This window comes from Providencia sp. PROV182 (genome assembly GCF_028480325.1).
Classification (GTDB): Bacteria; Pseudomonadota; Gammaproteobacteria; order Enterobacterales; family Enterobacteriaceae; genus Providencia; species Providencia hangzhouensis.
The window spans coordinates 288,358-346,028 of the sequence record NZ_JAMPOL010000001.1; the positions used below are offsets into that span (position 1 = coordinate 288,358).

Below are 57,671 nucleotides of genomic sequence, written 5' to 3' on the forward strand. Positions count from 1 at the left end.
AACCTGCGGTGGTTAATAACGCATGGATTGAAATATCACGTGGTGCATTAGATTTTAATATCAAAAAAGTACAAAACTTGCTGGGGGATAAGTCTTCTCTGTGCGCTGTTTTGAAAGGGGATGCCTATGGACATGACCTTTCTTTAGTTACGCCAATAATGATTGAAAATAATGTGCAATGTATTGGAGTAACAAATAACCAAGAGCTTAAAACCGTGAGAGACTTAGGTTTTAAAGGCCGCTTAATGCGAGTGAGAAGTGCGACAGAACAAGAAATGGCTCAGGCTACACAATATGAGACAGAAGAGTTAATTGGTAATTTAGCAATGGCGCAGCGCTTGAATGCGATTGCGAAAAAACAAAATAAAGTGATCCCTATCCATCTTGCGCTAAACTCGGCAGGGATGTCCCGTAATGGGCTAGACGTCAGTAGTGCATCTGGCTTAGATGAAGCAAAACAGATCGCGGAGTTATCGCAATTAAAAATCGTGGGCATTATGTCTCATTATCCAGAAGAGGATGAAGCTCAGATCCGTAAAGACCTTGCGAAATTCAAGAAAGAGTCTCAACAAGTCTTGAATGTGACAGGGTTAAAACGTGAAGACATTACATTACATGTCGCGAATACTTATGCAACTATTACCGTACCAGAATCATGGTTGGATATGGTACGTGTAGGTGGTATTTTCTACGGTGATACCGTTGCGACAAATGACTATAAACGCGTGATGACGCTGAAATCGAACATCGCCTCTGTCAATCATTATCCGAAAGGTAATACAGTGGGTTATGATAGAACTTATACCTTGAAGCGTGATTCTGTATTAGCCAATATCCCTGTAGGTTATGCAGATGGCTATCGCCGTGTATTTAGCAATGCGGGACATGCATTAATTAATGGCCAGACAGTTCCTGTTTTAGGAAAAACATCAATGAATACGGTCATGGTTGATGTTACTGATTTAAAATACGTTAGTCCGGGAGATGAAGTTGTATTTTTTGGCAAACAAGGTCATGCTGAAATTACGGCCGAAGAGGTTGAAGACATCAGCGGTGCATTATTTACCGAAATGTCAATTTTGTGGGGTGCAACCAATAAACGTATCTTAGTTGATTAGGTTAATTTTTAATTCCGTATATTTTAACCCGCAATAATTGCGGGTTTTTTTATCCTAAATGTCTCTTCGGATTTTATCCAATATGTCGATAAAATGCGGTTTAGGGGAATGACTATCGAAACTTATAAGCTGATATGTTAGGTTGGTAGAGTCTTTTTTGAGCGGATTGACTCAGAAGGAAAATAAAAGAATTAGAAGGATATCATTTATGTATCAAGTTGATTTACATGCGCATACCATTGCCAGCACCCATGCATATAGCACTGTTAATGAATATTTTGCTGAAGCCGCAAGTCGAGGTGTGAAACTCTTTGCGATTACCGACCACGGCCCTGAAATGCAAGATGCTCCACATGAATGGCACTTTGGTAATATGCCTATCTTACCGAGAATTGTTGATGGCGTTGGTTTATTGTACGGTATTGAAGCGAATATAAAAAACAAGTTGGGTGAGACAGACTGCAATGAAAAGATTGCTCGTCATTTGGATATTATTTTAGCTGGTTTCCATGAACCGGTTCTTGAACCCCAAAGTTTAGCTGATAATACAGAAGCTATGATTGCCACGATCCGTAGCGGTAAAGTGCAAATAATTACCCATCCGGGAAATCCCAAATATCCCATTGATATTAAAGCGGTAGCACAAGCTGCGAAAGATTGTAATGTGGCTTTGGAAATGAATAACTCCTCATTCTTGCATTCAAGAGTGGGTAGTCAAAAGAATTGTTTAGAAATAGCAAAGGCCGTTAAAGAAACTGGCGGGTGGGTAGCATTAGGTTCGGACTCGCATTTTGCTGGGTATCTCGGCCGTTTTGACAGCGTAGTTGAAATGTTGGAATCAATTGATTTTCCGCAATCACAAATTTTAAATGTTACTCCACGCCGTGTATTGGATTTTTTAGAGTCCCATGGGCGTAAGCCTATCCCTGAATTTGCTGATTTTTAATAGTTATTCAGTTATTCAACATTGCGTTCTTAAAGACAGTCAATATTAGGTATAATAAAGCCACAAAAGGTTAGTGGCTTTTAATTCAAGTTATATTGAAAGTTATAATTCAATTTCCATTTGAACACAATTTAACTCAACTTGAGCAAGAGAAGAGTAGTAGCTAGCATGCTTAATCGAAGTAAATCCATGTTTCTGATAAAAGCGTTCCGCATTCGGTGATGAATCTAATACCAATTTTTTAATATTTCGCTTTTTGGCTTCAGCTTTAATAGCATCTAATATTAAGCCCGCAGCTCCGCAGCCAGTGTACTGTGGTAAAGTAAATATGGCATCAACACTGTTAGCCTCTAGATTAAGATAGCCAGTTGCAACGGGTTCATCATTTTTATTTACCGCGACAAAGAATGGGTTATTCTTCACAATACGTATATAACTTACTGGCATTTCATCAGGTGTCCAGGCGCTGATCGTTTTTGCGTCAAAACTCGTTGTACAACCATGGCGAATGGCTTGGTTGCGTATAAACCAAAGATGTTCAGCTTCATCGGGAGTTGCTAACCTAATTTTCATCATGATACACCTGCTAATGTTTTTTTATTTCTTTCATAGAACAAAAAGTACAGTTAAAAAGCAATATATATAACAGAAAGAAAACTAATTTGAATATGGTATACTCACCCTTATTTTTAAATCAGTGACTTTTATGAATTATCAATGCCCCCTCTGCTTTACACCACTTAACTTTATGCATAACAGCTATCGCTGCGCAGAAAATCACCAGTTCGATTGTGCGAAAGAGGGTTACGTTAATTTGTTGCCCGTACAACATAAACGGTCTAAAGACCCCGGTGATAATGCTGAAATGATGCAAGCACGTAGACAATTTCTTGATGCAGGACATTACCACCCGATGCGTGAAAAGGTGGCAGAAAAAATTATTCAGTTTATTCCACCATCTAATACTAGTTTGTTAGACATTGGTTGTGGGGAAGGGTATTACACAGACTATTTCTCTCGGGAACTTGCAAAACATTTTGAAAAATATACGGTTCTGGGCTTAGATGTTTCGAAAGTGGCGGTTCGCTATGCGGCGAAACGGTATAAATCCGTTCGTTTTTGCGTCGGTACAAGCCATCGCTTGCCATTCTCAAATAACAGCTTAGGTGGAGTTGTCCGAATTTACGCACCCTGCAAAGCACAAGAATTAAGCCGTGTATTAGTTTCTAAAGGTATGTTAATTACTGTTACGCCTGCGGCAGAGCATCTGCAAGAATTAAAAGCGTTAATTTACGATGAGGTTAAGTTACATCCAACTAAAGATGAAGATTTACCAAATTTTTCGCTAATAGATAGTTGCCAATTAAATTATAAAATGGCACTGACAGGGCAAGAAGCTTATGAATTGTTGATGATGACCCCATTTGCTTGGCGTGCATCAGAACAGGTCAAAGAGAATCTGCAACAAGCTGAAGTGAAAGAATATACGGCTGATTTTTTAATTCGCGTTTATCAATCTGATGCAGAGTAAGGTTATTGCCCCCATATAAGGGGGCACAAAAACTAATGGGCATACATAAATAATTCGAGGTGCTCAAATAAAATATTAAAACCAATACCTATTAGAACCAACCCACCGATAATTTCTGCTTTTTTTCCGAGTAATGGGCCAACATAGCGGCCAATCATCATACCAATAGTTGCCATAATCATTGTCATTAAGCCGATAGTCATTGCAGTATGAACGATATCCACTTGCAAGAAAGCTAAACCTAGACCGATAGCCATTGCATCAAGGCTGGTGGCTATCGCAGAAAAGATAAGGCTTGTTGAGCTATGACTAGAAGGTTTAGAACAGCATTCTTCATCTTTTGTTTTAATACTCTGCCAGATCATTCTAGCACCTAAAACAAACAATAAACCAAATGCAATCCAATGATCCCAACGGATAACATATTGGCTAGCTAGGATCCCGATACCCCAACCAATAATCGGTGTAATGGCTTCAATAAAACCAAAAATAAAACCAGTACGGAGAATTTCTCTAAAGCGGGGTTTATGAAGTACGGCGCCTTTACAAATAGCAACAGCGAAGGCGTCCATTGATAGGGCAAGGGCTAAGATAAGGGTAGCATAGAAACTCATAATAGAACCTCGGTTGGGTGATTCCATATACACATAAATTACCCCCAACCAAAAGGCTTATTTATGTGTCTATGGTCTTGCCAACCGAATTTTGGTGTCCGCACCACGTTTGAAACCAAACGAGTATGTTGATACGGACTTTCTGGTCTTATATATGAAACCAGAACAGGCTACTCCCCAATGACGTGGAAAGAAAGATACCATATTTTATATTAAAGGCAACACTTAATTAATTGTGGATATTAAATGTTATTGAGAATTATTATCAATAAGGATATTGGCAAAAACAAGGTTAATTAAATTTATAATTAACCTTGTTTTTAGTGATAATATAAAACTTATTTACTTATGATTAATAAGGAATTCATAAATTCTTTGTAAATCATCAAGATGTGAAACTTGGATGTTAATTTTCTTTTTTTCCAAACCTATTATTAATACACCGTCTTCGGATAAGTTCATTGTTTTTATTCTGTCATATAATATAAATGCATTGGCAAAATAAAAACCATTCTGTTTAAAGAATAGCTTAGGTGTTCTTATAAACGCCAAATAGATTGACATAAAAATAGTAATCAATAATAAGTAAGTGGTTAATAAATTACCATGGCGTACAATATTTGTATAAATAACGATACAAATTAGAACAATAAAAATAATAGCATCGGCCCGATGTTTTCGTTTTAGATTAATTTTTAATAATGTTTTACCCTTTAGCAAATGCTGAATGAATTCATCATAAATTGCATAAACAAGCATGATCAAAATGATTATAGCAAGAATGGCATCATTGAAGGTCATTTGTGAACCCTTGGATAAGTGAACATAATGCAGAGCTTAAAATTAAAAAAGGGAGGCTGCAACCTCCCAATTCAAATAATGGTGGAAAATTATGGTGCTAAGAAGTTTAACCAAGCACCAAGGATACCCAAACCAAAGAAGCCGATAATAATCCACAATGCGTTAACTTTACGACGTAACAGCCACATACAGGCGAAGGTTAGCAATAGTGGTACTAAACCTGGCATGAGTTGATCAAGGATCATTTGGACGGTGGTAATATCTTCAGCACCTGTTGTTGGGTTTTTGATCCGCGACACTTCAAGTGGAATATTGACATGTGTCCATTTATTGACCAAGGCCCCCATAACAAATAAACCGAGAATTGATGCTCCTTCAGTTAGTTTTTGTAGGAAACCGCCACCAATGTCTTGAACAATATCAATCCCTTTTTTGTAGCCATATGAAACACCATAATAAAGGGTTAACAAACGGACAAGATTAAACAAAACAAAAAACAGAAGAGGGCCAAGTAAGCTACCCGTCATTGCGATACCTGCACCGAGAGCCGCAAATACTGGGCGAACAGTTCCCCAGAAAATTGGGTCACCAACACCGGCTAATGGCCCCATTAGACCGACTTTGATACCATTTATTGCACCGTCATCAATGTCTGCACCATTGGCACGTTGCTCTTCCATTGCCATTGTGACACCTAGAACAGGCGCTGCAACATACGGGTGTGTATTAAAGAATTCAAGATGGCGCTTAATGGCTTGTTTTCTATCATCATTATTTTCAGGATAAAGACGACGAATAACGGGAACCATTGAATAGCAGAAGCCTAGGGCTTGCATACGTTCAAAGTTCCAAGAACCTTGCAATAGGTTAGACCGTAAGAATACGCCGCGAATATCGCTTTGTGTAAGCTTTTTAGCCGTTGGCTTAGTGATATCTACCATTATACGTTCCTCCTAGTCTAGCTCATTATCAAGGTTGTTATTGCTACTATTTCCTTGGGTAACAACAGTTTGCGATTTATTGTATTTTGGACTGAGTTGGATATATAAAATAGCCATAACAGTACCGATAACCCCAAGAGCAACCAGGTTGAAGTCAGTAAATGCCGCGGTAACAAAGCCTAAGTAGAAGAACGGCATTAAGTAGCCTGCACGCATCATATTGATAACCATCGCATAACCGACAACAACAATCATACCACCAGCAATATTCAGGCCGTCAGTAACAACTTGCGGGATAGAATCCAACATTTGTTGTACTTCTGATGTACCAACAGAAATGGCGACAATTAACGCAGGTATTGCGATACGCATGGCTTGCAGTAATAAAGCTGAGATATGGATAAAGCCAATTGCAGTTAGATTACCATTGAGGGCGGCTTTATCAGCAGCATGTTGGAATGCAACCGTTACAGTACGAACAATAATGGTTAATACTTGTCCCGCTGCTGCGAGTGGGATGGCGATGGCAATACCTGCACCAATGCTTTGACCACCAGCAATAACGAGAATCGTTGAAATGATAGAAGCTAAAGCGGCATCAGGTGCAACGGCAGCACCGATATTCATCCACCCAAGTGCGATCATTTCTAATGTACCGCCGATGATGATACCCGTTTTCATATCTCCCAAAACAATACCTATAAGCGTACAGGCAATGAGAGGACGGTGAAATTGGAATTCATCAAGGATTGATCCCATCCCCGCGATACACGCGACGATGAAGACCATTACTATTTGAACAACGGTAAGTTCCATTGTTTAATCTCCTGTAACCAAAAGTTTTAAAATCTGTTTTGAGTAATGGATTAAAATTAATATAAAAAATGGCTATAAAAATTATTTTTTGAGCTTATTAATCAAGTCCATCATATAAACTTTGCTATCTGATGAGACTTTCCTAACTTCAAGTTCAATCTTTTTGTCGTTCAAATAATTAAATGCATCAATGTCTTCTTGGTTGATAGAAACGGCATTTGTGACCATTGTTTTGCCATCATGGTATGCCATTCCACCAATATTAACGGACTTGACGTCAACACCTTCTTCGACGATACGCTTAACATCAGTTGGATTAGTGAAAAGCAACATAACGCGCTCACCAGCGTATTTCGGGTTATTGTAAACGCGAATACATTTAGCAACATCGACAACATGTGCAGTGACACCTGGTGGTGCGACTTGTTTTAACAATGTAGAGCGAACTTGGTCTTTTGCTACGTCATCACTGACCACAATAATGCGCTTAACTTGGGTTTCTTTCGTCCAGCGTGTTGCGACTTGCCCGTGAATTAATCTGTCATCAATACGAGCAAGTGCGATCACCATATGTTCACCGGGGCCGGCTTTCACTGGTGCAGGGGCAGGAGTACTCGAGACTACAGGAGCAGGTTCAGCTTCAACTTCTTTGAATTTAAATGAACGAACACCACCACGACCCGTTTCTAGGGCGACAGTGATAAGTTCATTCATTGATGGGTTATCGTCACGGCACATGAATGTTTCAACTAACATTGGAACATTTACACCCGTGATAATGTCATAATTATCATGTTCATTAACAATGCGACTAGCCGCGTTAAATGGACTGCCTCCCCATGTATCAACAAGGAATAAGACACCCTTTGATGTATCTAAATCAGTTAGCTTTTGGGTGTACTTATCAAATAGGGTATCTGCGTTTTCCCCAGGGATAAAATCAATAAACGACACATTATCTTGTTCGCCTATTAACATTTCGGTTGTTCGAAGAAGCTGCTCTGCAGCGACTCCGTGTGTACCAATCATAATAGCTATACTCACTATTTTTCCCTCATAGATAGATAAAACAAAACATTATCTGTCGATAAAATGGACACTTAAGTTAGACTCCTTTTTATCAGTTTCCCCTGTATGATAATTTTAGCTGAATAATTACAAACGTCTTATAATAGCCATAAACTCATTTATGGCACTGTTAGTATCAATTACATTATTAGCATATCATCTTGCATTATCCTAAAAACTTGTTTCGCGTCAGAAAAATAAGAATACACCTAAAAATTGATATCGAATTGCATTTTTCTGCTATTCATTTTAATTAAATAAAATTAATAATCTGATTATTTTGTTTTTGCTGGTTTCTTTTTGTGTTATCGGTAACAAAAAAAGTAAATAAAATAGTGCCATATTGATTTTTAGAGTGAAAAGTAATCAATTTTTAGTGGAAATTAGTTATCTCTTGTTCAGCTCAAAACAATCTTTAGCACAAAATAGTATGAATTTCGTTTTGATGTGATGTGTTGAGTATAAGAAAATTGAGTTAATTCAATGAAAAAATTATGGGTAATTGATTAGGTGAATTGGAGCGTTTAGGAAGAGAAAGGTGACTAAAAAATAAAGAAAACTTTTTAATGCAGATTAAAAAAGCACCCTCAAAATACTGTTCAAAGACATAACAGTATAGGAAAGGGTGCTTAAGGCTTAAATTAATTGAGAATAAAATTAGTCACATTGTACTTTGATGGCTAGCCCGCCTCGGGATGTCTCACGATATTTCGCATTCATGTCTTTCCCGGTTTCGTACATAGTTTCAATGACTTTATCAAGTGAAACCCGTGGCTCACTTGTTCTGCGTAGGGCCATACGTGTGGCATTCACCGCTTTAACAGATGCGATTGCATTACGCTCAATACAAGGAACTTGCACTTGACCAGCAACCGGGTCACAAGTTAGACCTAAATTGTGTTCCATGCCGATTTCAGCAGCGATACAAACTTGCTCAGGGCTACCGCCAAATAATTCGGCCAGACCAGCTGCAGCCATAGAGCATGCCACACCGACCTCCCCTTGGCAGCCAACTTCAGCTCCTGAAATGGAAGCATTCATTTTGTATAAAATACCAATGGCGCCTGAAGCTAAGAAATAACGCATATACAGCTCTGGCGTTACCGGTTCTATGCAATGATTATAATACGCTAAAACGGCAGGTACGATACCACACGCACCGTTAGTCGGTGCTGTTACAACACGGCCGCCTGCTGCATTTTCCTCATTCACTGCTAAGGCATACATATTGATCAGGTCAACCACATTCATAGGGTCATTAGATAGCTTACTTGATGAAGTGACCATTCGGTTTAGTGCCGGTGCACGGCGAGGAACACGCAATGGGCCCGGCAATACACCTTCGGTGCTTAAACCACGCTCAATACAGGCTTGCATTGTCTGCCATACATCAGCGAAATAGGCTTCGATCTCTTCTTTAGAATGAAGATCTAACTCATTTTTCATCATTAAGCTAGAAATCGAAAGGCCTGATTTTTTACAATTTAGTAGTAGCTCTTCCGCAGAGTTAAACGGATAAGAGACCGGTTTGCTATCAAGAGTAGATTCGCCAAAATGCTCTGCATCGACAATGAAACCACCACCAATGGAATAATAAGTTTTGGTGTAAATTTCTTCATTACCTGCAAAAGCATGAATTGTCATGCCATTTTCATGCAATGGCAGGTTGTCTTGACGAAAATTCATGCCACCTTCATTAGGGAAGTCAACGACCTGAAGACCATTCGCTAATGATAACTTTTCTGTTTCTTCTACATTTTTGATAAAAGTTGGGATGGATTCAATGTCGACAGTGGCAGGTAAGTTACCTGCTAGCCCCATAATAATGGCGATATCAGTATGGTGCCCTTTTCCAGTAAGCGATAATGACCCATAAACATCCACAGAAATACGAGTGACGTTAGGTAATAAATTTTTGCTTACTAAATCATCGACAAATTCTTTCCCAGCTTTCATTGGACCAACGGTATGAGAGCTTGAAGGGCCTATGCCCACTTTAAACATGTCGAAAACGCTTATCACGCAGGACTCCTTAAAAAAAAGATGAAAATGTAGTGCATTATTTTAAAAGGCGCTACTTTACTGTTATTTAGTAGTGTTAACCAGTAAGTTTAAAGTATTTTTTGAAATAAGGTAGTTGCTGAAGGGTAATTGATTGTAAATAGCACAAAATGTCTGTGATGTGGCTAAAAAAGCGACAGGTAGTAGAGGTATATTTTGTCATATATGACGTGATATTTTGTCATCTTAAATAGATTTTACTGCAATAGTAACATTGTATGGTGAAAAGTTGTGTTAAACGTTAATCCAATTGCAAAGCAAGTTGGTGAATAATTGAAGCGGTTAACCCCCAAACTAAATGCCCCTTATACCAATAAAAAAAGATGCGGTTATGCCGCCCTGAACGGTTAATATCGACATATTTATGGCGTTGTAATGAAAGGGCATCAAATAAGGGAACTTCAAAGATAGCAGCGACTTCACTAGGGTTGGCTTGATATTGAATGTTATTTGGTACCAAACCGACGATTGGCGTAACTTCATAGCCACCATAACTTTGCAAGGGGCTTAACTGACCCAGTACCGTGACTTTTTCAGGAGGGATGGCCACTTCTTCATATGCTTCACGCAGTGCGGTATTCACAAGCGTACCATCCTCCGGGTCACTTGCCCCTCCTGGAAATGCGACCTGACCTGCATGGGAGCGTAAAAAAGGAGAGCGTTGTGTGAGAAGTAATGTCGGATTGGGTTTATTGATAATGGGCAAAAGAACGGCTGCCGATTTACCCGCCTTAGGTCCAGACTGGCGGGTAGCCGGCAAAGTAAACTGAAAACGATTGATAAAGTTATTCAGTTCAGTCATCGTTATTGAGCGCTCCTAATAAAGGTAAAATCAGGCTTAATTTATCAAAGGTTTCTTGGTACTCTTTGTCTGCTTGGCTATCTGCAACGATACCACCGCCAGCCCAACAATAAACCTGCTTTTTATATGTCAGTAAAGTACGAATAGTAATATTGCTGTCCATATTACCATTGAAACTAATATAGCCGATTGCTCCACAATAGCCATGACGGCGATGGGGCTCTAATTCTTCAATAATCTCCATTGCACGGACTTTAGGTGCGCCGGTTATTGAACCCCCAGGAAAACACGCTCGTAATAAATCAGTTGCACGGTATTGGCTATCTAACTTTGCCGTGACGGTACTAACCAGATGATGTACTGCCGGGAAAGCTTCAACAGCAAATAATTCAGGAACACTGACCGTGCCCGGTTTGGCAACACGACCAATATCATTGCGTAGCAAGTCAACAATCATCAAGTTTTCTGCGCGGTCTTTAACTGAATTAGCCAGTTTTTCAGCTTGTGCAAGATCATCTTGTTCATTATCTAGGCGCGGAAGCGTTCCTTTTATTGGGCGGGTTTGAATATCCCCATCTTGCAGAAAGATAAAACGTTCCGGTGAAATACTGATAACCGCATTTTCGGGGAGACGTATAAAAGAAGAGAAGGGAGCTCCATTGCGCTCAAGTAGCGCTAAAAACGCATTCCATTCATCTCCTTTATACTTAGCTTTAAATCGTTGTGCTAAATTAATTTGATAACAATCACCATTACGTAAATATTCATGGATGCGCGCAATATTATGATGATATGTCTCTTCAGACATATTAGATTGCCATGCCGAGGTTAATTGGAATTTGTTTTTACGGCCCTTTTTTTGACTATGTAGCCAAGCTAACCGAGCATCAACATCATCATAACTAATTAATGTAGTTGTTTTATTATGGTGATCAACGATAAGTGCCCACAAGTAGATGCCAACCGCCATGTCTGGAAATTGTAGTTCTGTGGTTGAAATTTCAGGTAATTTTTCAATGCGCCGGCCTAAATCATAACTCCAAAGGCCGAGGGCACCGCCGTTGAAGGGACATTCGGTCTCTTCCTGGTATTTCGGTTGGTATTTATCAAGCAACCCTTGAATAAGTTCAAAAGGATCTGATTCAGAAACGATAGGGGCCTGATTTTGCTCTGAGATGGTTGTTTCAAGCTGATAAGTCGTTAGTGTAGCAATAGGGTCAGCAACGATAATATCAAAGCGATTATGTGAGTGTTTTGCATTACCTGAATGCAGTAACATCGCCCATGGCTGGTGTGCCAGTGGGGTAAAATAATTAATGGCTGTGTTTGGGCTATAAGGTAATTGGATTTTTTTGATAACCATTTTTTTTGATAACCATAATGATGAGTCTAAATTTCCGCAAGTGAATCAATACAGATTAACATATATTCTTATCTTAATAATCGAAGAGATGTTAAAATGTTAACTGTTGATTTTAGTCTTTTATTCATGAGGTTTAAACCATGTTTTCTGGTATGCCAGCACTTAATCACCAAGAACAGCAAGAAGCAGTTGAAAAAATTCATCAATTGATGGCGGAAGGTATGAGTAGTGGTGAGGCAATTGCATTAGTTGCTCAAGAAATTAGGGAAAAGCACCAAGGTAAAGAGCAAATCCATGTTCGTTTTGATGATGAAAATTAATAATCTGTAAACATACTATTAACATCCATGCATAAACCTGATAGATTAATATTAGTTAAGTCATTCTATTTATCAATGAAGACTAGATAATAACCAGAAGATAACTGGTATCTGATAGGCTGAAATATGCCGCTAAACTAATCAAAAATCTTTACCTAGTAATAGGTATCGGAGGATGGTATGGAAGCGAATCAAAAAATTGCTGTAGTTTTAGGTACTTGTGCGCTGGTTTTTAGCTCTTTTGCGTTAAGCGAAAATAATGAAGAAGGTAAAGCAGCGCCTTTCGTCAGTTGTGGTACGTTAACTGAGCCACAAATTGCAGCACAAGTGAAAAGCGATTTTATGCATAATCGTTTACCTCGCTGGACAGATGAAAAAGCGGCTTTAGGCAAGAAAGCGGTTGCATGGGTCAATGATAGTGAAGTCACTAAAACCGAAACAGGCTACAGGGTACCGTTAGTTGTTCGTGGTGCAAAATCTGATTTACATTATTCAGTCGCGGTAGACTGCCAAAATAATACAGTGACATATAATACGGCGAAATAAATTTTTTAATCTTCAGAATCAAGGGGTAACCATTAAGGTTATCCCTTTTTTGTATCATTTCTTTTGTGTCTTCGTGAGACTAGCGATTTCGTGGTTCATAAGGCATACGTGCAAAGTTTTGCGACAGTTGTCGGTAGTAGACTAATCGCTCCCTGAAATACTCCCTTAAGTGCTCGGGTTGTTCTCGCTCAACAGCTTCAGCAATGATGGCAATGTTATAGCGTTCTTTAAATGCAACACCGGAAGCTAAAAGGTCGACATTGACCTTATCCATTTCATCTTTAGGCAATAAAGCAAGATTATGGCTCATATTTGATCTCTACTGTTAAATTCATACGCCATTATTGTAACTGGATAATGAGAAAAAATCTCAATACCTTAATTGGAATAATGAAAAACAATAGTTAAATTTCTCTATTTATATATTAGTAATTAAGGGAAAAAGTAGGGAAAGATAATGAGATTGATTATTATTGTTTTTAACAAAAGTTATTAATTATCAGTAAATTGGATTTTTTTGTTTTAAGATTGTTTTAGGGTTTTAATTGTTTTAATACTGTGCATAATATACTCATGAATAATTAATCGATAAGGCATAAATATGTTAACTACAGATATGGTCAAAAAATTAAACGAACAATTAAACCTTGAATTTTATTCTGCAAATCTTTATTTGCAAATGAGCGCTTGGTGTAGTGACAAAGGCTATGAAGGTGCTGCAGCGTTCTTAAAAGCACACTCACAAGAAGAAATGGAACATATGCAGCGTTTATTTGATTACCTTAGTGACACTGGGGCATTACCCCTGTTAGGGCAAATTGCAGCGCCACCAGTTGATTTCAAATCAATTAGCGATGTATTTCATCAAACTTATGAGCATGAGCAATTAATTACTCGTGAAATTAATAAATTGGCTCATTTAGCAATGACAACACAAGATTATTCTACATTTAATTTCTTACAATGGTATGTTGCAGAGCAACACGAAGAAGAGAAATTATTTAAATCAGTACTGGATAAACTGGATATGGTGGGTGAGTCTGGTAAGGCACTATTCTTGTTAGATAAAGATTTGAAAAACATGTCAGCGGCAACACATGTTTAATCTACACGCCAGTGAGTAGATAGAAATATCGTTTTATCTCCATGTAAAACATAAAGACCTCTCTAGGCTTATGGGCATGAATCCTGCAATTCAATGTTCATAAGTCTTTTTCTTTTCATTTTGTGTGAAAACTCACAGGATAGGCCGATAAAACCTATTTTTAAGCAGTAAAATGGTTTGTTTTCCGTATAATGATTGGTAATTATTCTAAATTCACCTGCAAATTAAGAGGTTACTATGCCAATTAACCCTATTAAATCTTCATGGCGCAAACTTAGCGCTGTCGCCGTTCTTTTTTTAGGTATGTCGTTCCAACAGGCATTTGCACATGCGCACTTAAAAGACCAACTTCCTGCTGAAGGTACGGCAGTAGAACAAGCCCCTGAGTCTATCTCATTAAGCTTTTCTGAAGGCATTGAAGTTAATTTCACTAAGGTCAGTATTATCGGTCCTGAAAATAAAATAGTGAAAACCGGTAAAGCAACGTTAGACCCAAGTAACGATACAAAAGTGATTGTCCCTGTGGAAGACAAGCTCGCTGCTGGGAAATATGACGTTAATTGGAGCGTCGTTTCTGTCGATGGACACAAAACAAAAGGAACGTATAGCTTTACAGTGAAATAATATGTCACTAGAAGCTTTTTATACCCTTATTCGCTTTATTCATTTTATCGCTGCAATATTGATGTGTGGAATGTCAATATTTGCAGTGGTACTTAGTCGTGAGCCATTTAATTATTTGCTCAGCCGCTATTTGAATAAAGGTATTTTCTTCTGTGCCATCGTTACCGTGTTAACAACTTTTGGTTGGATGCTTGCACAAGCAGGCCTGATGGGAGATGGTTGGCAAGATAGTATCGATTTGGATATATGGCAAGGGGTTTTAGAGACGTCATTCGGTCAAGTATGGCGTTGGGAACTTTTGTCATCTGTATTATTGTTATTGGTTTTATTTGTAAAACCAATCCAATTGCGATTGAAACTCATATTGGTTTTTTCAGTGATCCTACTTGGTTTGCATGCTTTTATTGGGCACGCGGCTATGCATGATGGCTTACTCGGAACCCTCCACCGCATCAATCAATTCATTCATCTTATTAGTTCAGCCTATTGGTTTGGCGGTTTGTGGCCATTTTTAATTTGCATTCAATTTTTACGCAATAAAAAAGAAATGGTCGAAGGGATGGATAAACACATTGTGAATACCATGATGCGTTTTTCGCGTTATGGTCACATCGCTGTTGCACTGGTTATTATTACTGGAGTCATTAGTGCAATAACGCTCTTACCTGGCTGGCCATTAAACTATTCAGGGTCAGAATACCAATCACTACTTTGGTTTAAGATCATTTTAGTGGGGGGAATGCTTCTATTGGCTATTATCAATCGCTATTACATCGTACCGATTATTAAACAAAAAGGGCGGGTCAACACCCTAATTATTAACAGTTGGGTTGAGTTACTGTTAGGGACTATGGCTATCCTTTCGGTGGCGATTTTTGCAAGCTACCAGCCAATCTAGCTAAACTTTTATATTTAATTGATAATAACGCGAAGATATCTTTAATGTTTGATAAGGCACTACCATGAAATTTAAACTCATTATTTGCACACTGTTATTGGCTGGTACCGTAAGTACTGCTTTTTCTGCACCGTTAACATCCGTGAGTAAGAAACAATTTGGAGATGATTGGCCATTTACTCGTGAGGAGGTCATGTTAGAGTGCCGTCATAATGGGGCTTTGGTCGTTATTAACCCTGCGACATTAATGCAATATCCATTAAATGATATTGCAACTGAATTGATGAATAAAAAAGAAATTAAAGCACAGCCTATTGATGTGCTGCTTAAGCCTATCGATAGCACCAAGACAGTTGTGGAAAGAATATTACCTATAAAAGAAGCCGCTGAAAAGTTGTGTGTTAGCAACTAAGCTGATAGCAAAGTAAAACCATTAGAGCATAAAGGAAGTGGTGAATTAATAAATTATCATTGTTATTCAATTAGTTGATTGATTGAAAGGTTTGAATGATTAGGTGAATAGGTTTAACCTATTAAACAAATAGTTCAATATTATAAAATCAAGAAATAAATTGTGTTAATAATATGTGAAAATATTGATAATAAACATGGTAAGAACGTGCATTGAAAGCTAGTATTAGAGTGTACTTTGTTACGTCTCAATGGCAATTTTAGCGCACGGCTCTGCCAGAGCCATTTCCCAAGGCCCGGTAATCGGAATCTACCAGGCCTCTTTTTTTGCCTATTATTTTGTTAGCTCTCATTTCATATCAGCTTCTCAGTTCCTACCTACTTATATGCTTAGTCAATAGCCTAAGTGTACTAACAAAATTCTTAAGCAAGTTTCATCACCCAATGGTGATTTTCTTTATCATAACGATCACGATAGAGCAGGACTGGTTTTTCATCTAAAGTTGCAGGAATACTTGTATGCTCGTCCCAGCCATCAAGCTGCATGCAAAAATCGGTATCAGAATCACATGGAATACTCACTGTGTCGCTTTTATGGGAAGCCATAACTGCATCATTAATTTCATAGGAAGATATTTTCAATTTTACAATACACATAACTGCACCTCATTCATTGATTTTAACTATATATAAACAGCTCAATGAAATTAAGCATAGTATAAATGGAATTAATTTCCAAAATAATTTTTATGGCGTATGAAGGGTTAGGGTGCAATATGTGGTTAATATACACCCTAATAGTGGTTATTTTTTAGGAATAGAAGTTCCCCAGTCCATGTAATCTTTAGGGGGTTCCAACTTCAGGATGAAATGCTGTTCAGGCTTGGCTTTTGGTGCTAAAGGTACTGACGGCGGGGTTGCGAAGGAAATGCCACCGCGTACAAATTGTTTGAAAGTCCCACTCTTGGCGACACCACCAGTTAAACCAAATGAGAAATTAAAACCGGAAGATTGCCAAAATTCTGTATTATTGCGAATGAGATATTGGTATTCCTTGCCAATGCGTGTGGCAACATATACGCGATCGGAAAGCTCTCCCAAATATAGACCTGTAACAACACCGACTTCTAGGCCTCTGAATAAAATAGGCGTGCCAACTTGAACGGAGCCGACATCACTCGCATCAAGGTAAATAGTTAAACCGTCTAGATAACGCGAGTCTGTAATATTTGCAGCTTGTAATTCAAATTGATAACGGCTTTTATTATTACGTCCTGGCTCAGCACTAATATAGGGTTGTAATATGCTATCTAAATTATTTAAACCCGCAGGGGATAATTCAGGTGTTACAACTGCGAAACGGCTTCCTAACCGGGTAAAAGCACTGACATATTCAGGGTATAGAATGGCTTTTGCTTGTACTTCACGTTTATCAGATGACAATTTTAATGATTCAATTTGGCCAATATTGATGCCCAAATAACGGATAGGCATACCTTCTGAGAGTTTTGATGCATCAAATGTTGTTAATGTAATGATGCTTCCTATCGCTTTAGCTGAGGTTTCATTTGGATAAAGTGTGTGTTGGCGAGCGGTATTGGCAACACCTCCATCCAGGTTATCAAAGCTAATAGCACCGCTAATAGCTCGGCTCAGCGGTGCCGCTTGAACGGTTAAACCATTACCATTAAGTTGAACTTTTGCACCGCCTTCAGCCCAAAATACACTGTTTTCAGTGAGTAAATGAAGATATTCATTTGAGATATTTACATTGATCGCAAACCCAGCCTTGGTCGGTTTAATGGCAATTATTTTACCGACTGCAAATTGGCGATAAAGAACAACAGAGCCTGCCTGAATGTCTGGTAATGTTGTGGTATTGAGAGTGATAGTTGTGGGTGGTAAAGCCCCTAAAATACCCGCTTTTGCATTATCATCACTACGATATAAAGGAAAATTTTCGGGGAGTTTTTCTTGGCTTTGTCCTGCTATCAGATGAATACCACCATCTAACCACTCTTGGGGAGTAGCTCCTTGGAATTGTAATCCATTAAGACCTAATTGGATATCCACTCGGCTATTAGCAACAAACTTGCTGTCTTCTCGAACAAGATGTTGGAACTCATCATATATCAGGATATTAAAATTTACTTTCTCAGTTGCTAAGTGACGCTGTAACACCTCACCAATTTGAATGCCCTTATAAACAATAGGTTGGCCTTTATCGACGCCATAAGTGTCATGTGCCCAAAGTGTTAGTAACAGGGGGTCTTTACCATCTTGTTCTGCGGTTTGGGCTATTTTTTTACTGTCTTGTAGGACAAATTTTTGCCCTTCTTCTGCTTGTGGGCTGTCTTGTGGTGAATCAAAAGCAATGGCGCCATTTATAACAGCAGAAAGGCTTTCCATTTTTACGCTAGCGCCAGATTTAAGGTCAAAGCTGCCTTGTAGCCCTGACACATTCCAAAACTGGCTCTCTTTACGGACCAAGTGAACATAAGGTTTTTTGACAACGGCAGAAATGGAAACCCCTTGGTTATCAGGCAAAATGGTGTAGTCTGAAATATAACCAACAGGGACTTTCCGGTAATAAATAGGCGAGTTTTCATTCAGTGAGCCTAAATCTGGAGCAGTCAGGTGAATAAGTAATTCACCTTTATCAATGTCTAGCTGCGGTGGTGTGTCTTGTGCAACAAAAGAAAACTGTTCTGTTCCTGTGCTTGGTAACATACCAATGTAATTTCCACCAACTAAAGCATCAAGACCAGAAACACCCGCTAACGATGCTTTGGGGGTCACTAACCAAAATTTAGTCCCTGAATTTAAGGCTGGCCGCATATCTTTATTCACACTAGCAGTGACAATGATGGTTTTCATATTTTTACTGATAGCAACGGATTGTACTAAACCTACTTCAACCCCTTGATACCGGATAGGCGTTCTATTGGCGACGACTCCAGGTGCGGATGTAAACTCAATAGTGATATCCGTTCCTCGTTCAGCCCAATGTTGAAACAAAAGCCAGCCTGCAATGAAAATAGCGACTAAAGGCAATAGCCAGAAAGGCGAAATTTGCCTGCGTTTGCGTAATATGGCTTCTGATATTTCTTCAGAGGGTTCATTTTGCAGGTTTTGATTTTCCATAAGAATCCCAAATTAAACGGCTATCTAACCACTCAACAGCCAAAATTGTTAAAATAACGGCTGAACCAAAATACAGTGCGGCTGGCCCCATAGTAAAAGACATGAGTTGATCACGGTTAACGAGTGTCATCATCAAGGCGATGACAAATAAATCTAGCATTGACCAACGACCAATCCACGAAACAAACCTAAGTAATTTCATACGTAAAATAGGGTCAGTATTGCTTTTTAAATGGATAGAAAACAGTAGCAATATCATAATAATAATCTTAATAAATGGAACCAGTATACTGGCGATGAATACAATAACTGCGATTGGCCAGTTACCTGAATCAATTAAAGAGACAACCCCAGAATAAATGGTGTCTTCTAAGCGCTGTCCATTGAGATAAAAAATAGAGATTGGCATTAAATTAGCAGGAAACAATAACACCATGGCAGCAATTAGTGCGGCCCAAGTTTTTTGTAAGCTATAAGGTTCCCGATAATGAAGAGGGCGATGACATCGTTTGCATTTCCCATTCCAATTTGCGGGCCCAGTGTAATGGCAAGCCGTGCAAGTTAGCGAGTTATCTTGTACTTTTTTATTATTGATGGGATAAAATTTTTGCCATAACTCATCTAGGTTTATGTGGATGAGAATTAATAAACTGAGAATAGACATAGTAATAAAAGCCACTAAGCCATGCCCAATGAATACACTTGCGTAATCTTGCATTTTAATGGCGGCAATACCCAATGCTATTAGGTAAACATCTAACATAACCCATTCTTTGATGTGGCTTAACACTAAAAGAATAGGCCGGAGATTCAAATTGATATGCTGACCAATAGATAACAATAAAATTAAAATTGGTAATAATAAGGGGGCTGCAATAGCACAAAAAGCCACTATACTGGCAGTAAATGGATCCCCTTGTTGATTAATTAAGCGTATACCTTCAATGACATTTGCATTAATTTGGCTTCCTAATAAATGAATAGAAATAAGGGGTTGCCAAAAAGCAATGGGAGCAAGCATCAGTAATGTGATAGCCAGTATTGATAAACGGTTGAGTGACCAAGAACGTCCATCATTAAGTTGACTAAAACAGCGAGGGCAAACAACGACTTGTCGTACGTTGGCTCGTGGGGTTAGTAGCTTCTGATTGCAATGATTACAACGTTGAAAAAGCAAATCAGTGTGGTTAATGTAGTTCATATTGACTCATTTTAGGTGGTTACCTAGATGTAATCTAGTGTAAAAAAATTTACCTCAAAGTGACAAATTGGTAACCTTAGGACTACGCTTACAAACATTCGATTAATTGCTTGATTATTACAAGAAATAATTATGGATAAAAAGAAGTATTATCTTGAACTTTCGGACAATCTCTCTGCATTACTTGCAGGTGAGTATGATTTAATTGCAACTTTAGCAAATACCAGTGCATTATTATATGAATATTTAGAAGGGATTAACTGGGCTGGTTTTTATCTCAGTAATGGGCAAGAATTAGTTCTGGGTCCTTTCCAAGGTAAAGTTGCGTGTGTTCGAATTCCTTTTGGTAAAGGCGTTTGTGGTACAGCTTTTAGTAATAACCAAGTTCAGCGTATAGAAGATGTTCATGCCTTCCCAGGTCATATTGCCTGTGATGCAGCAAGTAACGCTGAAATTGTGTTCCCTTTGGTAGTTAGTGGGCAAATTATCGGGGTTTTAGATATTGATAGCCCAAATATTAGCCAATTCGACCAAGAAGACGAAAAAGGGCTACAACACCTTGTAAACCAGTTGTGCCAACATCTGGCAATGTGTTCTATGCCTAAATATCACTAAATAATGGTCAGTTAAATTAATAGTAACGTGGCAATTGTCAGCAACACGATTATAATGTCGGCTTGTTCATGCCCGTGAGGTTGGCAAAATCGTTGTTATCAGGAAATTTCATGGAAAATCAACCTAAGTTGAATAGTAGTAAAGAAGTTATCGCATTTCTAGCAGAGCGTTTTCCTCGCTGTTTTATCGCTGAAGGCGAAGCACGTCCGTTAAAAGTCGGAATTTTTCAAGATATCGTAGGATGCTTAAAAGAAGAAGATGGTATTAGCAAAACGCAATTGCGTTCTGCGTTACGCATGTACACTTCTAGCTGGCGCTATCTTTACGGTGTTAAAGAGGGCGCTAAACGCGTTGACTTAAATGGTGAAGATTGTGGTGAATTAGATGCAGAACATATTGCTCATGCGCGCCAACAATTAGCCGAGGCTAAAGCTCGCGTTCAAGCACAACGTGCTGAACAAAAAGCACAAAAACGTCCAGCAGCGAAAAAAGCGAGTGAGAAAACCCCTCGTAATCAAGATGCAGCTAAAGAAAAAACGCCTCGTCGCCGTCCGTCAGATAATAAAGAACGCTCGCAAAATACATCTGCTAAAGCCCCTCGTCGTAATACACCTGCGCCAGAGCAAAATCTGAAATCAGTCACTGATATCAATACCCTTCAAATTGGTCAAACTTTGAAAGTGAAAGTCGGTACCAGTGTGATGGACGCCTCTGTGCTGGAAATTGCGAAAGATGGTGTTAGGGTTCAATTGCCAACAGGGCTGGCAATGATTGTACGCGCGGAACATTTAAAGTTCTGATACGGAGGTCAATCAGGTCATGAACAAACTTCTTAAAATTGCATTGGTGGTAAGTCTAGCGACTTTTGGCAGTGCAATAGCTAATACTCAAGCAGTGGCTCCGGTCACTGCGGCTCAGTTACCTGTCTTAAAACAGAGTGCACAGCACGGTACTGTGAGTGAAAGGGTCACCTCTCGGTTTACTCGCTCACATTATCGCCAATTCGATTTAGACAATGCGTTTTCTGGGAAGATATTTGATCGTTATCTCAATATGTTAGATTTCGGTCATAATGTTTTACTTCAATCCGATATTGACCAATACGCCAAAGATAAAGGCAAAGTGGGTCAGTGGCTTGAGGATGGCAAATTAGATACGTTCTATGACCTGTATAACCTGTCTCAGGAAAGACGTTTCGAGCGCTTTAAATATGCATTGGCTCGTTTAGAGCAACCCATCGATTTAAATGCGACTGATTCTATTGAAGTTGACCGTTCAAAATCACCATGGCCTAAAGATAAGCAAGAGCTTGATCGTCTATGGGACCAAAAAGTGCGTTATGATTGGTTGAATTTAAAACTATCAGGTAAAGATGATAAAGAAATCAAAGAGAAACTGACAAAACGCTATAATTTTGCGTTGCGGCGTTTAACGCAAGCGCAAAGTGAAGACGTTTTTCAATTGATAGTTAACTCTTTCGCTCGTGAAATCGATCCACACACAAGTTATCTGTCGCCTCGTAATACTGAACAATTTAATTCAGAAATGAGCTTATCATTAGAAGGAATTGGTGCGGTATTACAGCAAGATGACGAAAATACGGTTATTAACTCATTAGTTGCTGGGGGGCCAGCTGCTAAAAGTAAAGAGCTAAAAGTCGGCGATAAAATTATCGGTGTTGGCCAAACGGGTAAACCTATTGTTGATGTGGTTGGCTGGCGCCTTGATGATGTGGTTGCTTTAATTAAAGGCCCGAAAGGAAGTAAAGTTCGGTTAGAAGTCGTTTCTGATACTAAAGGGGCGAAACCTCATATTGTCACCATAGTTCGGGAGCAGATCCGACTGGAAGACCGAGCGGTCAAACTGACGATTAAACAGCAAGGTAAAGATAAAGTTGCTGTTTTAGATATTCCTGGTTTTTATGTTGGTTTAACCAATGATGTTAAAACTCAATTGCAAAACTTGGCTAAAGATAATGTTTCCGCATTGGTTATTGATTTACGCGGTAATGGTGGTGGAGCATTAACCGAAGCGGTCTCTTTATCAGGTTTGTTTATTCCGAAAGGGCCAATTGTTCAAGTTCGTGATAACAACGGTCAAGTTCGCCAAGATATTGATGATGACGATGTTATTTATTATAAGGGGCCTCTTGTTGTTTTAGTCGACCGCTTTAGTGCATCCGCATCTGAGATTTTTGCTGCAGCAATGCAAGATTATGGCAGAGCGATGATTGTTGGGGAACCGACCTTTGGTAAAGGAACTGTTCAGCAGCACCGTAGTTTGAGCCGTGTTTACGATCAAATGCTAAAACCAGAATGGCCTTCATTAGGTTCTGTCCAATATACCATTCAGAAGTTTTACCGAGTTAATGGTGGTAGCACACAACGTGAAGGTGTAACCCCTGATGTGATAATGCCTACAGGCCAAGACCCAGCTGAAACTGGAGAAAGCTTTGAGGACAATGCATTACCATGGGATAGTATTCCACCGGCAAAATATACACCTGTTGGTAATGTGTCTTCTGATTTATCACCAATAAAAACTCAGCATTTGGCACGTATTAGCAAAGACCCTGAATTCAACTATATTGATGAAGATATTGCTCGCTATAAAGTAAACAAAGAGAGTAAGAATCTTATTTCGCTCAACTATGCAGAGCGCCAAAAAGAAGATTCAGAACTTGAAGCGACAAAATTGAAACGTATAAATGAACGTAATACTCGGGAAGGTAAACCACTATTGAAATCAATTGATGATTTGCCTAAAGATTACGAAGGGCCAGACCCATACCTCGATGAAACGGTGAAAATGGCGATCGACTTAGCTAATCAACATACTAAGCTATTATCAAATAATAAATAATATTCTCTTAGTGTTTAACAGAATTAAGCCAGCGAAAGCTGGCTTAATTTTTTGAGTTTCTTTAACGCTATCTTAATCCGCTTAGAAAATAGAAAATCAAATGTTAATTTATTATTAATTTTGGTGTTTTTAGTCAGCGACTATTAAATTGGTGAAGTTTTATTCTTTATTTATTTTATTTCCCCAAATGACTGACTGAAATTGATGATTAATTATAGGTTTCTTTACCTTTACTTAATTTATCCTAAACTTTTGGTATAGCTTTCCTTAACAACGAGACAATACCATGCGTAAATTATTTGTAGGATTAATGGCAGTTAGTGTAATGATGATTGCATCTATAAATACAGCGAATGCAAGAAATTACCCATGTTCTGGAAGTAAAGGGGGAATAGATCGCTGTGAAGATGGTAAATTTATTTGTAATGATGGTTCAACAAGTCGCTCAGAGCAAGTGTGTACCATAGAATTAAAAAATGATATTAACAGCAAAGCGAAAGCGGCTGGTGCTTCGATTGGTGCAGGTGTTGCTAAGCAATCAAGTAAACCATCGGTTTCTGACTCAATAAAGAGCACGAGTGATAAAGCCAGTAAAACAGCCTCTGATAAAGCAAGCAAAGCTAGTGATAAAGCATCAGATACAGCTAAGACAGTAAAAGAAAAAGCCGCTAAAACGACAGATAAAGAATCAGCAAAAGCGGTGAAAGAAAAAGCTAGCAAAACGACAGATAAAGAATCAGCAAAAGCGGTGAAAGAAAAAGCTAGCAAAGCGACAGATAAAGAGCCAGCAAAAGCGGTGAAAGAGAAAGCTAGCAAAGCGGCAGATAAAGAGCCAGCAAAAGCGGTGAAAGAAAAAGCGTCTAAAGCCAAAGATAAAGAAACAGCTAAGACAGTAAAAGAGAAATCAACAAAATCGACTAAAGAGAAAACTAATTAGCGTGAGAACAAAACAACAGACAGCGATAGAACAGAATAGTGCCACTTAATGTGGCATTATTTTTTAATAGAATGGAAGTAAAAGTAAATATTCATTCATTTGGCAAACAATGTGAGTGATAATATAGATAAATACACTAAATTGTTTTTGGTGATTGACTAACTAGCTTTATCGTTTCAATTACAAATAGCTTTGAATTTAAATGGTTACAAAATGAGCCTTTAAAAACAAATGGTTAAATTCTTACTAAAGAAGTTATCATTTATTTAGAGCATAATGATGAGTTTTGAACGTAGCTATGTAAAGTTATGTTATTTTTTAGGGTTTTCGCGTTAATGCACTTGAAAAAGTGTGAAAAAACCTTATTTATAAAGTAAATTCTACGTATATTTGTTTTTACCAAGGAATACATAAAAAATGATGAGAATTGCTTTATTCTTACTCACAAACTTAGCGGTTATGTTTGTGTTTGGGATAATCCTAAGCTTAACTGGGATCAGAGGTAGTAGTGTCCAAGGCCTCATGATCATGGCTGGCCTATTTGGCTTTGGTGGTGCTTTCATTTCACTATTGATGTCCAAATGGATGGCTTTAAAATCAGTGGGTGGTGAGGTTATTGAAACTCCACGTAACCAAACAGAACAGTGGTTAGTATCAACTGTTGAGCGCCAAGCAAAACAAGTTGGTATTCAGATGCCGCAAGTGGCTATTTATCATGCTCCAGATATTAATGCGTTTGCAACAGGGGCTCGCCGTGATGCTTCGCTTGTTGCAGTAAGTACTGGGCTATTAGAAAATATGAGCCGTGATGAGGCGGAAGCTGTTATCGCTCATGAAATTAGCCACATCGCGAATGGTGACATGGTGACGATGACCTTATTACAAGGTGTGGTGAACACGTTCGTCATCTTTATTTCACGTATTATCGCACAGGTTGCGGCAGGCTTTATGTCCAACAGTGATAACGAAAGTGAAAGTAGTAATGGTAACCCAATGGTTTATTTTGCGGTTTCTATGGTACTTGAAATCGTCTTCGGTATTTTGGCAAGCATCATTACTATGTGGTTCTCTCGTTATCGTGAGTTCCATGCGGACGCGGGTTCTGCAAAATTAGTCGGCCGTGAAAAGATGATAGCTGCATTGCAACGGTTGAAAACGAGCTATGAGCCACAAGAAGAAGGCCGTTTGATGGCGTTTTGCATCAATGGTCGTGGTAAAGCATTCAGTGAATTATTTTTATCACACCCACCATTAGACAAACGTATCGAAGCATTGCGCTCAGGTGAATATTTAAAATAGCCTAAATAATAGTCTAAAGTTAGCTTTAAGTTGACAACGATTTTAGTATCTGCCCAGTAATAATTTAATTACTGGGCATTTTTATCTATACAATATGGTAAATATGCTCCCTCAAAATACCCATTCATAGCTAACAAACTCAATTCTAATTCTGACTCTCAATTAATTGTATTAATAACTGTAATCGATAAATCACAAGTGAGCTTACTCACAATCTTCTATTTTAAATGAAGAATTACTGAAAATTTGTTCGCTTTTATTTTACTTTTAATCTTTATTAGATTGATAAGGAATTGTTATGGATTCGATTGTTTTGTTAATTAATATGAATTAATTGGGGGTAGGATGGATTTGATAACTACGTGGTTAAGTGAACTAAATGGAGTGGTTTGGGGAGTACCAATGCTGGTTGGGATCTTAGGCGTTGGTATTTATATGCAAATCCGGCTTGCATTTTTACCGATAAGAAAAATTGGGACAGGTTTTAAGTTATTGTTTCAAAAGAATGAATCACGCGGTGAGGGACAAATATCACCTTTTAATGCATTAATGACAGCGTTATCGGCAACGATTGGTACAGGGAATATTGCCGGAGTTGCAACCGCAGTGGTCATGGGAGGGCCGGGAGCGTTATTCTGGATGTGGATGACGGCATTGGTAGGAATGGCAACAAAATACTCTGAGGCGGTGTTAGCTGTCCGTTTTCGTGAAGTCGATAAATATGGCCAATATATTGGTGGCCCAATGTACTACATTAAAAATGGATTAGGCCCTAAATGGATTTGGCTGGGAACACTGTTTGCCTTCTTCGGTGCATGTGCCAGTTTTGGTATCGGCAATACGGTACAAGCGAACTCAGTGGCAGATGTGCTAGAAAGTAACTTTGGTGTGCATAAATGGTTGACCGCAGGGGCTTTAGTTTTATTAGTTGGTGCGGTATTGATTGGTGGGCTGCGACGTATTTCTGATGTTGCAGGAAAACTTGTCCCATTTATGACTGTTGCCTATTTTGGCGCGGGGGTCATTGTGCTTGGTATTTATTTTACTGAGATCCCTGCGGCACTTTCTCTGGTTGTTACCTCGGCTTTTAACCCTGTTGCTGCACAAGGTGGGTTTGCGGGGGCTGCTGTATGGGCTGCAATACGCTTTGGGGTTGCACGAGGCGTATTTTCCAATGAAGCAGGTTTGGGGAGTGCACCTATCGCCCATGCCGCTGCAAAAACACAAAACCCTATTCGCCAAGGACTCATTGCGATGTTAGGGACATTTATTGACACTATCATTGTGTGCTCTGTCACAGGGTTAACTATCATTATTACTGGTGGTTGGCTGACCAGTGAAACAGGCGCGACATTAACCGCATCATCATTCCAAACGGCAATTCCCGGTGGAAATTATATTGTTGCTATCGCATTAGCTGTGTTTGCATTTACCACTATTCTGGGTTGGAGCTTTTATGGCGAAAAATGTGTGCAATATTTATTTGGGTTGCGAGCAATAAAGCCGTACAGAGTTTTATGGCTGATTGCTTTACCTATCGGCGCAACACAATCACTTGATTTTGTTTGGTTGTTGGCAGATACACTAAATGCCATGATGGCGATCCCTAATTTGATTGCCTTGTTACTTTTAAGCCCTGTTGTTTATCGGTTAACACGTGACCATATAAAAGATGTGAACGCAGACAGCATTGATATGGCAAAACAGTTGTACGACAATAAATCATAATCTATTGATAATAAGCTTCATTTTAATAGTGAAGCTTATTATTTCATCAATATCTCTCCTCTCATTCATCAGGCCTATCGATGGGCAATATATAAATCATCTATTTTTATAGGTAAAATTACGGTATGGCGTTAAATGCGCTATGCTTAGAAGAGAAGTTGTATACCATGCGTATTTTATAAATTAAACAAGGGGATAGAATGGATATTCTGGAGAAAACGTTATTGTTTGGTAATGATTTTTTGACAACGACAAATCCCGCTAGGTTAGTTCCGTTTAAATTTGAAATCTACCGTTCTGAGCAAGGTTTTTACCATCGGATTTATAAGCAAGTTGGTATGTCTGGCGCTAACTTTGGGCAAACGTTTGAAGTGTGGGCTTTTGAAGAACAGAAAAGTTGGGATAAGCAAACTGACGATACAACAGTTGATGAATATATTCAGCATTGCCAAGATATTTATAAACGGAATAATACATAAGTTGTAGAAAAAAAAAGCCCCCTTCATAGGGTTCTGAAGGGGGAGCTAAATGAATAAAGAATGGTTTAATTCATGAACAAAGATAGATGATTTTCATGATTAAAACTTAGTTATTTGTGCAGTTTAAACCACTTTATAGCATGTATATCCTTAAAATAGCATTTATCGCTAAATAATCTATTGGCGATACGCTGTTTTTATCTGTTCTAACGTATTTTTATAGGTTTCTGCCTGTTTTTCGTCTTCCATTTGTGCAACTTCACGTTGCATCTTGACCAAAATCTTACCTGCATCAGCTTGGCCGATAGCTTTTAGCATATGCGTTAATAAGTTTTTTAGGCAAGTAACTTCATCTGCTAAGGTATTAACGTTAGGTTCAGTAGGAAAATGGTTTTTCATTAAAGCGGTCCTTTAAGCATAAAAAATAATAGTGAGATTGTAGCATAGAAAGTAATGCGATGTATTTTCAGATAACTGAATGTAATAAATATTCAGATAAATGACTTAAATTTGAACGAATAATGAAACAGAATAGTCGAGAGAATAAAAATAAGCAGACATGATATTGTTCTTGCCAATTAGGCAAAGAGGAGCCTTTATGAGTAATGAAAAAATGTGATACAATTCACATAAAAAGAGTTATTAGCAACCTAGCTTGCTTAGTGACAACTCAATCCTGTATGAAATACCAATATCCTTTCGCAGCAATTTTTACGCACAATTAAACCGTTGTGTATGTTATTTGTGGGAAAGTAAAGGCTAAGAGAAATATGACGCAAGTTTCTAGAAAAACAGCTTGGATCCGTGTAATAGCACTAGCGGTCGCTGCATTTGTTTTTAACACAACAGAGTTTGTGCCTGTAGCATTACTCAGTGATATTGCAAAAAGCTTTGATATGACGGTCGCACATACTGGATTGATGATAACAATCTACGCGTGGGTTGTGGCTTTGATGTCGTTACCTTTAATGCTATTAACCAGTAAAATAGAGCGTCGCAAATTATTAGCTTTTTTATTCGTTATTTTTGTTATTAGCCACATTATTTCAGGGTTTGCGTGGAGTTTTGATATTCTAATAGCAGGGCGTATTGGCGTTGCATTATCCCATGCGGTATTTTGGTCAATTACTGCATCTTTAGCTATTCGGGTTGCTCCTGCAGGTAAAAAAGCCCAAGCTCTTGGGTTATTAGCAACGGGGACCGCTTTAGCGACAGTATTAGGGCTTCCCCTTGGTCGAGTGGTTGGGCAGTTTTTAGGCTGGCGGGCGACGTTTTTAGGTATTGGTATCATTGCATTGTTTACTATGGTTGTGTTGATCCGTTTTTTACCTCGTTTACCAAGTGAACATTCTGGTTCGTTAAAAAGTGTTCCTATGCTATTCCAACGGCCTGCACTCGTAGGAATGTTCGCATTAACTGTTTTAGCTGTTACCGCACATTTTACAGCTTACAGCTATATTGAACCTTTTGTTCGAGAGGTTGCATTGCAAAGCCAAAATTTTGCTACTTTACTACTACTGATTTTTGGTGGTGCCGGTATTTTCGGAAGCGTAATATTTAGTCGTTACAGCAGCAAGTTTTCATTATCATTTTTACCTGCAGCAATCGCATTTATGACAATTTGTTTATTATTGCTGATGCCATTAGGTAGAGATGTTTGGTCTTTGGTGATGTTATCAGTGTTCTGGGGAATGGCGATGATGTGCATTGGCTTAGGGATGCAAGTTAAGGTGATTGATTTATCTCCTGATGCCACTGACTTGGCAATGTCAATTTTTTCTGGAATTTTTAATATTGGTATTGGCGCTGGTGCGCTGTTAGGTAACCAAGTTATTGTTCATTTCGGGATGACCCAAATTGGTTATGTTGGTGGTGCGATCGGTCTGATAGCCTTTGCTTTATGTGTTTATCTATTCAAGCGCTATAGTGAATCTCTTACTGATAGAATAGACGTAGCTACAAATCATTAACTCGTCTTAGCACCATGAAGTAGATATAAAAGCTCTGTGTCATTTTCAGGATAGACAGAGCTTTTTTGTTGTATATAGGAAAATAATAAGTTTCATTATTACTAATTCTAATAATAAGGAAAGGCGATGAAGGGTTTGGGTTTTTTGTTGATGTCTATTATTGCAGAAGTCATTGCGACGACAACATTGAAAGCATCTGATGGTTTTAGTCGTTTTTGGCCGTCTTTGATTGTTATTGTTGGCTATGCTGTCTCTTTTTGGGGGCTTTCGCAGGTAGTAAAAACAATGCCATTGGGTATTGCTTATGCAATTTGGTCTGGTTTAGGGATCGTGTTGGTTTCCGTCGCTGCAATTTATATTTACAACCAAAAACTCGATTTACCTGCAATTATTGGTATGCTATTAATTATTATTGGTGTTTTAGTCATCAATTTATTTTCAAAAAGCGGCGGGCACTAAACAGTTGGTGCAAAATGTTCAGGTAGCATGATAGGAGAAGCAGGGAATGAGGCATAGGGTTAATCATTTTTTTCAGTCAATAATAGCAATGTCACTTATTGGCGTTATATCTGTCATGTTATCTGCGTGTGGTAGTTCAAACGTGGATAAATCTGTGGAGCATTCTGCGAGTCAGTATGCTCAACAAGTGGTCAATTTAGGCCCCGGTGCACAAGAAGCTTGTATGTCAGCGGGTGGGTTGCCCGCACTCACATTAGAATTAAATGGGTCACAAACTGCAGTATGCCAATTTGCGAATGGTAAACGTTGTGCTGTTGACATTATACAATCTGGCTCTTGTATATAACTCTTCTTTTTATGAAGTTAATTAATTTTCTTTTAATGGAAAGTTAATTAACTTCATGCATTTATTATAACTGAATGTTAAATTAATATTCATCATTTCTTTTTTTAATTATATTCTAATTATTCATTTATAAATCATCTAATTATGAACATCTATTTAAGTGTTTATTTTAATTATTGATATTTAACGGCGAAGTTACTAATATTAAATAATAAAGAAAAATTTAAATAATTATAAAAGCATATATAAAGACATTTCCATTTATTAAAGAGTAATGCCTAATGAAAAAGAAAATTGAAGAGTATGATGGCCCCGCTGCGGGTTGGGGGGCTGTAAAAGCAGTTGCAGAAGCTTTACGTGGCCAAATGAAAGTAGGACACGATATCATTGCAATGTTTGAAATGAATAAGGTGGATGGCTTTGATTGCCCTGGCTGTGCGTGGCCTGATCCTGTACATACAGCATCATTTGATATTTGTGAAAATGGCGCAAAAGCAATTGCTTGGGAAGCAACATCTAAAAAAACAACCCCGGAATTTTTTTCTAAATATACTGTAACAGAATTACTCGAATGGGATGACTTTCATTTAGAAGATGAAGGGCGTTTAACTCACCCCATGAAATATAATTCACAAACAGACAAATATGAACCTATCGAATGGGAAGAGGCCTTTCAGCAAATAGGTACGCGTTTACAAAGTTATTCAGACCCAAATACCGTTGAATTTTATACCTCCGGTCGTACTTCAAATGAAGCCGCATTCTTATATCAATTACTGGCTCGTGAATATGGAACAAATAATTTTCCAGATTGTTCAAATATGTGCCATGAGCCAACGAGTGTTGGTCTTGCTAACTCTATTGGTGTCGGTAAGGCGACGGTATTATTAGACGATTTTGATAAAGCGGATTTAGTTATTTGTATAGGTCATAACCCGGGGACTAACCACCCAAGGATGTTGAGCTCATTGCGTGAAGTTTCTAAACGCGGCGCAAAGATCATTGCAATAAACCCTTTAAGAGAGCGTGGTCTTGAGCGTTTTACCTATCCGCAAGACGTGTTAGAAATGCTGACGCTAGAATCTACACCTTTAGCGGGGCACTATTATAAAGTTCGTGTTGGTGGAGACACTGCGTTACTTAAAGGGGTTATGAAGTTATTGATTGAAAAGCACCAAGCCGCAGTAGATGCAGGAAAAGAGCCTATTCTCGATACTGAATTCATATCAACTCATACACAGGGTTATGAAGCTTTAAAAAATGACTTACTGACAACAAGTTGGAAGGATATTTTAAGGGTTTCTGGCTTGCCACGCGAGTCTATCGAAGAGATTGCAGACCTTTATATTGAAGCAAAAAGCACCATTATTTGTTATGGCATGGGGATCACTCAGCACGAACATGGTACGCAGAATGTTCAGCAATTAGTCAATTTGCTGCTACTTAAGGGTAATATTGGTCGGGAAGGTGCGGGTATCTGCCCATTGCGTGGCCACTCAAATGTGCAAGGTGATAGAACCGTTGGCATTACAGAAAAACCGTCAAAAAGCTTTTTAGACAAAATTGAACAACGATTTGGTTTTAAACCACCAAGCGAATTCGGTCATGCTGCAGTCGCGAGCATGCAAGCCATTTCTGAAGGAAAAGCGAATGCTTTAATTTGCATGGGAGGAAATTTAGCGGTTGCAATGCCTGATAAAGACGCTTGTTTTGCTGGTATGAAAAAGCTTGATTTAGCGGTTCATACTGCAACTAAACTAAATCGCTCCCATTTATTAACAGCTAAGCAAACATTCTTATTACCCGTATTGGGTCGCAGTGAAATAGACAGACAAAGCAGTGGTGTGCAATGTGTTACTGTAGAAGACTCAATGTCGATGGTTCACGCATCAAAAGGTTTACTTAAACCATGTAGCCCTTACCTTAAATCTGAGTGTGCGATAATCGCAGGAATAGCTAAAGCGGCAATACCTCAGAGTAAAGTCGAATGGGATGATTTTATCGGTAACTATGACTTGATCCGTGATGCAATGGAGGCGGTATTACCTGGCTTTGATGATTACAATGCACGTATTAAAATACCGGGAGGATTTCACCTGACAAACGCTGCTTCTGAGCGTCGTTGGTTAACTCAATCAGGTAAAGCTAATTTTGTACCGACAGAAGGCGTTATTGAAGACCCGAATTCAGCAGTAAACAGTGAATTGATTTTGGCAACATTACGCAGCCATGACCAGTATAATACTACAATTTATGGGCTAAATGACCGATACCGTGGTGTGTTTGGGCAACGAGATGTTGTTTTCATCAGTGGTGCAGAAGCCCAAAAACAGAAGTTACAGGCGGGAGATAAAGTGAATCTCATCGCATTAGACCGTGAACAAAAACCGACAAAACGCCGTTTAGATAACCTCACTGTGGTGATCTATGATATGGCAGACCGAAGTGTTGCCACTTATTTCCCTGAAGCCAATAATTTAATTTCATTAGATAATTTCGACCCGCAATGTGGTATTCCTGCGTATAAAAATATCCCTGTGAAATTAGAGAGAGTCATTCAATAGATAGATGTTATTGTTTAGGAACCCCAAATGTTGAATTTAACATTTGGGGTTTTAAAGATTATTTTTTGGCTGGGAAGAATTGGCTGATGATAACAATGATTGCAACTAAGAGATAAGCCGCGAAGATACCAATTAACCATTGTGGCATATCAAGCCCTAAGAATGCCCATTGCCTAACGGCACAGTCACCTGTTGCTTCAAACACTGCAGGGACCCACTCTTGTAATGGTAACCAATCAGGGAAATTAACGAAAAAATCGCAAGAAGCAAATGGAGAAGGATAAAGTTGTAGCATGGTATGTTCCCATGCAAGGTCTAAGCCACGCCAAGCAGAGTAAACCCAAATAAGAATTGCTACCCAGCGTATTACCATATTCCGTGGTGCTATTGCCCCAATTAAGCCAGCAACCATAATGCCAAGTAATGCAACACGTTCATAGACACACATAACACAGGGTTGTAGCTTCATCACATGTTGAAAATATAAGGCCGCACACTCGAGCATAAAGGCAATAAAGGCCATGAGTAGCCAGGCGCCTCTCCCTTGCGAGCAGTAGTTAAAAAATCTGAACATACTTAGTATCCTAATTGAGTAATGCGCACATTTTGCCTCTATCAGCTCGATAAAAAAAGCAATTAAAGTGAAATAATGCAATTTCAGATAAGGCTTTACCTAACATTACAATTAGCCATATTGGTATATGGCTAATTGTTTTAAAGTATAGTTACTGGGCGAATGTAATCAAACCGATACTTTCCATCCAGTGAGTGATTGGTACTAGCCAGAGCTCTACCCCTAATAACCCGACAATAGTCATTACGATGGTATATGGAAGAGCCATCCAAACCATACGACCGTAGGATAAACGGATTAGTGGAGATAACGCTGAGGTTAATAAGAATAAGAAAGCAGCTTGCCCATTAGGTGTTGCAACAGAAGGCAGGTTAGTACCTGTATTAATTGCTACGGCTAAGAATTGGTATTGTTCCATTGATACCAAACCTTCATTCGCTGCTTTTAAGGCTTCAGTAATGTAAACAGTCCCTACGAATACGTTATCTGATACGGCAGAGAGTAGGCCATTAAATAGATAGAATAATGATAATTGTGACGACTCAGAGGATTGCAGCACAAACTGAATAAATGGGGTGAATAGTTGTTGGTCAATGATTACGGCTACAATACTAAAGAAGACAGTTAATAATGCGGTAAAGGGTAACGCTTCCTCGAAGGCTTTCCCCAACGCATGTTCTTCTGTGATACCACAAAATGCGGTCGTTAGCACGATAACAGAAAGACCAATAAGGCCAACTTCCGCTAAATGGAAAGCAAGAGCAACGATTAGCCACACGCCAATTAAGCCCTGAACGACTAACTGTGCAAGATCTCTTTTGGTACGTTTAGCCGTCAGTTTTTTATCGTGCTCAGTCAAAATTTGACGTACAGAGTCAGGAAGCTCAGCACCGTAACCAAATAGCTTGAACTTTTCAACAACAAAACAGACAACCAAGCCACAAATAAAAACAGGTATGGTCACAGGAGCCATACGAATATAAAAAGTAATGAAGTCCCAATTAACATGCTTTGCAATGATAAGGTTTTGTGGTTCACCAACCATGGTCATGACACCACCAAGCGCGGTACCAATACCGGCATGCATCATTAAGCTACGTAAAAATGCCCTAAATTGCTCAAGGGTTTGCTTTTGTTCCGCACTATTAATGAAACCATCATTTTGTAGGTCAGTGTTGCTGGGCTGGTTAGAGGCATATTGGTGATAGATAGAATAAAAGCCAATTGAGACGCTAATGACGACGGCAATAACGGTTAATGCGTCTAAAAATGCGGATAAAAATGCACTTGCCATACAAAAAGCAAGGGAAAGAATGCGTTTAGAGCGCACGTTTATCAACAGTTTGGTGAAAACAAATAACAGTAATTGCTTCATGAAGTAGATACCAGCTACCATAAAAATCAGTAACAGGATAACTTCAAGGTTATTGCTAATTTCATGTGAAATTTGGGCAGGGGTGGTCATACCAATAATAACGGCTTCTATGGCTAAAAGACCACCTGGCTGCAATGGGTAACATTTAAGAGCCATTGCTAATGTGAATATGAATTCAACAACTAATAGCCAGCCTGCGACGAAGGGGCTGATGAAGTAAAAGATAATAGGGTTAATTATTAAAAATACAATAATTGCTAATTTGTACCAATCAGGCGAATTTCCCAGGAAATTTTTCAAAAAAGCAGTTTTTAAACTAAAATCCATTATGATTCGTTATCCTCTTTTATGCGGATGTCGTGTATTGTGCTATACATACTACTCTTATCTTTTGCGGATTTTAAGCTTATTTGCTAATTGAGAGCTTATGAATTATATGGAAATTCTATGATTTGCCTCACTCTTTATTTTTAGTCTAACTATATCAGACGATGACAATCTGGTATGATTTGCCCAATATCCGTCTAAATGTTTGGAATAATAAAAATATGGTTATTAAAGCTCAAAGTCCGGCTGGTTTCGCGGAAGAGTATATTATTGAGAGCATATGGAACAACCGCTTTCCACCAGGTTCAATTTTACCCGCAGAGCGTGAGCTTTCGGAATTAATTGGTGTGACACGAACAACCTTACGTGAAGTGTTACAGCGCTTGGCTCGGGACGGTTGGCTAACCATTCAGCATGGTAAACCAACTAAAGTGAATAACTATTGGGAAACGTCTGGTCTAAATATTTTGGAGACATTGGCTAGGCTAGATCACGATAGGGTGCCCCAGCTAATCGATAATTTATTGGCAGTACGTACCAATATCGCTGCTATTTTTATCCGTACAGCCTTTCGAAATAACCCCGAGAAATCAATAGAAGTATTAGCTGAGCGGGAAAAAGTTGAAGATAATTCAGATGCATTTAGTGATTTGGATTATAACATTTTTCGTGGTCTTGCATTTGCATCCGGTAACCCGATCTATGGCTTGATTATTAACGGCTTAAAAGGGCTTTATACCCGTGTTGGTCGCTATTATTTTTCGAACCCAGAAGCTAGGCGTTTAGCGTTAAATTTCTATCAACAATTAAGCCATCTTTGTCGTGAACAAGCCTATGACCGTATTATGGATTGTGTGCGTAATTATGGAAAAGAAAGTGGAATAATTTGGCATAGTATGCAAAGCAATATGCCTTCAGATTTAGCTCAAAGCCGCTAATTAATTAGCGGTGATACACTTAAGGCCAGCATGTTGCATTGAATCTGCATGCTGGTTTTTTTTATCGTTAATGATTGACAGTTTTTAGTCACATAGCCACCGAATACGCAAATGAAGCGGAAAAACCAATTTTTATTGGTTTTTTGAAATTTAATACTGACAAAACCCCTCGAATTGGTTTAATAAAATAAACATATTTTATTGGGCGCATCACTTGAATCGACAGAAAACTCTGAATTAACAAAATAGATAAATTGCCATTATTTTATCCAATTGAATTATAAGAATTTAAATTTATGCTTAAATTTTAGTCTAGTATTTAATATCGACATGTAAAACAAATGTGATGAAATTTAAATTTTTTAACTTTATTGTTAAAAGTGTTAATCCACCACATTGGCAAATAATTTCTAGAATATTATCCTAAAATAAATGATGCATATTTTTATTTTGCGGGGAAGCTATGAAAATTCTAGTGTTAGGTGCGGGAGTGATCGGTGTAACAACAGCATGGTATTTAGCACAAGAAGGGCACGAAGTGCTGGTGGTGGATAGACAACATGATGTAGCAGAGGAAACAAGCGCAGCAAATGCAGGGCAAGTATCCCCTGGCTATGCAACTCCATGGGGGGCTCCTGGTATCCCCCTTAAAGCCGTGAAATGGATGTTTGAAAAACATGCGCCCTTGGCAATACGTCCAGATGGTACGTTATTTCAACTGCGTTGGATGTGGCAGATGCTAAAAAACTGCGATATCCAACATTATGCGATGAATAAAAGTCGTATGGTGCGCATTGCAGAATATAGCCGTGATTGTATTCGCCAATTAAGAGTGGATACAGGCATTGAATATGAAGCTCGCCAAGGTGGCACCTTACAGCTTTTTCGTACGGCAGAGCAGTTTGATAATGCAGCGAATGATATTGCGGTCTTACAGCAAGAAGGTGTTCCATACGAATTATTGACGTCTAATGAATTAGTTAAAGCGGAACCTGCGTTAGAGTTTGTCAAGCACAAGCTTACTGGGGGGTTGCGATTACCCAATGATGAAACAGGGGATTGCCAGCAATTCACCAAAAAACTGGCTAAAATGGCGAAAAATGCAGGAGTCCAATTCAAATTTGGTAGCCGGATTGAACAGATTTTAACCGAAGGTAACAAGGTTAGCGGCGTTAAAATTGATGGTGAAATTTTGCAAGCGGACCGATATGTAGTAGCGATGGGCTCTTATTCCACCTCAATGCTGCAACGTCTGGTTCAAATTCCGGTTTACCCACTCAAAGGCTATTCATTGACGATGCCAATTATTGACGAACAGCGTGCCCCAATGTCTACTATCTTGGATGAAACATACAAAATTGCAGTAACGCGGTTTGACAAGCGCATTCGTGTCGGTGGAATGGCTGAAGTCGTTGGGTTTAATTTGAATATCCTGAAAAAACGCTGCGAAACATTAAAAATGGTGGTACAAGATTTATATCAAGGCGGTGGTGATATTGCACAAGCGCAATTTTGGACGGGGCTGCGCCCAATGACACCGGATGGTACCCCAATAGTTGGGCCGACTGCATACAGTAATTTATATTTAAATACAGGGCATGGGACGCTGGGCTGGACAATGGCTTGTGGTGCAGGAAAACTGCTAGCAGATTTAATTTCAGGGAACACACCAGAGATAGCGTCTGATGATTTATCGGTATTTAGGTACCTTGATGGCTTTAATACCAAACTGGTTACTCATGGTGATTTAACTCCAGCACGTTAAGCGTTTGATGTTTTGGCATCATTGTAATTTTAGAATTAATTAAATGTACTAAGGAATTAAAATGCCGCGCCCTATAAGTGCTGTTATTCATCTACAAAATTTACAACATAATTTGGCTATTGTACGGCAACATGTTGGAAACTCGAAAATTTGGTCAGTCATGAAAGCAGACGGTTATGGTCACGGTATCAAGCAGATTTGGCCTGCATTAAAAGAAACGGATGGTTTTGGGGTATTGGATTTTGATGAGGCCATTTTATTGCGAAAAGAAGGGTGGAAAGGGCCAATTCTGTTGTTAGAAGGTTTCTTCCAGCCACAAGACTTACAATTGATTGACCGGTATAATTTAACAACCAGCGTTCATAGTGAGTGGCAATTGTTTGCTATTGAAAATGCACAATTATCATCACCTATTTCAGTCTATATAAAACTAAATAGCGGCATGAATCGATTAGGTTTTTCACCGAGCGAATACGAAAGTGTGGTACAACGGTTATCTAAAATGCCGAATGTACGCAGTTTAACGTTAATGAGTCACTTTGCTAATTCAGATACCAAAACGGGCATTACTGAACCTTTTCAACAAATCCAGCAATTTGAACACTTATCTTTAGAAACCTGCATCGCAAATTCAGGGGCAACACTGTGGCATAAACACACACAATATGATTGGATTCGTACAGGTATTTTGCTGTATGGCGCTTCTCCAAGTGGAAAGTCTACTGATATATCTGGGTTGGGCTTGAAGGCGGCGATGACCTTACAGTCAGAAGTGATCGCTATCCATGAAATTCCAGCAGGTCAATCAATTGGTTATGGTAGCCGGTTTACATCGACTAAACCTATGCGTATTGCGACAGTAGCGTGTGGTTATGCAGATGGCTACCCTAGACATGCTGCCAATGGAACGCCTGTATGGTGCAAAGGAAAGCGTTGTGCGCTACTGGGGGCTGTTTCAATGGATATGCTGACAATTGATATCAGTGACTGTGGCGATGTTAAGCTTGGTGAGCGAGTGGAGTTATGGGGGCAAAACTTACCGGTTGATGAGGTTGCACAAGCTGCGGGGACAATTGGTTATGAGCTACTTTGTGCGCTAGCAAAAAGAGTTCCTGTTTCTTATGAAAATAAAGTAGAATAAATATTAATCAGTCACGCTAAAAACAGTTAAAATTTAGCTTTAAATGTGATTTCGATTAAGCATATTGGGATTATAGCTATATTGTTATAACATATAGCTGTGATCTATTTCTCATTATTTTTAGGTTGAATATATGTCAAAAGCAATTAAATTAACGACACTTGCGGTGGCTTTGAGTGTGTTATCTGGGGCCGCCTTTGCAGGAACTTGGTCAGTTGGTGGTTCAGTATTAGCACAGTCAACACCTTATAAAGGAATTAAGAGCCGTGATTATGTCACGCCAGTGCCTATAGTTAATTATGATAGTGAGAATTTCTATTTTCATACATTAGCAGCTGGTTATTATCTATGGAATGATACACAAGACCAGTTATCATTGGATGCTTATTATTACCCACAATTTTTTAAACCTAAAGACAATGATGATAAAGCAATGCGTGAGTTAGACCGTCGTCGTGATACGGTGATGACCGGTCTGACTTATCGTCATAAAGCTGATTGGGGTACACTAAGAACGAATATATCTGGTGATATCTTAGGTATCAGTAATGGTATTCGTGGTGAGTTTGCCTACCTGTATGGCTTTGAAGGTGATAAATGGTCAATCACTCCAGGCCTTGGTATTAAATGGGATAGTAAGAACCAAAACCGTTATGAATATGGCGTGTCTTCAAAAGAATCACGTAATAGCGGTTTAAAACGTTATAACCCAGGTTCAAGTTGGACACCATACATTGAAGTGACAGGAAATTACCGCTTTGATGAAAATTGGACTGTATTCGCAATGGGCCGTGTTGACCGTCTACCAAGTGAAGTGAAAGATAGCCCAATGGTAAATAAAGATGTTTCCGCCATTATGTGGACAGGTGTCACTTACACATTCTAAGTTTGTGATAGAAAATTAAATTAATTAGCCCCTGATATTCTTACAATTATCAGGGGCTAATTTTATCTATCTAGTTATCTATCTAGAAAATTTATATTCTTAGAATGGATAATTAATCTTGCTGCTTATTATCGCGACTGACCATCACTAATGAAAGACGAGCAGGATGTTGTGCTTCACTTTTCATCGGGACGTTGATCCTTGCCGTTTCTACACAAACCATTTGTTTGTACCCATTATTTGGCATGTCATCCATGCTACATGATAATTCTGCCCAAGGGTTCCAACAGACAACATCACTATTATGGTAATGGTGAATTTCTATTGTACGTGCCCAGCCATCATCACGTAATAAGCTGTATTCTTCCGGCTCTGAATAAATACGATCGGTGTGCTTATTAAATTTGAGTGGCTCATTCACATAAGCTTCTTTATCTGCGACTTTATCGAAGTAGTGGCCGCCTAACCCATAGACGGTGGCTTTTTGGATATCACTGATATTGAAATAACTATGCAATGCGGCAGTCGTTTCGAAATCTCCATAACTTTCTAATTCAAGTTCACATGTTTCCCCAAGTTTCATACGTAAGATCAGGGTGAACTCATGGGGCCATAATTTACGGGTATAGTCGGTATCCGTTAACGTGAAGGTTAAAATAACACCATCTTCATGTTCATTATGTGCGGTGAATTGCCAAGGTAAAATTCGTGCAAAACCATGACTAGGACTGGCAACAGGACCGAACCAAGGCCAACAAATAGGAATACCACCGCGAATAGCAACGCCTTCTTTAAAGGCACTTTCTGAACTTAGCCATAAGCAAGGTTTTTGCCCCGCGGGTTGCCAATCAATAAGTTGAGCGCCTTGTAAACTGACAGCACCACGTACTTTGGGATGTGAAATAACAATAAGTGGGAGCTCATCGAGTTGGCGTTGAGTAATGTAAGCAGAGACTTGTTTAATGACTGGTAGTGCAAAAAGTTTGTCGTGCATGGTATTAGGCCTGTGTTCATTCACTTAAATTATTTAGAAGTTCCTGTGTGGCATACTTAAAGCCGCAGTGAATCGTATTCGTTCTAAAATAAGTCATGTTTATAGCGTATCCAATAGATGATCAACCATAAGCGATATTGCAGAAAATATGAAGTGTTAATTTGTTATTGGATACGATACAAAAGAGCCGCCAAATTGGCGGCTCAGTTAGACAGATTACATTACAGCTCTTATTTAGAGATGTGAGCGATCAGGTCTAAAACTTTGTTAGAGTAACCCGTTTCGTTGTCATACCAAGAAACTAATTTAACAAAGTTGTCGTTCAGTGCGATACCTGCTTTAGCATCAAATACTGAAGTCAGTTTTTCACCGTTGAAGTCAGTTGATACAACGTCATCTTCAGTGTAACCCAGAACGCCTTTCAGTTCGCCTGCAGCTGCTTCTTTGATAGCATCACAGATTTGAGCATAAGTTGCTGGTTTTTCTAAACGAACAGTTAAATCAACAACTGATACGTTAGGAGTAGGTACACGGAAAGACATACCAGTCAGTTTACCGTTCAGCTCAGGGATAACTTTACCTACGGCTTTAGCAGCACCAGTTGATGAAGGGATGATGTTTTGAGCAGCACCACGACCACCACGCCAGTCTTTATGTGAAGGACCATCAACAGTTTTTTGTGTTGCAGTTGTTGCGTGAACTGTTGTCATCAGACCTTCAACGATACCGAACTTGTCATTGATAACTTTAGCCAGTGGAGCTAAGCAGTTAGTTGTACAAGATGCGTTAGAAACGATTTCTTGACCTGCGTAAGCTTTGTGGTTAACGCCCATAACGAACATAGGAGTATCATCTTTAGAAGGGCCAGTCAGAACAACTTTCTTAGCGCCAGCTTGGATGTGTTTACGTGCAGTTTCATCAGTTAAGAAGATACCTGTTGCTTCAGCAACGACGTCAACACCGACTTCGTTCCATTTCAGGTTTGCAGGATCTTTTTCTGCTGTTACACGGATTTTTTTGCCGTTTACAACTAGGTGACCATCTTTAACTTCAACAGTACCGTTGAAACGACCATGAGTTGAGTCGTATTTCAGCATGTATGCCATGTATTCTGCATCGAGCAGGTCGTTGATAGCAACGATTTCGATGTCAGAACGCTCTTGTGCAGCACGGAAAACGATACGGCCAATACGACCAAAACCATTAATACCTACTTTGATAGTCATAGTATTTCCACCAGCTATTTATTCGTGAATTAAGTTGTAGTTAAAGTTACCAAAACCTTGCCAGCCGTCAAGCGGAATCGTGTCAATTATTGAAAAAAATCAATTCTGATACCACCAATTGCTTATTTGTCAGCCACTTCAGCGGCAAATACAGCCGCACGTATTATCGGGATTGTACGGCATAATGAAACCATCTATCAGTGATATATGTGATACGGTTCACAAATCAAAACGGAAAGTAAGATGCTTCTTAGTTTAGAATAGTTTTACAGAAAATGTTGTTAATTTTTTGTTGATTGAAATTGATGTATGATAACCATCAACCACTTTAGTTATTTAAATATTTAGGTATGACATGTCAAGTAAAGATAAACAACCTATTGATATTTCAGAATTAAATGAGATGCAGCGTTACGTTACACAGCAAGCGGGTACCGAGCCGCCATTTAGTGGCCAATTATTGCATAACCGTAAAGAAGGTGTGTACGAGTGCTTATGCTGTGGTTCACCTTTATTTATGTCTGAGACCAAATTTGATGCAGGTTGTGGGTGGCCAAGTTTTTACCAACCCGTCAATGAAGAGGCAATCAAATACATTGAGGATTTCTCTCATGGGATGCACCGCATTGAAGTTCGCTGTCAACACTGTAATGCGCATTTAGGGCATGTGTTTCCAGATGGTCCTCAGCCTACTGGTCAGCGTTACTGCATTAATTCAGCATCATTAAGCTTTATTGATGACGATAGCGGTGAAAAGACGCGTGGATAAATAGCTGAAGCGTGCTGAAGCCATTTTTTTAGAATGACAAAAACGATTCAGCTATTGGCTGAAATCAAGAATAATAAAATAATGAGTGAATTATGTATTTGAAGGAGCTTTACCGTGAGCGTTGAAGTCAGTCCTGAGCAACTTGAACAATTATTAGCAGTGATGACCCCTGAAATTTATGAACGCCTTGTGACCGCTGTTGAGCTCGGTAAATGGCCAGATGGTGTGATGTTAACGCCAGAACAAAAAGAACATAGCTTACAAATGGTATTATTGTGGCAGTCACGGCATAACCATGACCCTGAGCATATGACGGTAGGGACTAATGGTGAAATTACGATGAAGAGCAAGCAAGAGCTAAAAACGTTGTTTCAAGGTGAGATGTTAGCAACATTAAAACCGCAAAATAATGATGAATAACGGTTGCTCTAGAGAATAGCTTGTTGATTCAATATGATGCTGCATAGTGACAGTGTCACTAAAACAAGTTTTCTCAATTACTAGATTTTCAATTATTACATGAGAAAACTTGTCCATAAAACATGTCCTAATGCAGGTCGGTTAATGTAATTAACCTCGCACCTTGATTTTGCATTTCGACTAAAGCTTCTTGGCTGTCATTGGCCCCGAGATTGACGCCTCTACACCCATCGACTAAAACATCTACGGTATATCCTAATTTTAACGCATCTAACACGGTAAATTTGACACAGTAATCCGTCGCAATTCCCATAATAATTAAATGCGAAATATGGTGTTCTTGTAGCCACGTATGTAGGCGCGTTTGGCTAATTTTATCATTATCAAAAAAGGCACTATAGCTATCAACCTGGGGGTTTTCCCCTTTGGTAAAAATTGCACTAATAAGCGATTGATTTAAATTTTTGTGTAATTCAGCGCCATGTTCACCTTGTACGCAATGAATAGGCCACCAAACTTGTGTAATACCATTTAGCTCACCGACTTCGCCAATTTGAGTATTTGAATTGGCCGCGAAACTAAGGTGTGTCGCAGGGTGCCAATCTTGGCTTGCAATGATGTCTATCTGTTTTTGTTGGCAAATATCCATCGCTTTATTAGCAACATCAATAACATGTTCGCTTTCATTTACTGCTAATGTGCCACCCGTGCAAAAATCGTTTTGTAAATCGACTAACAGTAATGCTGCTTTCATTATATCCTCAGTATGTTATCTGTTATTCATCAGCATAGCTCAACTCGCCGCGTAAATTATTCTGCATTAACTCACGGATTAACGCAGGGGTATAATTTTGACTCAGTAAGTAGTGCAATTTACTTAAGGCGGCTTCAAAAGTCATGTCATATCCACTTATCACACCCGCTTCTGCAAGTGCGTGTCCTGTAGCGTAGCCTTCCATATTAACACGGCCAGAAATACATTGTGTCAGGTTCACCACAATAATCCCTCGGTTCGTTGCTTCACGGAGTATGCGAAGTAATTCAGGCTGCTGAGGGGCATTACCGACACCGTAAGAGCGCAATATTAGCGCTTTAACGGGTTGTTGGAGAATGTTGCGTACAATTTCAATTGATAGCCCTGGATAAAGTGTCACAACGCCGATAGGTTGAGGTGTAATTCGGTGACTTTTAAATTCACCTATACCAATAGGCGCAGGGCACGTATTAAATGAGCGAATATGAATGCCAGCTTCCATTAATGGCGAACAGTTAGGTGAACTGAAAGCATCAAAGCCATCTGCATGGGCCTTAACAGTGCGGTTACCGCGATATAATTTATTATTGAAAAATAATCCCACTTCATTAATGGGGTAGTTTGCTGCTAAATATAATGCATTTAGTAGATTAGTTTGCCCATCAGAACGTAATGCTTCTAAAGGGATTTGTGACCCTGTCACTATTACGGGTTTTTTCAAGTTTTCAAACATGAAAGATAACGCTGAGGCGGTGAAAGCCATCGTGTCAGTGCCATGTAATATGACAAACCCATCATAAAGTGGATAGTTCTCACGTATATCATCAGCGATAAGTTGCCAGTCTTCAGGAGTGATATCAGATGAATCAATTAAAGGCTGATGTTCACGGATCGTAAACTCAGGCATTTCAGGGCGGTGAAACTCGGGCATCTGAGCTAACTGAGCTTGCAAATGGCCGGAAACAGGAATATATCCCTGTGGTGAATGGCGCATGCCAATTGTTCCACCAGTGTAAACAACATAAATTGATTTCTTCTGCATCTTATTACCTAATTTATCCAACTTATCGAAGGAGAGTGATTATCAGGATTTTGACGTATTCGTTAGCGTATTACTATCGTTAACTTGCGAATAGTTAGATTGATATGAGGTTATTGATGGGTTTGTGAGAGAAATCCCCTTCATTGAATCTGAAGGGGATTCAGCGATTAGTTAATTTCCGCGCAATTTAAACAAAAAGCATAGCGGTTTTGTGGGTCATTCATTTTTAAGAAAAATTGCGCTTGTTGGCGGATATCCGTCGCGACTGCTGGTGGTAAAAATACGTGTAGCACATCCGGCATGGCGGCTTGAACGTTTGTCGTTAATTCAAGTAACAATTGATCCATAAAGGTCAACTCAGGCTTCATCCAATCTAACTTAACGTCAGTGAGTTTAGCGAGCTCAGCAGCTTTATCTACGGCATTATCAAAATCACCTAGTTGGTCTACAAGACCATTTTTAAGCGCGTCTTGCCCAATCCATACACGGCCTTGAGCGATTTGGTCTATCTCTGCCGGTGTTTTATGGCGAGATTTAGCCACTAAGCCAATAAATGTCTCATAGCCATTCTCAATGGTAATTTGCATCATGTCAGCAAATTGTGGGCTGATCCCTTTAGTCAAAGAAATATCGGCTAATGGCGACGTTGATACGCCATCAGTATATACCCCTATAGAATCTAAAGATTTTTCAAAGGTATTAATTACGCCAAATATACCAATCGAACCAGTCAGCGTGTTTGGACTGGCAATGATATAGTCCGCTGGAGTTGAGACCCAATACCCCCCAGATGCAGCCATTCCCCCCATAGATACAACAACAGGTTTACCTGCAGCATGAGCAGAAGCCAGTTCACTGCGGATCAAATCAGAAGCGCTTACGCTACCACCTGGGCTGTTAACGCGCAAAACTATCGCTTTAATATTATCATCAAGGCGAGCGTCACGAATTTGTGCTGCGATGGTATCGCCTCCTGCAATCCCAGCCGTTTGTGGGCCATCCATGATAGCACCTTGAACGACAATCACGGCGATATTGCCACTTTGATTAGCATTGGTATCTGCTATTTTAGTGGAATAATCATAGATACTAATATTATTGAATTGTTTATCTTCTTTATTCCAGCCAAAGTGTTTACTGAGTAAATCTTCAACTTGTTCGTTAGTATAAAGTTTATCAACCAATTTTTGTTTTAACGCGTATTGTGCGCTATCGCCTTTGACTGAGCGTAATTTCTCTAAAATAGCATCAGCCCCAGGAAAAATTTGTGTGCTGGTCGTATTGCGGTTTTTGGCGATTTCTGTGAGGTAATTGTTCCAAAGGGCATCCAGCCACTGTTTATTGGCTAAACGTGCTTCAGGGGACATCTCATCACGCATTAATGGCTCAACCGCTGATTTATAGGTACCAACACGGAAAATATGGCTACTAACTTTAAGTTTTTCTAACAGTGACTTGTAGTAGAGTCCATTCGTTGCAAAGCCATATACCCCAACCGCACCTTGCGGTGTGAGGTAAATTTCATCAGCGTAACTGGCGAGGTAGTATTGCGACTGATTATAACTGTTACCAATGGCGTAAACCTGTTTCCCTGAACTTTTAAATTCATTGATTGCTTTACCGATATAAGCTAGAGAGGGCTGATCGGCTCCAGCTAAATCATCTAGGCGTAATACCATCCCTGTAATGCGATCATCATTTGCAGCGGTACGGATGGTATCAACGATGTCGAATAGTGAATTTTCTTGCATTCGGCTGTTTGAGGTACCAAGTAATTCACGGCTCATACGACCAAATGGGTCCGGAGTAGAGACTTGGTCTACGATAACCCCCTGTAAATCCACATACAAAGCACCAAAATAATTTTTTTCGGGTTGAGCCTCTGTTTGATAAAGAGCAATCGACCCAATAACAACAAAAAATAATACTAAGAAAATGGCGTTGAAAACGAATTCCCTAATAAAGTTCAGTGCTCGCCAGCTAATTCTAAAAATGGTAGCGATGATGTCCCATAGTTGACGCATGTTTTCTCCTATCCTACATATTCTGCACCACAAGGGTGTTGGCTTCATTTGTTTGCCGTTGACTTATGGCACAAACTATTTTTGGATATTACATAAATAGTTCTTTCTACAGTTGGGTTACTTCAGCCTGTAGCACGAATTAACAACAATATACTCAAAAGCAAATCTGTTACCCGATCACCATATCGAACACTTGATATCTTAGTTGTATCAATACAATTAGTTGCAATAGCGGGCTATTTTTATGCATAACAAAATTATGATACGCAAGGTACAATGCTTCAATGATATTTTTCACATGTGACAAATGATACAATTCAATGAATTTATAACGTAATTTTACCTAACGAATAACTGTTATTGTTGTATTAGTGTAAGCGATTTTCCTTTAAGCTTAAACAATAGATAGCGTGGGTATAATTATCTAATTGAATGATTATCATATCAGTTTACTCTTAAACGGAGACAAATATGGATGCTTTGACCCTTTTGTTGAACCGCCGTTCAGCTTCAAGACTTACAACACCAGCACCGCAAGGCGAAGAACTCGACAATATACTTGCTGCGGGGATGAGAGCACCTGATCACGGTGCTTTGAAGCCGTGGCATTTTGTTGTTATGCAAAATGAGGGGATTAAACGCTTCAGTGAGCTATTGGAAAAAGCAGCAATTGAAGGGCAATTAGGCGCAGAGGTACAAGAAAAAGCTCGTAATGCCCCTTTTCGTGCCCCATTAATTATTACTGTGATCGCTAAATTAAAAGATCATCCGAAAATACCACAATGGGAACAATTAGTTGCTGCGAGCTGTACGGTTCAAGCAATGCAGATGGCAGCAGTAGCTCAAGGTTTTGGCGGTATATGGCGCTCAGGTTCATGGACAGAAGATGCTGTGGTTCGTGCCGGATTAGGTTGTGGAGATAACGACCGCATTGTTGGGTTCCTTTATTTAGGAACTCCAGAGCTTAAAGCGCCAGTAAAAGTACAAGCTCCTGATATGACAGGCTATGTATCTCACTTCTAAAGAGAATAATAATGACTGAAAAAATTAGATTAACTCAATATAGTCATGGTGCTGGTTGCGGTTGTAAAATTGCACCGAAAGTATTAGAGCAAATTCTGCACACAGAGCAAGCAAAATTTCATGATCCACATTTGTTAGTTGGTAATGAAACTAAAGATGATGCGGCCGTTTATGATTTAGGTAATGGAATAGGCATCATCAGCACAACAGACTTTTTCATGCCGATCGTTGACTCCCCATTTGAATTTGGTCGGATTGCAGCAACCAACGCGATTAGCGATATTTTTGCAATGGGTGGTAAGCCAATTATGGCCATTGCTATTTTAGGCTGGCCAATTGCGAAGTTACCACCGGAAGTGGCTCGTGAGGTAATTGAAGGTGGACGTGCAGCTTGTGCTGATGCGGGTATCTCGTTAGCTGGTGGCCATTCTATTGATGCACCTGAGCCTATTTTTGGTTTGGCAGTTACGGGTGTTGTGAATACGGAGTATGTGAAGAAAAATAGTGCCGCAACAGCGGGGTGCGAATTGTTTTTGACGAAACCGCTTGGAATTGGTGTTTTGACAACAGCAGAGAAAAAAGGGGTACTTGCGCCGGAACATCAACACTTAGCGGCAGAAACCATGTGCCAAATGAATAAGCTAGGTGCGGTGGTTGCGCCTTTAGATGGTGTGACGGCAATGACTGACGTGACTGGTTTCGGTTTATTAGGTCATTTAAGTGAGATTTGCGAAGGGTCTAAAGTTCGTGCTGAAATCTCCTTTAGTAAAGTTCCTAAATTAGCCAATGTCGAAAAATATATTGAAGCAGGTTGTGTTCCTGGGGGAACCACTCGTAACTTTGACAGTTATGGGCACCTTATTGGCCCTATGAGTGATATGCAGCGTCAACTACTGTGTGATCCTCAAACTTCTGGCGGCTTACTTATTGCAGTAAAACCTTCCGAAGTCTCTAAAATTAAAGAGATTGCACAGCAGCAAGGTGTTTTGTTACAGTCTATCGGTAAATTATTACCCCATCAGGATAATGTTCCTTTAGTTGAAGTGATAGATTAATTTATGCGTTTGTTTATTGCGGAAAAACCGAGCCTTGCAAGGGCCATTGCAGATGTATTACCAAAGCCCCATAAACGAGGTGATGGTTTTATTCAATGTGGTGATGGCCAAACTGTAACATGGTGTATTGGCCATCTTTTAGAGCAGGCGGAACCCGATGCTTATGAACCTCGGTATGCACGATGGAATCTTCAGGATTTGCCAATTATCCCTGATAAGTGGCAATTGAAGCCCCGTCCCGCAGTAACTAAACAATTAAAAACTATTGAAACATTGCTGAAGCAAGCCTCAATAGTTGTCCATGCAGGAGACCCCGATAGAGAAGGTCAATTGCTGGTGGACGAAGTGCTTGACTTTTTGAAGCTCGACCCTGAAAAACGCAAAGAAGTAAAACGTTGTTTAATCAATGACCTTAACCCGCAAGCCGTTGAGCGGGCAATTGAGCGTTTGAGAGAAAATCGTGAGTTTATTCCTCTTTGTGTTTCTGCCTTAGCAAGAGCACGGGCAGATTGGTTGTATGGCATCAATATGACCCGTGCTTATACGTTATTAGGGCAACGAGGAGGCTATCAAGGCGTTCTTTCTGTAGGGCGGGTACAAACTCCGGTATTGGGGTTAGTTGTTAGGCGCGACGAAGAAATAGAAAACTTTGTACCTAAAGACTATTTTGAGGTTAAAGCTCATATTGTTACGCCAAAGGATGAGCGCTTTGTAGCGATATGGCAGCCAAGCGACTCCTGTATTGACTATCAGGATGAAGAAGGGCGTTTATTCCATCGGCCGCTTGCAGAGCATGTGGTATCGCGTATTGAGGGCAAACCTGCCATAGTGACGCAATATCAGGACAAGCGCGAATCAGAAATTGCACCGTTGCCTTTCTCTTTATCTTCTTTGCAGATTGAAGCTGCCAAAAAATATGCGTTGAGCGCTCAAGAAGTATTGGACATTTGCCAACGTTTATATGAAACACATAAGTTGATTACTTATCCACGTTCAGATAGCCGTTATTTACCGGATGAACATTTTGCAGGGAGACACAGTGTCTTGAATGCAATTGCGGTGCATCAACCAGACCTCACTGAATTTGAATTGCCTGAGCTGGATAAAAAGAACCGGTGTTGGGATGATAAAAAAGTCGATGCTCACCATGCCATTATCCCAACAGCAAAAACGGCAGCAGTAAAGTTAACTGAGAATGAAAGTAAAATTTACCAATTGATTGCGCGTCAATATATTATTCAGTTTATGCCCGATGCGGTTTACCGTAAGTGTACAATTGATCTAGAAATTGAAAAGGGTAAATTTATTGCAAAAGCTCGATTTCTTGCTGAAGCAGGTTGGCGAGTCGTATTGGGCAATAAAGAGCGCGATGCTGAAAACGATGGTATGCCACTGCCAGTTGTGAGTAAGAATGATGAGTTGTTATGTGAAAAAGGGGAAGTGGTTGAACGGCAAACGCAGCCTCCACGTCCTTTTACGGATGCAACGTTATTATCAGCAATGACTGGGATCGCTCGTTTTGTACAAGATAAAGCATTAAAAAAAGTATTGCGAGAAACGGATGGGCTTGGTACAGAAGCGACTAGAGCCGGTATCATTGACTTACTATTCAAACGCCAATTTCTCTACAAAAAAGGGCGTTATATTCATTCCTCGCCTGCGGGAAGGGCTCTAATTCATGTTTTACCCGATATGGCAACATTACCAGATATGACAGCCCATTGGGAGTCAGTATTAACCCAAATTAGTGAAAAACAATCACGTTATGATGATTTTATGCATCCACTAAGCCAAACGCTAATGCAATTAATTCACCATGCACGTCAGTTTACAAATTTGAGGGCATTTCGAGAACTCCCCGCTCCATCAGTAAAAACGGGAAAAAAACCAGTAAAAGCGGGTAAGAAAACAAAAAAGAAACAGGATTAGTTGAGTCTGGTAAACCAATAAAAGGCGCTTAAGGCGCCTTTTTGCATTATGACAAGTAAGAAAGTTTACTTTGAGAGGTCAAATTCAGACCATACAGGTGCGTGGTCTGATGGCTTTTCCATCCCGCGGATTTCGTAATCAATACCCGTTGCAATACAACGCTCAGCGAGTTTATTGGAGGCCAGTAATAAATCGATACGTAGGCCACGGTTATCATCGAAGCCTTTCGAACGGTAGTCAAACCATGAGTAGCAATCAGAAATATCAGGGTTTTTTGCACGATATGTATCGACTAAACCCCAGCCTAATAATTTAGCTAACCACTCACGCTCTTCGGGTAAAAAAGAGCATTTTCCGGTTTTTAACCAACGTTTACGGTTTGCATCACCGATACCAATATCAAGATCGGTTGGGCTGATATTCATGTCACCCATAATGAGCAACTGTGACTCTGCCGTTTGTGTTGATGTGATGTAATTTTGTAAATCTTGATAAAATTTTTCTTTTGCCGGAAATTTTGTTGGGTGGTCACGGCTTTCTCCTTGAGGAAAATAACCATTTACAACCGTCAATGGGCCGCGATCTGTTTGGATATCAGCCATGATAATGCGACGCTGTGCATCGTCATCGTCAGTTGGAAAACCTTTACGGACAGCAAGAGGCTCATTTTTAGTTAATAGAGCCACGCCATAATGCGCTTTTTGACCGTGATAAAAAACATGATAGCCGAGCTGACTAACTTCTTCATAAGGAAACATATCATCATGGACTTTGGTTTCTTGTAAGCCAATAACCTCAGGTTGATGTTTTTCGATGATTGCAGCGAGTTGGTGAGGGCGAGCTCGAAGGCCATTAATATTGAACGATATGAATTTCATGGTTTTTTATCACCTAGTTTTATGATTATTATGCTTATTCTACCAGATGGTAGCAATACTGTAACCCCGCGTAGCATGTTTCAACGGTTAGATTGTTTTAAAGACGATAATGGCTATGATAAAAATGCTCATGGCTTAACTTATTCTTGGTATAGTATCAAAATTCAGTGGTTAATATAAAAATAATAATAAATTTAATTAATCAAAAAATATTATGGCTAATTAAATTTATTATGGGTGCTAGAGTTTAGTTTTCTATTAAAGCTAAATTAATAATATCATTATTAACTAGTTTTAATTTCATTTAAAGTCAATTGGTTATTTATATTTTAATGTGATTTAATAGTGGGGGAATAAAAAATAATCAATCGAAACAATATAATATATTGCTTTGTAATGATGGAAATTATAAAAATACTTTTATGAAATATTGTTAATCATTCAATAAAAAATCAAGTTTGATTTTTTATTTTGTGAATTAATTTCTGGGTTAATCAATATAATTATTAATGAGAAAGTTAAGTATGTTGATTAATATTTTAATAAACTGAATGGGGTCATAGATATGTTCTTTTCAAGAAAATTAGAGGCGTTTATGGCGGTTGTTGAGAATGGCTCGTTAAGCAAGGCTGCAAGAGTGATGAACCGTACGACACCTCCCATCGCGAAGTCAATCAAAGACTTTGAGACAAGCCTAGGAAAACGGCTTTTTAAACGAGAAAAATTTGGAATGACATTAACTAAGGATGGCCAAGAACTTTATAACGATCTAAGAGATCTTTATTTACAGGAGAAAGAAATAACAAAAAAACATTTTTCTGGTTATATAATAAATGAGGCTAATATTTATTATGATTGGGGTAAGGAAAGCCATTTAATTAATTTATATCAATCAGCACATCAAAATAATGTGCAAGTAAATATATTAAGGTTTAATTATGATGAAGTAGATGAAATTGTCGATTATGATGGTAATACACTTATTCTTAGCTCTGAACAAGTTGTCAGTGAGCGATTTTCATTACAAAAAATAATAGAAAACTCACCATTAGGTATCTATTGTAGGAAAGAACTTTATGAAAAATTCCATTATGACCTTGTTACACTATTACAAAAAAGTACATGGCTATGTGATCCCGCATTTTATAAAAGTTCATTAATGAGTGATTTATTAGCAAAAATTGAAACGGTTGATAATAAAACGAGTGTGAGACAAATGGATAATATTGGTTGTTGCCAAAGTTTCATTCAAGATGGTGATTTTATAGGCATAATAGACCATTATCCAGAAGAAGAATTGATCGATAAATCATTGATTTATATACCATTGAATAAAATTTTGGGGAAAAGTGTGTGTTATATCTATAAATCAAAGTCACACTCAAGTGTGTTAAATCGTTTTATGGGAGTTGTTGATAAACTAGGAGGTGAAATCAATTAAATGGTGGTGGGAGAAGGATTCGAACCTTCGAAGTCTGTGACGGCAGATTTACAGTCTGCTCCCTTTGGCCGCTTGGGTATCCCACCAGATTTTGAGTTGCTGTAATCATTGACAGCGGGCGGCATCATATCAAATGACGCGCCGCTGTAAAGCATTAATTTTCAATAAAATGGTTGTTTGCTGTTTTTTTATTCTTAATGCGTGTTAAATCAACAAAGTGTTGTTAAATAAGCCGCTATATTATTGGCTTATAAAATAATGGTGCGATTACCATATACAAATACACGTTGAGCTAAGACCCAATAGAGAGCATGGCTTAGTACATTTTTTTCAACATCACGCCCTGCACGCATCATATCATCGGCTGTGAATGTATGGTCTACATTAATCACATTCTGTGTAATGATTGGTCCTTCATCAAGGTTATCATTAACAAAGTGCGCAGTAGCCCCAATAATTTTTACGCCACGCTCATAAGCTTGGTGATAAGGGCGGGCACCAATAAATGCAGGTAAAAACGAGTGGTGAATATTGATAATTTGGTTTGGATAATGCTGCACAAATGCAGGCGTTAATACACGCATATATTTAGCTAAGACAACATAATCAGGCTGATATTGGTCAATCTGCGCTGTCATTTTTTCGTCATGTTGTTCGCGTGTTAGGCCTTCATGGCTAATATGGTGGAATGGAATACCAAATTGTTCGACTAAGTTTTTTAGCGTGTCGTGGTTTCCTATAACCGCTGCAATTTCAACATCTAAGCCATCATAAGCACTTTTCATGAGCAGGTCGCCCAAACAATGTGCTTCTTTTGTAACCATAACGACAATACGACGACGACCCGCTGTGTTTAATTCACGTTGAGACCCAACTGGTAATGCATCATCGAGGTCAGCTAATAATGTTTCATCGTTGAAAATACCTTCTAACTCAGTTCTCATAAAGAAACGGCCAGTGTGATGATCAACAAACTCATTATTTTGTACAATGTTGAGTTGGTGCTTATAGCAAATATTGGTGATTTTCGCGATTAATCCTTTCGCGTCAGGGCAAATTGTCCTGAGAATTTTCTTCTGTACAATTTTGTGTTGCATGAAACAGCCTAATCCTTAACTAACAAAGCGATATGAAAAAATGACGGGTTGAGTATTAAATGTGTCTCATTAGACAGGCATTAAATAAAGGATAATTAGTCTGGATGACCACACTTTTTATATTTTTGACCAGAGCCACAAGGGCATAAATCATTACGACCGACTTTGGGGGTAATGCCGTCTATATAATACCAACACGCATCCATCTTAATAAAACGCGAACGTTCATGAATAAGCTGCTTATGATCAGCTTTTTCATCAATAAAGCAAGCCGAAAATTCGACATAAGCTTCATTGGGATTTTTAGCATAAGAAGAACTAATAACACGAAGACCAAACCAGTGTGTTTTCGGAAAACTATTGACTATTTCTTGATGCCATTCTTGAGCATGGCAATCTGGGTGCCATGTTTTAATAAGATAATCGACGTCTTGGTGTACATAAGCACTATACCTTGAGCGCATAAGTTGCTCTGGTGTCTGTGGAATAGCTTTCCCTTGTAAAAAAGGAGCGCAGCATTGCTCAAATTGTGCTTCGTTGCCACAGTAACACCTATCTTCTACTTGTGATTTCATAACACTCTCTATAAAAATAAGTATAAGATTGAAAAGTCACTATACTTAAATGATGGCGAATAAATGATTTTATCGTATGAATAATTGTATTGTTAATTAAACCAGGCTTTTGCAGTAGGTATCTTATGAAAAATAGAAAAATACTCATAATAGAAGACGAAATCACCTTCTGTACAATTTTAAAAAACTACCTAGAAACGCTGGGTATTGAGATCTATACCGCAGATAATGGTCAATTAGCAATAGAGATGTTAACAATAGACCGTATCAAACCTGATATCATTCTATGTGACTTAAATATGCCTGTCATGAATGGTGAAGCGTTTATGAAAGCGTTAGTTGCGCGTAATATTGATATTCCTGTCATTGTGATTACAGCAACAACAGATTTCACTCAGTTAGATAGAATGTTTCGCTTAGGTGCAAAGGATGCTTTGTTAAAGCCAATAAAAAATTTAGATGAAGTTAAAGTGACAATCCTTTCTGCGTTGTATCCTGAGCAAAATAGCCTAACAGAGCTGTTAGGAGAGGAAATCCCTCAGATTTCGACACTAATGCAAAACGATACTCAAGAACTGTTAGCGGTATTGAAACAGTTACAACCACCAGTACATCAAATTATAAATAATTACCGAATTAACTATCGCCAACTTAATGAGGCTAACCGTTTTGGATTATTATTAGACCTAGCGCCCATTTCAGACAGCCAAATAGGTTTTTACTGTATTGATACTGAGCGCTCTCCTCAAGAAGGCATTATGGCTGCTTTTTTGATTAGAGTCGTGTTCAATGATCTCTTGAAAAGTGCGGTAAGCCACCCAGAAAAAAAATTACCCAATATTGATAGAATTATTAACCAAATAAATTATTTACTGGAAGATTCGGGGTTTAGTGGCCAGTTTCCGCTATTATTGGGGTATTTTAATACACGGAATAAAGCGATTATTATGGCGAGTGCAGGTTTAGAAGCGGATATAACGACAGAAAATACGCATGTTAAGTTATCTAGAAGCCTTCCTTTAGGAGCGTTGAAATTTTACCAATCTAATCATTTAGAGGTAAAAGGAAATGCTTGGCAGTGTTTAATTCGCAATAATAGCCAGAAAATAAAACTAATGTTTAACCCCGAAACATAGTTATTACCTAAAATGTATACTCTTTTAATCTGAATAACTCTATTCGGACTCGTCGCTATTTATTCATGAACATTTCCTGATATACTTCTGCGCACTTAAAATGCCTCTTGTTACTTTAGTAAAATTCGAGAGGCTAAGATGATATCTGGAGTGATAAAAATGACACAGCGCAAGGTGCGTAAAGCGGTAATCCCAGTTGCGGGCTTAGGGACTCGTATGCTTCCTGCAACAAAGGCAATCCCAAAAGAAATGTTACCAATAGTTGATAAGCCACTTATTCAATATGTTGTTAATGAGTGTATCGCTGCTGGGATCAATGAAATTGTTTTAGTGACACATTCATCAAAAAATTCCATTGAAAACCACTTTGACACAAGCTTTGAGTTAGAGGCTATCTTGGAAGCGCGTGTTAAGCGCCAGTTATTGGATGAGGTTCAATCTATTTGCCCAAGCCACGTAACGATTATGCAAACACGACAAGGAATAGCAAAAGGATTAGGTCATGCAATTTTGTGTGCTAAACCTTTAGTCGGTGAAGAGCCTTTTGCGGTTATTTTACCCGATGTCATTTTAGACCGTTACAGTACAGATTTAACCAAATTTAACTTGCGTGAAATGCTAGAACAATATGAGTCAACAGGTGCAAGTCAAATTTTAGTTGAACCAGTCCCTGAAGAAGATGTATCTAACTATGGTATTGTGGATTGTAATGGAGAAATGTTAGAACCTGGAG

General features: G+C 38.9%; 56 protein-coding genes, 1 tRNA gene and 1 riboswitch (2 of these 58 only partly in view). Of the genes, 32 read left to right on the plus strand and 25 right to left on the minus strand.

What is annotated here, in order from left to right:
* Positions 1-1,118: the 3' portion of an alanine racemase gene (alr, locus tag PR834_RS01365; RefSeq protein WP_004253830.1), read on the plus strand. It extends 112 nt beyond the left edge of the window; 1,118 of the gene's 1,230 nt are visible here — the last part of the coding sequence; its start codon lies off the left edge, out of view; the stop codon is at positions 1,116-1,118.
* A gap of 208 nt (positions 1,119-1,326) precedes the next feature.
* Positions 1,327-2,064, plus strand: coding sequence for a phosphatase (locus PR834_RS01370; protein ID WP_136135439.1), 738 nt, complete (start codon positions 1,327-1,329; stop codon positions 2,062-2,064).
* Between the two features lie 102 nt (positions 2,065-2,166).
* Here PR834_RS01370 and PR834_RS01375 read toward each other — a convergent pair whose 3' ends face one another.
* Positions 2,167-2,637, minus strand: coding sequence for a GNAT family N-acetyltransferase (locus tag PR834_RS01375; RefSeq protein ID WP_164565706.1), 471 nt, complete (start codon positions 2,635-2,637; stop codon positions 2,167-2,169).
* A 133-nt stretch (positions 2,638-2,770) separates the two neighbouring features.
* Between PR834_RS01375 and rlmA the strand changes: the two genes are divergently transcribed.
* On the plus strand, positions 2,771-3,595 hold the full coding sequence (rlmA, locus tag PR834_RS01380) for a 23S rRNA (guanine(745)-N(1))-methyltransferase (protein ID WP_272536329.1): 825 nt from the start codon (positions 2,771-2,773) through the stop codon (positions 3,593-3,595).
* Positions 3,596-3,627: 32 nt separating this feature from the next.
* On the opposite strand, the gene mntP is transcribed toward rlmA, so the two are convergent.
* The 8 genes from mntP to pabB all read right to left on the minus strand — a co-directional run bounded on the left by mntP (position 3,628) and on the right by pabB (position 12,061).
* Positions 3,628-4,209 carry a manganese efflux pump MntP gene (gene mntP, locus PR834_RS01385; RefSeq protein ID WP_004911288.1) on the minus strand — a complete coding sequence of 194 codons (582 nt, stop codon included), beginning with the start codon at positions 4,207-4,209 and terminating at the stop codon, positions 3,628-3,630.
* 46 nt (positions 4,210-4,255) lie between these two features.
* A riboswitch (yybP-ykoY riboswitch) is annotated at positions 4,256-4,400 on the minus strand.
* Positions 4,401-4,551: 151 nt separating this feature from the next.
* Complete coding sequence (locus PR834_RS01390) at positions 4,552-5,010, minus strand: DUF986 family protein (RefSeq protein ID WP_004253844.1); 459 nt, start codon at positions 5,008-5,010, stop codon at positions 4,552-4,554.
* Between the two features lie 89 nt (positions 5,011-5,099).
* Complete coding sequence (locus PR834_RS01395) at positions 5,100-5,951, minus strand: PTS mannose transporter subunit IID (protein WP_004253848.1); 852 nt, start codon at positions 5,949-5,951, stop codon at positions 5,100-5,102.
* A 12-nt stretch (positions 5,952-5,963) separates the two neighbouring features.
* Positions 5,964-6,767, minus strand: coding sequence for a PTS mannose/fructose/sorbose transporter subunit IIC (locus tag PR834_RS01400; protein WP_004253851.1), 804 nt, complete (start codon positions 6,765-6,767; stop codon positions 5,964-5,966).
* 81 nt (positions 6,768-6,848) lie between these two features.
* Positions 6,849-7,811, minus strand: coding sequence for a PTS mannose transporter subunit IIAB (gene manX / locus PR834_RS01405; protein ID WP_210853087.1), 963 nt, complete (start codon positions 7,809-7,811; stop codon positions 6,849-6,851).
* Positions 7,812-8,492: 681 nt separating this feature from the next.
* Positions 8,493-9,857 (minus strand): L-serine ammonia-lyase, encoded by a 1,365-nt coding sequence (locus PR834_RS01410; protein ID WP_036957685.1) that lies wholly within the window; start codon positions 9,855-9,857, stop codon positions 8,493-8,495.
* A 280-nt stretch (positions 9,858-10,137) separates the two neighbouring features.
* Complete coding sequence (locus tag PR834_RS01415) at positions 10,138-10,698, minus strand: CoA pyrophosphatase (RefSeq protein ID WP_004253869.1); 561 nt, start codon at positions 10,696-10,698, stop codon at positions 10,138-10,140.
* Positions 10,691-12,061 (minus strand): aminodeoxychorismate synthase component 1, encoded by a 1,371-nt coding sequence (gene pabB, locus PR834_RS01420; RefSeq protein ID WP_196725427.1) that lies wholly within the window; start codon positions 12,059-12,061, stop codon positions 10,691-10,693. The genes PR834_RS01415 and pabB overlap by 8 nt, the downstream gene beginning before the upstream one ends.
* Before the next feature lie 140 nt (positions 12,062-12,201).
* On the opposite strand from pabB, the gene PR834_RS01425 reads away from it, so the two are divergent.
* Both PR834_RS01425 and yebF read left to right on the plus strand, forming a co-directional pair.
* Positions 12,202-12,381 carry a YoaH family protein gene (locus PR834_RS01425; RefSeq protein WP_004253877.1) on the plus strand — a complete coding sequence of 60 codons (180 nt, stop codon included), beginning with the start codon at positions 12,202-12,204 and terminating at the stop codon, positions 12,379-12,381.
* A gap of 180 nt (positions 12,382-12,561) precedes the next feature.
* Positions 12,562-12,927 (plus strand): protein YebF, encoded by a 366-nt coding sequence (gene yebF / locus PR834_RS01430; protein ID WP_096863914.1) that lies wholly within the window; start codon positions 12,562-12,564, stop codon positions 12,925-12,927.
* A 79-nt stretch (positions 12,928-13,006) separates the two neighbouring features.
* Here yebF and PR834_RS01435 read toward each other — a convergent pair whose 3' ends face one another.
* Positions 13,007-13,237, minus strand: a complete 231-nt coding sequence (locus PR834_RS01435; RefSeq protein ID WP_004253885.1) for a DNA polymerase III subunit theta — start codon at positions 13,235-13,237, stop codon at positions 13,007-13,009.
* Between the two features lie 291 nt (positions 13,238-13,528).
* Here PR834_RS01435 and ftnA point away from each other — a divergent pair, with 291 nt between their 5' ends.
* The 4 genes from ftnA (at position 13,529) to PR834_RS01455 (ending at position 15,966) form a co-directional block, all read left to right on the plus strand.
* Complete coding sequence (gene ftnA / locus PR834_RS01440; RefSeq protein ID WP_004253892.1) at positions 13,529-14,032, plus strand: non-heme ferritin; 504 nt, start codon at positions 13,529-13,531, stop codon at positions 14,030-14,032.
* A gap of 237 nt (positions 14,033-14,269) precedes the next feature.
* A complete protein-coding gene (copC, locus tag PR834_RS01445) occupies positions 14,270-14,656 on the plus strand; it encodes a copper homeostasis periplasmic binding protein CopC (RefSeq protein WP_004253895.1) in 387 nt (128 codons plus the stop codon).
* 1 nt (position 14,657) lies between these two features.
* On the plus strand, positions 14,658-15,554 hold the full coding sequence (copD, locus tag PR834_RS01450; protein ID WP_272536330.1) for a copper homeostasis membrane protein CopD: 897 nt from the start codon (positions 14,658-14,660) through the stop codon (positions 15,552-15,554).
* 64 nt (positions 15,555-15,618) lie between these two features.
* Positions 15,619-15,966 (plus strand): YebY family protein, encoded by a 348-nt coding sequence (locus PR834_RS01455; protein ID WP_004253900.1) that lies wholly within the window; start codon positions 15,619-15,621, stop codon positions 15,964-15,966.
* A 422-nt stretch (positions 15,967-16,388) separates the two neighbouring features.
* Here PR834_RS01455 and PR834_RS01460 read toward each other — a convergent pair whose 3' ends face one another.
* The 3 genes from PR834_RS01460 to yebS form a co-directional block, all read right to left on the minus strand.
* A complete protein-coding gene (locus tag PR834_RS01460) occupies positions 16,389-16,622 on the minus strand; it encodes a DUF1480 family protein (RefSeq protein ID WP_004253902.1) in 234 nt (77 codons plus the stop codon).
* Between the two features lie 147 nt (positions 16,623-16,769).
* Positions 16,770-19,109, minus strand: a complete 2,340-nt coding sequence (locus PR834_RS01465) for a PqiB family protein (protein WP_112307141.1) — start codon at positions 19,107-19,109, stop codon at positions 16,770-16,772.
* Positions 19,084-20,310 carry a membrane integrity lipid transport subunit YebS gene (yebS, locus tag PR834_RS01470; protein WP_136135295.1) on the minus strand — a complete coding sequence of 409 codons (1,227 nt, stop codon included), beginning with the start codon at positions 20,308-20,310 and terminating at the stop codon, positions 19,084-19,086. Before yebS ends, PR834_RS01465 begins: the two co-directional genes overlap by 26 nt.
* A 132-nt stretch (positions 20,311-20,442) precedes the next feature.
* Here yebS and PR834_RS01475 point away from each other — a divergent pair, with 132 nt between their 5' ends.
* The 7 genes from PR834_RS01475 to PR834_RS01505 all read left to right on the plus strand — a co-directional run bounded on the left by PR834_RS01475 (position 20,443) and on the right by PR834_RS01505 (position 28,230).
* Positions 20,443-20,925, plus strand: a complete 483-nt coding sequence (locus PR834_RS01475) for a GAF domain-containing protein (protein WP_272536331.1) — start codon at positions 20,443-20,445, stop codon at positions 20,923-20,925.
* 110 nt (positions 20,926-21,035) lie between these two features.
* Positions 21,036-21,725, plus strand: a complete 690-nt coding sequence (gene proQ, locus PR834_RS01480; protein ID WP_036957687.1) for an RNA chaperone ProQ — start codon at positions 21,036-21,038, stop codon at positions 21,723-21,725.
* Positions 21,726-21,744: 19 nt separating this feature from the next.
* Positions 21,745-23,787: a carboxy terminal-processing peptidase gene (prc, locus tag PR834_RS01485; protein WP_004253916.1), complete on the plus strand. Its 2,043-nt coding sequence runs from the start codon at positions 21,745-21,747 to the stop codon at positions 23,785-23,787.
* A 286-nt stretch (positions 23,788-24,073) separates the two neighbouring features.
* Positions 24,074-24,724, plus strand: coding sequence for a cell envelope biogenesis protein TolA (locus tag PR834_RS01490; RefSeq protein ID WP_272536332.1), 651 nt, complete (start codon positions 24,074-24,076; stop codon positions 24,722-24,724).
* Positions 24,725-25,141: 417 nt separating this feature from the next.
* Complete coding sequence (gene htpX / locus PR834_RS01495) at positions 25,142-26,023, plus strand: protease HtpX (protein WP_004253918.1); 882 nt, start codon at positions 25,142-25,144, stop codon at positions 26,021-26,023.
* Between the two features lie 345 nt (positions 26,024-26,368).
* A complete protein-coding gene (locus tag PR834_RS01500) occupies positions 26,369-27,751 on the plus strand; it encodes an alanine/glycine:cation symporter family protein (RefSeq protein ID WP_094960510.1) in 1,383 nt (460 codons plus the stop codon).
* Between the two features lie 200 nt (positions 27,752-27,951).
* Positions 27,952-28,230 (plus strand): hypothetical protein, encoded by a 279-nt coding sequence (locus PR834_RS01505; protein ID WP_004253921.1) that lies wholly within the window; start codon positions 27,952-27,954, stop codon positions 28,228-28,230.
* A gap of 177 nt (positions 28,231-28,407) precedes the next feature.
* Here the strand turns inward: PR834_RS01505 and PR834_RS01510 are convergent, their stop codons facing one another.
* The gene (locus PR834_RS01510; RefSeq protein ID WP_004253922.1) at positions 28,408-28,629 is read right to left on the minus strand and encodes a DUF2594 family protein; all 222 of its coding nucleotides are present in this window, start codon (positions 28,627-28,629) and stop codon (positions 28,408-28,410) included.
* Positions 28,630-29,000: 371 nt separating this feature from the next.
* On the opposite strand from PR834_RS01510, the gene PR834_RS01515 reads away from it, so the two are divergent.
* The 4 genes from PR834_RS01515 (at position 29,001) to PR834_RS01530 (ending at position 33,569) form a co-directional block, all read left to right on the plus strand.
* Complete coding sequence (locus PR834_RS01515) at positions 29,001-30,200, plus strand: sugar transporter (RefSeq protein ID WP_262960329.1); 1,200 nt, start codon at positions 29,001-29,003, stop codon at positions 30,198-30,200.
* A gap of 126 nt (positions 30,201-30,326) precedes the next feature.
* Entirely contained in the window at positions 30,327-30,659 is a 333-nt protein-coding gene (locus tag PR834_RS01520; protein WP_004254027.1) for a DMT family transporter, read from the plus strand.
* A gap of 46 nt (positions 30,660-30,705) precedes the next feature.
* A complete protein-coding gene (locus tag PR834_RS01525; RefSeq protein ID WP_110591776.1) occupies positions 30,706-31,005 on the plus strand; it encodes a DUF333 domain-containing protein in 300 nt (99 codons plus the stop codon).
* Between the two features lie 281 nt (positions 31,006-31,286).
* Positions 31,287-33,569, plus strand: a complete 2,283-nt coding sequence (locus PR834_RS01530) for an FdhF/YdeP family oxidoreductase (RefSeq protein ID WP_196724943.1) — start codon at positions 31,287-31,289, stop codon at positions 33,567-33,569.
* A gap of 58 nt (positions 33,570-33,627) precedes the next feature.
* Here the strand turns inward: PR834_RS01530 and dsbB are convergent, their stop codons facing one another.
* Positions 33,628-34,143, minus strand: coding sequence for a disulfide bond formation protein DsbB (gene dsbB / locus PR834_RS01535; RefSeq protein ID WP_004254030.1), 516 nt, complete (start codon positions 34,141-34,143; stop codon positions 33,628-33,630).
* 151 nt (positions 34,144-34,294) lie between these two features.
* Complete coding sequence (nhaB, locus tag PR834_RS01540) at positions 34,295-35,845, minus strand: sodium/proton antiporter NhaB (RefSeq protein WP_004254031.1); 1,551 nt, start codon at positions 35,843-35,845, stop codon at positions 34,295-34,297.
* Positions 35,846-36,066: 221 nt separating this feature from the next.
* On the opposite strand from nhaB, the gene fadR reads away from it, so the two are divergent.
* From fadR to PR834_RS01560, 4 genes are all read left to right on the plus strand, one after another.
* Entirely contained in the window at positions 36,067-36,783 is a 717-nt protein-coding gene (gene fadR, locus PR834_RS01545) for a fatty acid metabolism transcriptional regulator FadR (protein WP_094960513.1), read from the plus strand.
* A 463-nt stretch (positions 36,784-37,246) separates the two neighbouring features.
* A complete protein-coding gene (locus PR834_RS01550) occupies positions 37,247-38,548 on the plus strand; it encodes a D-amino acid dehydrogenase (protein ID WP_004254035.1) in 1,302 nt (433 codons plus the stop codon).
* Between the two features lie 61 nt (positions 38,549-38,609).
* On the plus strand, positions 38,610-39,689 hold the full coding sequence (gene alr / locus PR834_RS01555) for an alanine racemase (protein WP_272536333.1): 1,080 nt from the start codon (positions 38,610-38,612) through the stop codon (positions 39,687-39,689).
* Between the two features lie 133 nt (positions 39,690-39,822).
* The gene (locus PR834_RS01560) at positions 39,823-40,575 is read left to right on the plus strand and encodes a MipA/OmpV family protein (RefSeq protein WP_004254041.1); all 753 of its coding nucleotides are present in this window, start codon (positions 39,823-39,825) and stop codon (positions 40,573-40,575) included.
* A gap of 112 nt (positions 40,576-40,687) precedes the next feature.
* On the opposite strand, the gene PR834_RS01565 is transcribed toward PR834_RS01560, so the two are convergent.
* Both PR834_RS01565 and gapA read right to left on the minus strand, forming a co-directional pair.
* Positions 40,688-41,569 (minus strand): D-hexose-6-phosphate mutarotase, encoded by an 882-nt coding sequence (locus tag PR834_RS01565; RefSeq protein ID WP_272536334.1) that lies wholly within the window; start codon positions 41,567-41,569, stop codon positions 40,688-40,690.
* A 230-nt stretch (positions 41,570-41,799) separates the two neighbouring features.
* On the minus strand, positions 41,800-42,795 hold the full coding sequence (gapA, locus tag PR834_RS01570) for a glyceraldehyde-3-phosphate dehydrogenase (protein ID WP_004254049.1): 996 nt from the start codon (positions 42,793-42,795) through the stop codon (positions 41,800-41,802).
* A 355-nt stretch (positions 42,796-43,150) separates the two neighbouring features.
* On the opposite strand from gapA, the gene msrB reads away from it, so the two are divergent.
* Both msrB and PR834_RS01580 read left to right on the plus strand, forming a co-directional pair.
* Positions 43,151-43,564, plus strand: coding sequence for a peptide-methionine (R)-S-oxide reductase MsrB (gene msrB / locus PR834_RS01575; protein WP_004254053.1), 414 nt, complete (start codon positions 43,151-43,153; stop codon positions 43,562-43,564).
* A gap of 114 nt (positions 43,565-43,678) precedes the next feature.
* Positions 43,679-43,984: a YeaC family protein gene (locus PR834_RS01580; RefSeq protein WP_004254056.1), complete on the plus strand. Its 306-nt coding sequence runs from the start codon at positions 43,679-43,681 to the stop codon at positions 43,982-43,984.
* Positions 43,985-44,111: 127 nt separating this feature from the next.
* Here PR834_RS01580 and pncA read toward each other — a convergent pair whose 3' ends face one another.
* The 3 genes from pncA to sppA form a co-directional block, all read right to left on the minus strand.
* The gene (gene pncA, locus PR834_RS01585; protein WP_004254059.1) at positions 44,112-44,738 is read right to left on the minus strand and encodes a bifunctional nicotinamidase/pyrazinamidase; all 627 of its coding nucleotides are present in this window, start codon (positions 44,736-44,738) and stop codon (positions 44,112-44,114) included.
* A gap of 22 nt (positions 44,739-44,760) precedes the next feature.
* Positions 44,761-45,780 carry an asparaginase gene (gene ansA, locus PR834_RS01590; protein WP_004254063.1) on the minus strand — a complete coding sequence of 340 codons (1,020 nt, stop codon included), beginning with the start codon at positions 45,778-45,780 and terminating at the stop codon, positions 44,761-44,763.
* Between the two features lie 167 nt (positions 45,781-45,947).
* On the minus strand, positions 45,948-47,804 hold the full coding sequence (gene sppA, locus PR834_RS01595; protein WP_196724939.1) for a signal peptide peptidase SppA: 1,857 nt from the start codon (positions 47,802-47,804) through the stop codon (positions 45,948-45,950).
* Positions 47,805-48,275: 471 nt separating this feature from the next.
* On the opposite strand from sppA, the gene PR834_RS01600 reads away from it, so the two are divergent.
* The 3 genes from PR834_RS01600 to PR834_RS01610 are packed head-to-tail and all read left to right on the plus strand — an operon-like array spanning position 48,276 to position 51,811.
* Entirely contained in the window at positions 48,276-48,827 is a 552-nt protein-coding gene (locus tag PR834_RS01600; RefSeq protein WP_004254072.1) for an NAD(P)H nitroreductase, read from the plus strand.
* Positions 48,828-48,838: 11 nt separating this feature from the next.
* Positions 48,839-49,882, plus strand: coding sequence for a selenide, water dikinase SelD (selD, locus tag PR834_RS01605; RefSeq protein ID WP_004254077.1), 1,044 nt, complete (start codon positions 48,839-48,841; stop codon positions 49,880-49,882).
* Positions 49,883-49,885: 3 nt separating this feature from the next.
* Positions 49,886-51,811 carry a DNA topoisomerase III gene (locus PR834_RS01610; protein ID WP_110591770.1) on the plus strand — a complete coding sequence of 642 codons (1,926 nt, stop codon included), beginning with the start codon at positions 49,886-49,888 and terminating at the stop codon, positions 51,809-51,811.
* A 65-nt stretch (positions 51,812-51,876) separates the two neighbouring features.
* Here the strand turns inward: PR834_RS01610 and xthA are convergent, their stop codons facing one another.
* Positions 51,877-52,689: an exodeoxyribonuclease III gene (gene xthA, locus PR834_RS01615; RefSeq protein WP_004254084.1), complete on the minus strand. Its 813-nt coding sequence runs from the start codon at positions 52,687-52,689 to the stop codon at positions 51,877-51,879.
* A gap of 565 nt (positions 52,690-53,254) precedes the next feature.
* On the opposite strand from xthA, the gene PR834_RS01620 reads away from it, so the two are divergent.
* Positions 53,255-54,130: a LysR family transcriptional regulator gene (locus PR834_RS01620; protein ID WP_094960519.1), complete on the plus strand. Its 876-nt coding sequence runs from the start codon at positions 53,255-53,257 to the stop codon at positions 54,128-54,130.
* 1 nt (position 54,131) lies between these two features.
* Here PR834_RS01620 and PR834_RS01625 read toward each other — a convergent pair.
* From PR834_RS01625 to PR834_RS01635, 3 genes are all read right to left on the minus strand, one after another.
* Positions 54,132-54,216 (minus strand) — tRNA-Tyr (locus tag PR834_RS01625).
* A gap of 162 nt (positions 54,217-54,378) precedes the next feature.
* Positions 54,379-55,227 carry a formyltetrahydrofolate deformylase gene (gene purU / locus PR834_RS01630; protein ID WP_004254090.1) on the minus strand — a complete coding sequence of 283 codons (849 nt, stop codon included), beginning with the start codon at positions 55,225-55,227 and terminating at the stop codon, positions 54,379-54,381.
* A gap of 95 nt (positions 55,228-55,322) precedes the next feature.
* Positions 55,323-55,802 carry a YchJ family protein gene (locus PR834_RS01635; protein ID WP_272536335.1) on the minus strand — a complete coding sequence of 160 codons (480 nt, stop codon included), beginning with the start codon at positions 55,800-55,802 and terminating at the stop codon, positions 55,323-55,325.
* Positions 55,803-55,927: 125 nt separating this feature from the next.
* Here PR834_RS01635 and rssB point away from each other — a divergent pair, with 125 nt between their 5' ends.
* Both rssB and galU read left to right on the plus strand, forming a co-directional pair.
* Positions 55,928-56,938 carry a two-component system response regulator RssB gene (rssB, locus tag PR834_RS01640; protein ID WP_094960520.1) on the plus strand — a complete coding sequence of 337 codons (1,011 nt, stop codon included), beginning with the start codon at positions 55,928-55,930 and terminating at the stop codon, positions 56,936-56,938.
* A gap of 159 nt (positions 56,939-57,097) precedes the next feature.
* Positions 57,098-57,671, plus strand: partial view of a UTP--glucose-1-phosphate uridylyltransferase GalU gene (gene galU, locus PR834_RS01645; RefSeq protein ID WP_036957689.1) — the 5' portion only. 347 nt of this gene lie beyond the right edge of the window; the window shows 574 of its 921 coding nt (coding positions 1-574); the start codon lies at positions 57,098-57,100; the stop codon falls past the right edge of the window.

Coding starts and splice junctions, on each gene's coding strand:
- PR834_RS01370 (WP_136135439.1), top strand. CDS start 1,327: ATGTATCAAGTTGATTTACATGCGCATACCATTGCCAGCACCCATGCA.
- PR834_RS01375 (WP_164565706.1), bottom strand. CDS start 2,637: ATGAAAATTAGGTTAGCAACTCCCGATGAAGCTGAACATCTTTGGTTT.
- rlmA (WP_272536329.1), top strand. CDS start 2,771: ATGAATTATCAATGCCCCCTCTGCTTTACACCACTTAACTTTATGCAT.
- mntP (WP_004911288.1), bottom strand. CDS start 4,209: ATGAGTTTCTATGCTACCCTTATCTTAGCCCTTGCCCTATCAATGGAC.
- PR834_RS01390 (WP_004253844.1), bottom strand. CDS start 5,010: ATGACCTTCAATGATGCCATTCTTGCTATAATCATTTTGATCATGCTT.
- PR834_RS01395 (WP_004253848.1), bottom strand. CDS start 5,951: ATGGTAGATATCACTAAGCCAACGGCTAAAAAGCTTACACAAAGCGAT.
- PR834_RS01400 (WP_004253851.1), bottom strand. CDS start 6,767: ATGGAACTTACCGTTGTTCAAATAGTAATGGTCTTCATCGTCGCGTGT.
- PR834_RS01415 (WP_004253869.1), bottom strand. CDS start 10,698: ATGACTGAACTGAATAACTTTATCAATCGTTTTCAGTTTACTTTGCCG.
- pabB (WP_196725427.1), bottom strand. CDS start 12,061: ATGGTTATCAAAAAAATCCAATTACCTTATAGCCCAAACACAGCCATT.
- PR834_RS01425 (WP_004253877.1), top strand. CDS start 12,202: ATGTTTTCTGGTATGCCAGCACTTAATCACCAAGAACAGCAAGAAGCA.
- yebF (WP_096863914.1), top strand. CDS start 12,562: ATGGAAGCGAATCAAAAAATTGCTGTAGTTTTAGGTACTTGTGCGCTG.
- PR834_RS01435 (WP_004253885.1), bottom strand. CDS start 13,237: ATGAGCCATAATCTTGCTTTATTGCCTAAAGATGAAATGGATAAGGTC.
- ftnA (WP_004253892.1), top strand. CDS start 13,529: ATGTTAACTACAGATATGGTCAAAAAATTAAACGAACAATTAAACCTT.
- copC (WP_004253895.1), top strand. CDS start 14,270: ATGCCAATTAACCCTATTAAATCTTCATGGCGCAAACTTAGCGCTGTC.
- copD (WP_272536330.1), top strand. CDS start 14,658: ATGTCACTAGAAGCTTTTTATACCCTTATTCGCTTTATTCATTTTATC.
- PR834_RS01455 (WP_004253900.1), top strand. CDS start 15,619: ATGAAATTTAAACTCATTATTTGCACACTGTTATTGGCTGGTACCGTA.
- PR834_RS01460 (WP_004253902.1), bottom strand. CDS start 16,622: ATGTGTATTGTAAAATTGAAAATATCTTCCTATGAAATTAATGATGCA.
- PR834_RS01465 (WP_112307141.1), bottom strand. CDS start 19,109: ATGGAAAATCAAAACCTGCAAAATGAACCCTCTGAAGAAATATCAGAA.
- yebS (WP_136135295.1), bottom strand. CDS start 20,310: ATGAACTACATTAACCACACTGATTTGCTTTTTCAACGTTGTAATCAT.
- PR834_RS01475 (WP_272536331.1), top strand. CDS start 20,443: ATGGATAAAAAGAAGTATTATCTTGAACTTTCGGACAATCTCTCTGCA.
- proQ (WP_036957687.1), top strand. CDS start 21,036: ATGGAAAATCAACCTAAGTTGAATAGTAGTAAAGAAGTTATCGCATTT.
- prc (WP_004253916.1), top strand. CDS start 21,745: ATGAACAAACTTCTTAAAATTGCATTGGTGGTAAGTCTAGCGACTTTT.
- PR834_RS01490 (WP_272536332.1), top strand. CDS start 24,074: ATGCGTAAATTATTTGTAGGATTAATGGCAGTTAGTGTAATGATGATT.
- htpX (WP_004253918.1), top strand. CDS start 25,142: ATGATGAGAATTGCTTTATTCTTACTCACAAACTTAGCGGTTATGTTT.
- PR834_RS01500 (WP_094960510.1), top strand. CDS start 26,369: ATGGATTTGATAACTACGTGGTTAAGTGAACTAAATGGAGTGGTTTGG.
- PR834_RS01505 (WP_004253921.1), top strand. CDS start 27,952: ATGGATATTCTGGAGAAAACGTTATTGTTTGGTAATGATTTTTTGACA.
- PR834_RS01510 (WP_004253922.1), bottom strand. CDS start 28,629: ATGAAAAACCATTTTCCTACTGAACCTAACGTTAATACCTTAGCAGAT.
- PR834_RS01515 (WP_262960329.1), top strand. CDS start 29,001: ATGACGCAAGTTTCTAGAAAAACAGCTTGGATCCGTGTAATAGCACTA.
- PR834_RS01520 (WP_004254027.1), top strand. CDS start 30,327: ATGAAGGGTTTGGGTTTTTTGTTGATGTCTATTATTGCAGAAGTCATT.
- PR834_RS01525 (WP_110591776.1), top strand. CDS start 30,706: ATGAGGCATAGGGTTAATCATTTTTTTCAGTCAATAATAGCAATGTCA.
- PR834_RS01530 (WP_196724943.1), top strand. CDS start 31,287: ATGAAAAAGAAAATTGAAGAGTATGATGGCCCCGCTGCGGGTTGGGGG.
- dsbB (WP_004254030.1), bottom strand. CDS start 34,143: ATGTTCAGATTTTTTAACTACTGCTCGCAAGGGAGAGGCGCCTGGCTA.
- nhaB (WP_004254031.1), bottom strand. CDS start 35,845: ATGGATTTTAGTTTAAAAACTGCTTTTTTGAAAAATTTCCTGGGAAAT.
- fadR (WP_094960513.1), top strand. CDS start 36,067: ATGGTTATTAAAGCTCAAAGTCCGGCTGGTTTCGCGGAAGAGTATATT.
- PR834_RS01550 (WP_004254035.1), top strand. CDS start 37,247: ATGAAAATTCTAGTGTTAGGTGCGGGAGTGATCGGTGTAACAACAGCA.
- alr (WP_272536333.1), top strand. CDS start 38,610: ATGCCGCGCCCTATAAGTGCTGTTATTCATCTACAAAATTTACAACAT.
- PR834_RS01560 (WP_004254041.1), top strand. CDS start 39,823: ATGTCAAAAGCAATTAAATTAACGACACTTGCGGTGGCTTTGAGTGTG.
- PR834_RS01565 (WP_272536334.1), bottom strand. CDS start 41,569: ATGCACGACAAACTTTTTGCACTACCAGTCATTAAACAAGTCTCTGCT.
- gapA (WP_004254049.1), bottom strand. CDS start 42,795: ATGACTATCAAAGTAGGTATTAATGGTTTTGGTCGTATTGGCCGTATC.
- msrB (WP_004254053.1), top strand. CDS start 43,151: ATGTCAAGTAAAGATAAACAACCTATTGATATTTCAGAATTAAATGAG.
- pncA (WP_004254059.1), bottom strand. CDS start 44,738: ATGAAAGCAGCATTACTGTTAGTCGATTTACAAAACGATTTTTGCACG.
- ansA (WP_004254063.1), bottom strand. CDS start 45,780: ATGCAGAAGAAATCAATTTATGTTGTTTACACTGGTGGAACAATTGGC.
- sppA (WP_196724939.1), bottom strand. CDS start 47,804: ATGCGTCAACTATGGGACATCATCGCTACCATTTTTAGAATTAGCTGG.
- PR834_RS01600 (WP_004254072.1), top strand. CDS start 48,276: ATGGATGCTTTGACCCTTTTGTTGAACCGCCGTTCAGCTTCAAGACTT.
- selD (WP_004254077.1), top strand. CDS start 48,839: ATGACTGAAAAAATTAGATTAACTCAATATAGTCATGGTGCTGGTTGC.
- PR834_RS01610 (WP_110591770.1), top strand. CDS start 49,886: ATGCGTTTGTTTATTGCGGAAAAACCGAGCCTTGCAAGGGCCATTGCA.
- xthA (WP_004254084.1), bottom strand. CDS start 52,689: ATGAAATTCATATCGTTCAATATTAATGGCCTTCGAGCTCGCCCTCAC.
- PR834_RS01620 (WP_094960519.1), top strand. CDS start 53,255: ATGTTCTTTTCAAGAAAATTAGAGGCGTTTATGGCGGTTGTTGAGAAT.
- purU (WP_004254090.1), bottom strand. CDS start 55,227: ATGCAACACAAAATTGTACAGAAGAAAATTCTCAGGACAATTTGCCCT.
- PR834_RS01635 (WP_272536335.1), bottom strand. CDS start 55,802: ATGAAATCACAAGTAGAAGATAGGTGTTACTGTGGCAACGAAGCACAA.
- rssB (WP_094960520.1), top strand. CDS start 55,928: ATGAAAAATAGAAAAATACTCATAATAGAAGACGAAATCACCTTCTGT.